The sequence below is a fragment of the Phenylobacterium sp. genome, from assembly GCF_036821595.1.
Taxonomy (GTDB): domain Bacteria; phylum Pseudomonadota; class Alphaproteobacteria; order Caulobacterales; family Caulobacteraceae; genus Phenylobacterium.
Map to the genome: position 1 here is coordinate 55501 of NZ_DAISJG010000011.1, position 43509 is coordinate 99009.

General features: G+C 68.8%; 31 protein-coding genes (1 of these 31 only partly in view). 23 read left to right on the plus strand and 8 right to left on the minus strand.

Going from position 1 to position 43509, the window contains the following annotated elements:
• The 3 genes in view from dndD to dndB are tightly spaced (each overlapping or abutting the next) and all read right to left on the minus strand, a layout consistent with a single transcriptional unit that may run on beyond the window.
• Positions 1-6, minus strand: partial view of a DNA sulfur modification protein DndD gene (gene dndD, locus V7Z97_RS08165; RefSeq protein WP_334162670.1) — the start only. The gene continues 1998 nt to the left of window position 1, outside the view; 6 of the gene's 2004 nt are visible here — the first part of the coding sequence; the start codon lies at positions 4-6; its stop codon lies beyond the left edge, outside the window.
• Positions 3-1547: a DNA phosphorothioation system sulfurtransferase DndC gene (gene dndC / locus V7Z97_RS08170; protein ID WP_334162672.1), complete on the minus strand. Its 1545-nt coding sequence runs from the start codon at positions 1545-1547 to the stop codon at positions 3-5. The genes dndD and dndC overlap by 4 nt, the downstream gene beginning before the upstream one ends.
• The gene (gene dndB / locus V7Z97_RS08175) at positions 1531-2622 is read right to left on the minus strand and encodes a DNA sulfur modification protein DndB (RefSeq protein WP_334162673.1); all 1092 of its coding nucleotides are present in this window, start codon (positions 2620-2622) and stop codon (positions 1531-1533) included. The genes dndC and dndB overlap by 17 nt, the downstream gene beginning before the upstream one ends.
• A 79-nt stretch (positions 2623-2701) precedes the next feature.
• Here dndB and dndA point away from each other — a divergent pair, with 79 nt between their 5' ends.
• The 10 genes from dndA to V7Z97_RS08225 all read left to right on the plus strand — a co-directional run bounded on the left by dndA (position 2702) and on the right by V7Z97_RS08225 (position 16330).
• Positions 2702-3841, plus strand: coding sequence for a cysteine desulfurase DndA (gene dndA, locus V7Z97_RS08180; RefSeq protein WP_334162674.1), 1140 nt, complete (start codon positions 2702-2704; stop codon positions 3839-3841).
• Between the two features lie 324 nt (positions 3842-4165).
• Positions 4166-7786 carry a sigma factor-like helix-turn-helix DNA-binding protein gene (locus V7Z97_RS08185; RefSeq protein ID WP_334162675.1) on the plus strand — a complete coding sequence of 1207 codons (3621 nt, stop codon included), beginning with the start codon at positions 4166-4168 and terminating at the stop codon, positions 7784-7786.
• A gap of 1 nt (position 7787) precedes the next feature.
• Positions 7788-9737, plus strand: a complete 1950-nt coding sequence (locus V7Z97_RS08190) for a DEAD/DEAH box helicase family protein (protein ID WP_334162677.1) — start codon at positions 7788-7790, stop codon at positions 9735-9737.
• Positions 9730-9921 carry a CxC ATPase DNA modification system associated small protein gene (locus tag V7Z97_RS08195; protein WP_334162679.1) on the plus strand — a complete coding sequence of 64 codons (192 nt, stop codon included), beginning with the start codon at positions 9730-9732 and terminating at the stop codon, positions 9919-9921. Before V7Z97_RS08190 ends, V7Z97_RS08195 begins: the two co-directional genes overlap by 8 nt.
• On the plus strand, positions 9911-11917 hold the full coding sequence (locus V7Z97_RS08200) for a hypothetical protein (RefSeq protein WP_334162680.1): 2007 nt from the start codon (positions 9911-9913) through the stop codon (positions 11915-11917). The genes V7Z97_RS08195 and V7Z97_RS08200 overlap by 11 nt, the downstream gene beginning before the upstream one ends.
• Positions 11898-12368, plus strand: coding sequence for a hypothetical protein (locus V7Z97_RS08205; protein ID WP_334162682.1), 471 nt, complete (start codon positions 11898-11900; stop codon positions 12366-12368). Before V7Z97_RS08200 ends, V7Z97_RS08205 begins: the two co-directional genes overlap by 20 nt.
• A 303-nt stretch (positions 12369-12671) precedes the next feature.
• A complete protein-coding gene (locus V7Z97_RS08210; RefSeq protein WP_334162684.1) occupies positions 12672-13016 on the plus strand; it encodes a DUF2958 domain-containing protein in 345 nt (114 codons plus the stop codon).
• 523 nt (positions 13017-13539) lie between these two features.
• A complete protein-coding gene (locus V7Z97_RS08215) occupies positions 13540-14874 on the plus strand; it encodes a hypothetical protein (protein ID WP_334162685.1) in 1335 nt (444 codons plus the stop codon).
• 36 nt (positions 14875-14910) lie between these two features.
• The gene (locus V7Z97_RS08220) at positions 14911-15882 is read left to right on the plus strand and encodes a hypothetical protein (protein ID WP_334162687.1); all 972 of its coding nucleotides are present in this window, start codon (positions 14911-14913) and stop codon (positions 15880-15882) included.
• A complete protein-coding gene (locus V7Z97_RS08225; protein ID WP_334162689.1) occupies positions 15866-16330 on the plus strand; it encodes a hypothetical protein in 465 nt (154 codons plus the stop codon). The genes V7Z97_RS08220 and V7Z97_RS08225 overlap by 17 nt, the downstream gene beginning before the upstream one ends.
• Positions 16331-16922: 592 nt before the next feature.
• Here the strand turns inward: V7Z97_RS08225 and V7Z97_RS08230 are convergent.
• Positions 16923-18203 carry an OmpP1/FadL family transporter gene (locus V7Z97_RS08230; protein WP_334162690.1) on the minus strand — a complete coding sequence of 427 codons (1281 nt, stop codon included), beginning with the start codon at positions 18201-18203 and terminating at the stop codon, positions 16923-16925.
• 476 nt (positions 18204-18679) lie between these two features.
• Here V7Z97_RS08230 and V7Z97_RS08235 point away from each other — a divergent pair, with 476 nt between their 5' ends.
• The 7 genes from V7Z97_RS08235 (at position 18680) to V7Z97_RS08265 (ending at position 30695) form a co-directional block, all read left to right on the plus strand.
• Positions 18680-19720 carry a LacI family DNA-binding transcriptional regulator gene (locus V7Z97_RS08235; RefSeq protein WP_334162691.1) on the plus strand — a complete coding sequence of 347 codons (1041 nt, stop codon included), beginning with the start codon at positions 18680-18682 and terminating at the stop codon, positions 19718-19720.
• A gap of 260 nt (positions 19721-19980) precedes the next feature.
• Positions 19981-22476, plus strand: coding sequence for a glycoside hydrolase family 3 protein (locus V7Z97_RS08240; protein WP_334162692.1), 2496 nt, complete (start codon positions 19981-19983; stop codon positions 22474-22476).
• Positions 22477-22772: 296 nt separating this feature from the next.
• A complete protein-coding gene (locus V7Z97_RS08245) occupies positions 22773-25886 on the plus strand; it encodes a TonB-dependent receptor (RefSeq protein ID WP_334162694.1) in 3114 nt (1037 codons plus the stop codon).
• A 104-nt stretch (positions 25887-25990) separates the two neighbouring features.
• Entirely contained in the window at positions 25991-26707 is a 717-nt protein-coding gene (locus V7Z97_RS08250; RefSeq protein ID WP_334162696.1) for a SapC family protein, read from the plus strand.
• Entirely contained in the window at positions 26707-27750 is a 1044-nt protein-coding gene (locus tag V7Z97_RS08255) for a cupin-like domain-containing protein (RefSeq protein WP_334162698.1), read from the plus strand. The genes V7Z97_RS08250 and V7Z97_RS08255 overlap by 1 nt, the downstream gene beginning before the upstream one ends.
• A 23-nt stretch (positions 27751-27773) precedes the next feature.
• Positions 27774-29276: a tryptophan halogenase family protein gene (locus V7Z97_RS08260; RefSeq protein WP_334162699.1), complete on the plus strand. Its 1503-nt coding sequence runs from the start codon at positions 27774-27776 to the stop codon at positions 29274-29276.
• Positions 29277-29405: 129 nt separating this feature from the next.
• Entirely contained in the window at positions 29406-30695 is a 1290-nt protein-coding gene (locus V7Z97_RS08265; protein WP_334162700.1) for a PAS domain-containing protein, read from the plus strand.
• Here V7Z97_RS08265 and V7Z97_RS08270 read toward each other — a convergent pair.
• Positions 30680-31819, minus strand: coding sequence for an aldose epimerase family protein (locus V7Z97_RS08270; protein ID WP_334162701.1), 1140 nt, complete (start codon positions 31817-31819; stop codon positions 30680-30682). The two genes, V7Z97_RS08265 and V7Z97_RS08270, sit on opposite strands and share 16 nt — an antisense overlap.
• Positions 31820-31991: 172 nt before the next feature.
• On the opposite strand from V7Z97_RS08270, the gene V7Z97_RS08275 reads away from it, so the two are divergent.
• Together V7Z97_RS08275 and V7Z97_RS08280 are read left to right on the plus strand one after the other, a co-directional pair.
• A complete protein-coding gene (locus tag V7Z97_RS08275; RefSeq protein ID WP_334162702.1) occupies positions 31992-33197 on the plus strand; it encodes a YncE family protein in 1206 nt (401 codons plus the stop codon).
• Positions 33198-33208: 11 nt separating this feature from the next.
• Positions 33209-34450 (plus strand): hypothetical protein, encoded by a 1242-nt coding sequence (locus V7Z97_RS08280; RefSeq protein WP_334162704.1) that lies wholly within the window; start codon positions 33209-33211, stop codon positions 34448-34450.
• 10 nt (positions 34451-34460) lie between these two features.
• On the opposite strand, the gene V7Z97_RS08285 is transcribed toward V7Z97_RS08280, so the two are convergent.
• The 3 genes from V7Z97_RS08285 to V7Z97_RS08295 form a co-directional block, all read right to left on the minus strand.
• Positions 34461-35999, minus strand: a complete 1539-nt coding sequence (locus tag V7Z97_RS08285) for a PQQ-dependent sugar dehydrogenase (RefSeq protein WP_334162706.1) — start codon at positions 35997-35999, stop codon at positions 34461-34463.
• 136 nt (positions 36000-36135) lie between these two features.
• The gene (locus V7Z97_RS08290) at positions 36136-36915 is read right to left on the minus strand and encodes an enoyl-CoA hydratase/isomerase family protein (protein ID WP_334162707.1); all 780 of its coding nucleotides are present in this window, start codon (positions 36913-36915) and stop codon (positions 36136-36138) included.
• Complete coding sequence (locus tag V7Z97_RS08295; protein ID WP_334162708.1) at positions 36912-38102, minus strand: CaiB/BaiF CoA transferase family protein; 1191 nt, start codon at positions 38100-38102, stop codon at positions 36912-36914. Before V7Z97_RS08295 ends, V7Z97_RS08290 begins: the two co-directional genes overlap by 4 nt.
• Before the next feature lie 186 nt (positions 38103-38288).
• Between V7Z97_RS08295 and V7Z97_RS08300 the strand changes: the two genes are divergently transcribed.
• The 4 genes from V7Z97_RS08300 to V7Z97_RS08315 all read left to right on the plus strand — a co-directional run bounded on the left by V7Z97_RS08300 (position 38289) and on the right by V7Z97_RS08315 (position 43508).
• A complete protein-coding gene (locus tag V7Z97_RS08300; protein ID WP_334162709.1) occupies positions 38289-39659 on the plus strand; it encodes an amidohydrolase family protein in 1371 nt (456 codons plus the stop codon).
• Between the two features lie 125 nt (positions 39660-39784).
• Positions 39785-41080 carry an MFS transporter gene (locus V7Z97_RS08305; RefSeq protein ID WP_334162711.1) on the plus strand — a complete coding sequence of 432 codons (1296 nt, stop codon included), beginning with the start codon at positions 39785-39787 and terminating at the stop codon, positions 41078-41080.
• Positions 41081-41118: 38 nt separating this feature from the next.
• On the plus strand, positions 41119-42315 hold the full coding sequence (locus V7Z97_RS08310; protein WP_334162713.1) for an L-lactate dehydrogenase: 1197 nt from the start codon (positions 41119-41121) through the stop codon (positions 42313-42315).
• A 32-nt stretch (positions 42316-42347) separates the two neighbouring features.
• Positions 42348-43508, plus strand: coding sequence for a fumarylacetoacetate hydrolase family protein (locus V7Z97_RS08315; RefSeq protein WP_334162715.1), 1161 nt, complete (start codon positions 42348-42350; stop codon positions 43506-43508).
• The last annotated feature ends 1 nt before the right edge of the window (position 43509 follow it).

Genomic DNA, 43509 nt, shown 5'->3' on the forward strand with positions numbered 1-43509 from the left:
GATCACGACTCGTCTCCTGCGCTCAGTTGGATCAAGACTGCGGTCGCTGCGCTGGTGACGTTACCGCCCTCCGCGCCGACCTCATCAAGCAGGTTGTCCAGGGTGCGGCGCCGAACCGCCCGTTCGGTAGCGTCCTCGACACTCTCGTAGAAGCTCCGCCGGAGGGCGTCCTCTAGCCGGTCGTACAGCTTCGCCCGACGAGCCGCCGTGCGGTAGCTCCGCTCGACCTCGAGCATTTCCCGCACCAACTCGAAGTGCATCTGGTCGCCGCCGGCCACCTGCTTCAGCAGGTTCATCTCGGCGGGCCCGAATGGCTGGCCGTCGTCGAGCTTGCGCGCGGGGAACGGCTTGCCCGTCACCTCTTCGAAGACGTGTGGGAGCCGATCCTCAAGTTCGTACTTCTCCACGACCCAGATCCGTCGGATCTCGTGCAGCTCCTCGAGGGTGACGAGGTCCAGGTCGCGCACCTCGGGTGGCGCCTTCGGATGGTTGCGGACGACCTCTTGCGCCTGCAGCAGGCGGCGCAGCCAGTCTTCTCGAGAGGCCTGGGTGTAGGGTCCGGGAATGGGCTTGTCGGCTTGAGTGAAGAGCTGGACGTGACCGCCCATCCGGCGGAAATCCCGCTTCTCGTGATCTGGCTCGTCGAGCAGGTTCCGCAGCTCCAGCAGCGGCGCCATCCACTCCTTTTCCTCGTCGTTCTGGATCATCGCCGACATCGACTTGTCCTGGGTGACGAGGGTGCAGACCCAGCAGCCAAAGCGGCTGTCGCCGCAGCTCGGGGTGGAGGTGTCGAGCACGATGGGACATTCCGCATCGGCGGACGCCCCTTGGTACATGTTCAAGAGCGCCTTGTTGTCGTAGCCCCAGGGGTTCTTCACCTGCATGAGGAACAGCCAGACGTCGTCATTAGACCAATCGGCGATGGGGCTATAGACGAAGGCGTTCGGCAGCGAACTGTGTGCGCTCAGGTTTTCACGCACCTTGCCCGTCTCATTGGCGTTCATCCGCGCCGCCCGGACCGTGCTCTCCGCCTTGCGAGTCCCAAGTACAACGATGGCTTCGCCGTTCTGTCGCACCACGTCGCCGATGAAGGTGTCCGCAGGCCGGATCTTCATTCGCTCCGTGCACCAACGGAACTTTGGCCGCGGCGCCGGATAGCCGCGTCCAATCAGGTTAACCCAGAAGGTGTTCTGGATGTCAGGCGTCAGCTTGTGCGGGTAGATCGGCAGGCCCAACTCGGCGGCGGCCCGACCCATGATCGCATGGGACCGGTCGACCCATGCGGCCACCACCGGGTTCTCGACGAGGGTGTCCGTCGAGATCACATGAACGTCTTTGCGCGCAGCCCCCTTGGGCAGCTGGGCCAGGGCAAGCCAGACGAGCTGAAGGACGGCCGTCGAATCCTTGCCCCCGCTGTAGCCCACCACCCACGGGATCTCGTCGGCGAGGTAGGTCTCCTGGATCCTTTGCAGCAGCTCGGCGAGGGTGGGGCGGAAGCCGTTCTCGGTGAAGGCCGAGCGGCGCGCTGGCTTATCCGTCTCGCTCATAATCCCCCCGGAGGAATGCGTCCTCGGTCCGTTGCTCTTCCGGCGAGAGCTCCAGACCGAGACGCTGCTTGATGTAGCTCGCCGTCAAAATCACGTTCTGGGTCGCCTTGGACAGGCGACCTCTCACCACAGCCCGGCCTGACCAGTCCGGGTTGCTACGGGACCAATCGATGTCCGCCAGCTGCGACAGATGCGGACGCCACTCCGCGTGCGTTCGAATGAGCGTCGCGCCCACCCGACCAAGGGCGTGCAGCACCACGCCGTGAGAGTGGATGAGGTCTTGCCGGACCTCGCTGGCGGCTAGACGGCCTCGCCGGACCTGCTCCCATTCCGGAAGGCGCCTTGCGACCTCAGTCCAAAAGGCCGTCGCGAGCTCTAAGGCGTGGTCGAAGTCCTCTTCCAGACTGCCCCCAAGCAGGGCCGTGGTTGCCTGATAGAGCGCGCTAAAGGTGAAGAGCCTCCGAGACCGAAGAGAAAGGGTGCTGCGCTCCATCTCCACGAGGTCGCGGAAGTGCGGGGCATCGTTGACCAGCCGACGGACGAGCTCGGCGGCGCGATCGCGATGATCATAAAGGATCGAAATTGAGGGGGCGGGGCGGATCGCGTACCGGTTTAGGTCCGCGAACATCTGCTGCGAGCGGGCGAGGCCGATGTCGCTGAAGAAGACAACAGCGATGCTCTCGTCGCCTAAGCGGGGGCTCTCCCTTAAGGCGGCCTCGATCGCTGCGCGGCGGTGCTGCCCGTCGTTGATGATGAACTGCCCGGACATCGGGATCCTAAGGATTCCCAGGGATGCGTTGTGCTCTGAGGTGGGTTCGAACTCGAGGTCCGCGTCGACCGACGCCGTCAGGGCGGAGAAGACGTAACCAGTCGGGTTCTCGGTGATGTAGCGGGCGATCTCCGGCACCCGAGCCTTGTTGAGGGTGCGCTGTGCTCGCAATTCCGGGGTCAGCTCCTCCTCATCAAAGAGGAAGATCTTGGGAATGAGCCGAAGGGGGCACATCGAGACGTAGTATTCTCGGCCGGCCTGGACCCCCCGGATCGCCGGGAACACGTAATGGAAGGCGTCGTCCACCGCGTGGCTCGCTCGCAAACTGTTTGTCAAACGGGATCACAAACAGATAGCGTTTTAACGTGCAAACCTGAGTCGTCAAATGCCTGCCTACCTCGACCACAACGCCACCACGCCCCTGGCGCCGGAGGTGCGGGCGATCATGCTGCGCTACTTCGACGACGAGTACGGCAACGCCGCCAGCCGCACCCATGAGTATGGCCTTCGGGCGAAGCAGGCCGTCCAAGTCGCGCGCGAGCAGGTCGCTGCGGTGGTGATGGCCGACGCCACGGAAGTGGTGTTCACCTCCGGCGCCACTGAAGCCAATAATTTGGCTTTGCTGGGCCTCGCGCCCCACGGGGAAAAGACCGGGCGTCGCCATCTCGTCACCACTACGATCGAGCACAAGGCGGTCCTCGAGCCGCTGGACGCGCTCGAAGCGCGCGGCTTCGAAGTGACGCGCGTCGCAGTGGGCTCGTCCGGCCGAGTGGAGCCCGAGGCGGTCGTCGCCGCCGTGCGCGAGGACACCCTCGTCGTCTCGGTCATGCAGGCCAACAATGAGACCGGCGTTCTGCAGTCCATCGCTGAGATCGCGGCGGGCCTGGCGGTGCGGGAGGCCTACTTCCACGTGGATGCGGCCCAGGCCTTCGGGAAGGTGCTCGACGATCTGCGCCACCCACGTGTGGATCTGATCTCGGCCAGTGCTCACAAGCTCTATGGGCCCAAGGGCGTCGGAGCTCTCATTGCCCGCCGGCGAGGCCAGGCGCGGCCGCCGCTGACGCCGTTGATGTACGGGGGAGGGCACGAACGCGGGCTGCGCCCGGGCACCCTGCCGGTGCCCTTGATCGCGGGCTTCGGTGCCGCTGCTGAACTTGCTCTGCGCGAGCATGCGTCACGGGCTGCGGCTTGCCGGGCCCGCCGAGCACGCGCCCTCGAAGCCCTGGGGGCATTGGGACTGCAGCCCATCGGCGACCAATCCCACGTCCTGCCTCACGTCCTGATGTGCGCGTTCCCTGGCGTGGACTCTGAAGCGCTGATCCTCAGCCTCAAAGACGTTGCCGCCCTGTCCAATGGCTCCGCCTGCACGTCGGCGAGCTACCAACCCAGCCATGTGCTCACGGCCATGCAGCTCCCCGACGCGGTGGTCGAAGGGGCGGTGCGGCTCTCTTGGAGCCACTTGGGTGACGAGCCTCCTTGGGCCCTCATCGCCGAGCGAGTTGGCGATCTGAGCGCGGTCGTCTAGGGCTGAACCTCCGCGCTCAAGCTATTGTTGTTGCTTATTTAGAGCTTGCTCCACGTCCGCCCGCCGTCGCAATTTGCGGCATAGGGCGGAGGCGGCATGCACCCAAGGCGGGAATACTGCGCGTCTCAGGCGTATCGGGGCGTTGGCTGCGCTTAGATGTCTTTGTGGCGTAAGTTTCTACAGCGTTGGAGCAAGCCGCAGGACCGTTCGCCTGGCGCCTTGGATTCAGCAGGGACTGTAACCTCACCTGAGCCGGTCCAGTCGCCAGCGCCAGTTGTAGGCAGCGATAGTCGGACATCCTTGGGGCGCGAAGGGGCGCTCTCTGTGCCCGCCGTTGGGCAGCTGCGCGAGCCGCTGCAAGCCTATGAACTTGACCGAACCGCAAAGTCGAAGGTCGAGCTTAGCGGCGTGAGGCCTGAACCCGGTGAAGCCTCAGACCTCGCCGATGGGGTGGAAGCAGAGAGAACATCGCCTCCAAGCCATGACCTCCTGCGCGATGCAGAGGGCCCCACCGGCGCCGCGGCGGCGCCGACCGAGGCCGCTGATGAAGGGACGCGCGCCGAGGATCCGCAGCCGGCTCGACTCAGCCCTGAAGAACTTGCACCGGCGCCAGACGAAGGCGCGCCCAGCCGGCCCGAGGCGTATGCGGCTGAGACTTCGCCTTCGGCGGTTCCTGAAGCCGAGCCAACGGACCCGCGGCCGGACGATCTCGTCGACGAGGGGGAGCCCGTCGCGGCCGCCGCTGAGCTCCCAGTCGCAGCCGCATCCGTTGCCGCGGAGACCGCTCGCGCCGAGCCCGTTTCCAGGTCGGCCGATACTCTTCCGCCCTACGCCTCAGCCCATGGCCTTCCCACAGAGGCGGCTGCCGAGGACCACGCAGCCCAGATTGCTGCGCTTCGAGACCCGCTGGACCTGGGATCTGATCCTGATGATCCGCTCATTGCGGAGCTTGTAGCTCGAAACGAGACGACGGTCCGGCTGAACAACGCGATTGTCATAGCGGCGGGTCGAGGGGAGCTGCCGATTACCCGCCTTTCGGAATACTTCGCGCTTGGTGAAGAAGGTCCGGAGTTGCTGAAGCGTCGAGTGCTCAACCTGGGGCGCAAGTCCGTGGAAGAGCTGGATCTTCTTCTTCGACGGGCGCGCGCTGAGGCGTCGCAGGCGCGACCACATCCGCCGGAGGCGCCGGCGCCGGCGCCGCCGGATGACGTTGACGACGACGACCTTCGAGCCCGCCTTGCGTCCGCGATAAGCCCTGAGGCCGTTGAAGACGCTCTAGCCGAGCATGAGATACCAGCTCGTCTCTGGAATGCGTTGAGTAACGAGGGCCTTCTGCAGCGTCCTCTTCGAGAGTTTGTGCTGGCCTACCCAGACCTAGAACCCCAACTCGTTCGACTCCCGAACCTCGGGCGGACCTCCCTGGCGGCCGCGCGTTCGATCCTCGGCGACATTGTGCGGGGCGCCTTTGAGGCGCTGGGCTTCAGCCGCGTCGCGGCTGAGGATGCCGAGGCCGTGATCTTGGATGCCTGGCAACCTGACCCACCCTCTCGCGCTCGTTTGCTCGAAGCGTTGCCGGTCGTTCCAGGGCAGGCGTCGTCGCGGCCCTCGACGCGGCTCTTGTCTCGCGACCAGCTCCGGCGGGGCCTCGCGGCCTTCTTTCAGGGGCGCACCGCTTTGGAGGCCATCGCCGGCTACGACCCGCCGGCGCGCCTTCCCAATGGACTGGAGCGCGTCGGCTATGCACGGAAACCGCTCTCCGAGCTGATGCTGAACTTCAGGCGGCTGGAGGCGGAACTCCTGAAGCTGCCGAACCTTGGCCGCAAGTCCTACCGGGCCGCCGAGGCGATCCTGCATCGCATCGTGGGCGACGAGCTTGGCCGCCTCGGCTTCAGTCAGGAGGAGGCCCGCGACGCGAGCCTTCTGCTGGTGGAGAACGCCACGCTGTCCCCGGCCGCGTCCGCCGCGCTCGTCAGCCGCTTGTTCGAGCTGACGGGGCTTGAGGTTCGGTCGGACACAGCGAGCGAGGTGGAGCCGCAGGAGCCGCCGCCGGCCCCAGCGCCGCCGGCGCAGCCGGCGGAGGTTTTGCTGCCCCGGCTGCTCGCCAGCCTCGAAGCACGGGAACGCGATGTCCTGGAGCGCCGGTATGGTGTAGCCGGGCCCCGCCAGACGCTCGAAGAGGTGGGCCAGGCCTATGCAGTGACGCGCGAGCGGATTCGACAGATCGAGAAGAAGGCGCTCCGACGGGTTCGCGATCGAGCCCAGCGCCGGCTGAAGGCCGCCGTTCTTGAGAAGGGCCGGAGCGCCTGGGACGCGCTCGCTGGCGAGGAGCCGGGGCTCTTGGCGTGGGAGGTGTCGCCTTCTGATCGGCGGATCTCACCGTACTTCCACATAGCCGTCGACGCCTTGGGATGGTCGCTGCACGACTGGCTCGACCATTTTGCGGTGGCGCATGACGGCGTCTGGATGATCGATCCAGATGATAGTCAAAGACACCAGGCCATCTGCGCCAGGCTTCAGAGCGCGCTGAGCACGCGCGAGCTCCCGTGTCACATCGGCGACTTGCTGCCGGATGTTCCAACCCCTGAGGCGAGATTTGCGGCGCGGGCCCTCGGCAGGAAAGTGTACGGCGATTACGTCGTCGGCGAACGCGCATCGTCGCGCGTACGGCGCGCGGTTGGCCTGCATAGCGTACTTGCGGGTCGGGGCCTGCTTCCGTTGTCCGAGCTGATGCCGCTCTATCGCGCGCGCGTGACTCGAGATCCGTGCTCCTTCCGCGACGCTGAAAACTCCATGCAGACTTATCGGCATCTCTTCGTGGAGACGGTGGAAAGCTGGTTCGTGGCGGTCGGTCGTGCAGGAGCGACGTCAAACCAAGCCGTCGAACAACCAGAGCTCGAGGAAGAACCTTCGCTCGAGGAGGCCGATGTGGTGGCCTCCGAAGGCACTATCAGCGGCGCACTCGAGGCGGAGCTCCGCGCCACGGGACCTGTGCGGATCTCCGAGTTGATCGAACGTGCCCCGGAGTTCCTGCCGCCAGGGCGCAGCGTCAACAGCATCGGTCCCGTGCTCCTGAGCTACAAGGATGTGTTCGCGCGGCCACTCCCCGGGTTTTACGCCCTACCGAGCCAGCTGCCCCGAGGCGAACAACTGCTGCTCGCGCCGCCGGACTTCATCTTCCAGGAAGACCAGGTCCGCATCTATGCCCAGGCTCGTTATGCAGGCGAGCTCTGGGGGAGCTTTCCCTACTGGATCCCGGAGGTGGAATACCTCTGGGCCGGCTGGACAAAGCGGCACGCCGAGCCGGCGCTCCTGGAGTCCTTTCTCGCCATTGCCGACATCGACGCCTGGCCAGAGGACGACGACAAATCCGATTGGGCCGAGCTGAAGGCGGCCAGGGGGCGCTTTCGCCTCGAGTACCCGCCGAACCTCGAGCCGGTTGGCAGACCCGATCTCGATCGTCTTTTTGCAGCCTGCCTGCAGATCCGCCACCAAGGCCAGCTTGGATGGGTGAGCGCAAATCGCATCCTCTGGCGTCGCGTCACGGATCACTCTGCGGCCGGCCTGCTGGCGGTGCTCGTCGCCATTGGAGCCCTAGAGGGTGCCGCGCAATGGCAGCGCCCTCACCGTCAGGGAGCGGCGCTCGAAACGTGGCTTGCCCGGCTAGAGGCGGTGTGGGCAGCCCGAGGGCGGCTCCAATGGGAAGATGAGCTGGGTCGTGACATTCTGGACGCGGCCCGCGCAGCGAAGCCCTCAGACCTCGGCTGGGTGGAGCCCAGCTTCCTGCAGCGGCTCGTCGGGGAGGAGCCGCCGCAAGCGGCCGCGCTTGTTGAAGTGGCGGACCTGGATCCCCTGGAGCAACTTCTCGCCGAGCGCCAGCAAGCCCGTCGCGAGGCGGACCTGCACGCCGCCTTCCGTGGTCTACATGGAGATGGGGAGGACGATTGAGATGACGGCCGTCTCTCATCTGAAGTCGCACTACCGCAGCGGCGTCGACACGCTGGCGTCTGACTTCTTCTCACCGTGCCTGAAGGCCGCGCGCCTCTATCGGCGTGCGGCCGGCTACTTCTCGAGCATGGCCCTTGTGACCTGGGCCGAGGCCCTCCCGAGGCTTGTCGGCGAGAATAGTCTGCAGATCCGCTTGATCGCCTGCCCGGAGCTCAGCGGGCAAGACATCGCCGTCCTGCGAGATATGGCCGACGAGGTTAAGCGGGACGCCTATCGACGGATGCTCGTCGATCGCATGCTCGAGGAGGTGATCGCCTTCACCGAAACGCCAGGCGACACCGGCTTGCGCGCTCGGATCCTCGCCTGGCTGATCGCCAACGACCGCCTCGAAATCCGCTTCGCCTTCGCAGGACATGTGGAGGAGCCCGGCATCTTCCACGAAAAGATCGGCGTCTTCGACTTCCCTGACGGCTCAGTGGTCGCCTTCACCGGCTCCGCCAACGAGACGCTCGGGGGACACAAGCGCAACTATGAGTCGATCGACGTCTACCGGAGCTGGGCTCCAGGAGATGAGGACCGGGTAAAGACGAAGGTCGAGCAGTTCGAGGAAGCCTGGCGCGGCGAGGCGGTGGGGCTGGACGTGGCCATCCCAACAGCCTCAATCGTTGCTCGCCTAAAGGCCAAGGCTCCCGATCGCCTGCCGCGCCGCCTCGAAGAGGGCCCCGCTGAGCCTCCGCGCGAGGACCGCAAATGGCGCCATCAGACAGAGGCCGTCGAGGCGTTTCTGGAGAAGCGCGCCGGTGTCCTTGAGATGGCGACAGGCACGGGAAAAACCCGGACCACGCTCAAGATCCTGGATAAGCTGATCGACCAATCGTCCATCGAGGGCGCCGTCATCGCCATGGATGGCACCGACCTCCTCGACCAGTGGGCCTCCGAAGTGGACGCTTGGCTGCTGAAGAGCGGCCGAAAGTGGCGCACCTATCGCCATTTCGAGAAGCACAAGCAGCTCGGCGCCTTCGCCTTAGACCCCGAGCAGGCGATCCTCATCATCTCGCGCGAGCAGCTGAAGAAGGTGCTGGGGCAGCTCCCATCAGCGCAGAAGAAGAAGATGATCATCGTCCACGACGAGGTCCATGGTCTCGGGGTGCCCAGCCTCATCGAGAGCCTCAAGGGTGAGCACGCAAAGTTCGGATGGCGCCTGGGTCTCAGCGCCACCCCTGACCGGGCCTACGATCAGGCCGGCAATGACTTCCTCCGGGAGGAGATCGGCGAGACGATCTTCCGCTTCTCCCTCGAAGACGCCATCGGCCGCGGGGTGCTGAGCGGGTTCGACTATGTGCCTCTCGAGTACGAGCTCACCGAAGGCGATCGCGAACGGCTCAAGGCGGTGTACTCGAAGCAGGCCGCTCGGGCGCGCGAAGGCAATCCCATGAGCAAGGAGGAAGTCTGGACCGAGCTCTCCAAGGTCTACAAGACCGCAGAGCAGAAGCCGGACGTCTTTCGGGCGCACCTTCTCGCCCATCCGTACGTCCTGAAGAATTGTATCCTGTTCGTTGAGACCAAGGAGTACGGAAACGCGCTCCTGGAGACCATCCACGGCTACACCACCCGATACCGCACCTATTACGCCGAGGACGACCGCGACCACCTCGTGCAGTTCGCCAGAGGCGAGATCGACTGCCTGATCACCTGCCACCGGATTTCCCAGGGCATCGACATCCAGGCGCTGGAGAACGTCGTGCTATTTGCGTCGGCCCGGGCGAAGCTTGAGACCATCCAGCGGATCGGACGCTGCCTTCGGTCAGACCCGAGCAATCCTGACAAGCGAGCGCGAGTCATCGACTTTGTGCGCCCTGCCAATCCCGGCGACCAGTTTCCGAACGCAGATCAGGAGCGCTGCCAATGGCTGACGGCGCTCTCCCACGTCTCGAGGACAGACGATGCTTGATCCAGCTCTTGTAGAGGCTATCAGCGACGTGGTGGCTGAAGAACAGCAGCCGAAGAGCGTCGCGCTTCGGCTCACGGCGTGGCTTACGCAAATGAGTGAGGGTGACCTCACTCGGGACGAGAACACGCAGTTCTTGGAGAATGTGCGCGAGGTTATCGCGGTGGAGGTTGGCGATGCGGATTGATCTCGCCGGCTGGACGAGTTCGGGTCTTCGCTGTCCCGACGTCGTCGTCGACCTCCGGAAGCCGGACGGCTCGGTCCCGAAGGTTGCCTTGCTGCAGATGCCGAACGGCACCGGCAAGACGACGACCCTTCAGCTCCTGAACGCCGCGCTGAGCGGCTCGGCCGACCGCTGGACCCAGGAAAAGGTGCGGAGCTACCGGCGCAAGGATGATCCGGCCGCGAAGGGCGTCTTCAAGGTGACGCTGCTGCTCGATGGCAAGCCGCTGTCGATCGAGCTCATCCTCGACTACGAGACCGGCCAGGTCAGCTACAAGACCACCAATCCGGGAAGCGGCGGCGTTGTGCCCAAGTGGCATGTGCCGCCTGGGGTCCACCGCTTCCTAGCCGAGGAGTTCCTGAGTCTCTTCATCTTCGATGGGGAGCTGGCGAACCGACTGCTCAATTCGGGTCACGCCGAAGCGGATCGCGCCGTCGACGCCCTCTGCCAGATCTATCTCCTGGATCAGGTGGGCGAATTCACCCGAGACTATTGGGATCGGGCCACGAAGCAGCAGACGGCGAAGACCTCGTCTGGTCTCAACAAGTGGCAAGACCAGCTCGCCCAGCTGCGCACCCGCGAGCAGAAGGTGAAGGAAGCCCGCTCGGCCGCCAAGTCGAAGCTTAAGGCCCTCGAGGCCGAGATGCTGGACCTGGATGAGAAGATCAAAGCGCGGGTGAGCAGCGTCGCGACGGTGCGCGAACGCTTCGAGGCCGCACGGCTGGAACACGTCGAAGCCCAGGCGGAGGTCCGGACCGCCAACGCCGCGCTCATGGGCGCCATGCGGTTGCCGCACGCGCTGCATCCGCAGCTGGCGGACAACCTCAACCAGCTCCGCCTCAACCTCGACCGGTTGAAGCTTCCCGAGAATACGTCAGCGCAGTTCTTCGAGGAGCTCACCCGAGAGCCCGAGTGCATCTGCGGCCGCGACATGGACGCCGTCTCGATCCAAACGATCAAGGAGCGGTCCAAGCGCTACCTCGACTCGGCGGAAGCCGGCGTCATCAACAACCTCAAGCAAGACATCGAGAAGTTCACGGGCACGTCTCCGGACGACGATGACAGCGGGTTTGCGCGTGTCGAACGGCTCGCCTTGGAGCTGAAGCAGGCGGCCCGAAAAGAAGCCGACGCGGCAGGCCAGGAGCGGGCGCTAAAGCAGCAGCTCATCGAAGGCGGGGATGAGCAGCTCGGGACCTGGGAAGCGCGCCTGGACGAATGCGGCCGTCAACACGGCACCTACGAGGAGGTTGTGGCGGAGATCGAAGGGGCGGGCGATCCAGACACTCCCAACGACAAGCTGATGTCCTTGAGCCAGATTGAGAAGCGGCTTGAGGAGGCCAAGGCTCGCATCGCTGAAATCACGGAGACGGTGCGGCTTAAGGAGCAGACGGAGCTTATCCAGTCGATCGTGGCCAAGGCCGCGCGCCGGGCGCGCAAGCGGATCAAGGACGAGCTTCTGGCGGAGTGCAACGCCAGGCTGGAGAAGATCCTGGTGAACGACCCTCTGCGGATCGATCGCATCGACGGCGCCATCCGTCTTGAGAACCAAGACGGCGCCAGTGTCGGCCAGACCTTGTCCGTGGGCTACACCTTCCTGATGAGCGTCCTTAACCGCGGCAACAACGACTTCCCGCTGATCGTCGACAGCCCGGCGGGGCCGATGGACCACACGGTGCGGCGACAGGTTGGACGCCTCATCCCGGAGCTCTGCAGCCAGTTCGTTGGCTTTACGATCAACACGGAACGTGCGGGCTTCGTCGATACGCTGGAGACACAGTCCGGCGACGTGGCTTTTCTGACTCTCTTCCGGAAGACGCCAGGCACGCAGCGCCTGATGAAGGCGCTGCCGGCGGGGCGCTACGTCGAGACCGACAACGCCATCCTCGTCAACGACAAGGACTACTTCAACCGCTTCGACGTGGCCGAAGAGGAGGACGAGAATGTTCCGGCTGCGCAGTGACGCCGAGAAGTGGTTCGCGGACGTCGAGGGGAAGGACCCCATCAAGACAAAGTTCGACCTCTACTACTTCTGCGCCATGGCGGGACTTGCCAGCGGACGCAGCAGCGATCCGAGCAAGGCCGGCGTGCCGGTGAAGGACATCGTCGCCAGCTGGATTGAGGACTACAAGGCCGCCCAGCACCTGATCATCGGCCTCCTCGTGGTGGCCGAGCTTCGGAAGAGCGGCATCGATTTCCAGGAAAAGGCTTCCGTGCGCGAGGCCTTCAAACGCCTCGTCGCCCCGAATTCGGCGACCGGGCTGACCGATGAAGGCTTCAAGGCGCTCAATGCCTATGCGAGCGGAGGCTACGAGTTTCTCTCGGAATCTCGTGACACGCGACCGGCGACGGTGGACGTCTTCTTGCGCGACTACCTTCGCCTCGTCGATGAGGCCGTCGCCGCGGCGGCCTGAGCGACTGCCGGCGCGCGTTGGCGCGCCGGCCTCTTCTTGCCGCCGGAAGGTGCGGCCGGCGTTGGTTCGCTTACCCAGGAAGTCTGCTGATGGCGCAGCTCGGACCTGTGGTGCGTGCGAGCAGATGGCGGTGCGACGCAGCTCGGAGACGGCCTGATTATCGCTGCCGCTCGGGGACCCAGCGTGCCCGCCTCGCGGCGAGGTCAAGCCCCGGCGCTGCGCGCCTTTGCGGCCTGACATCGCCGCCTGCCGGCGGGCTGACCGCCTCCCGCCCTCGCGGACGAGGGCCTCAAGGAGGCGAACATGCAACTCATCACCGATCTTCAACGCGCCGAGATGCTCGAGAACGGCCGGCGTCAGGCCGCCGGCGAGCTCACAGATCCTCGGCCCGTGGTAAAGCTCTTCACCCCGGACGGCGCGGCGACCTGGCTCCTGTCCGAGCTCGATCCGGACGATCCGGACGTCGCCTTCGGTCTGTGCGACCTTGGCCTCGGCTGTCCCGAGCTCGGCTCGGTCCGGCTGTCCGAGCTCATGGCCGTACGGGGCGCGCTGGGCTTGCCGGTGGAGCGCGACCTCTATTTCCGGGCCGACCGCAGTCTGCGCGCCTACGCCGAGGCGGCCTGCGCGTCGGGGGGGATAGGCGCTTGAGCCTTGCCGGCGCGCCTCGCCGCGCCGGCTCTTCTTCAGTCGGGTGCAGCGGGGGCCGAAGGACTGCACCCGCGCGGTGGGCGGTCAGCGCGCTGTTGGCGCCACTGTTGGTCCCCCGCGCGCGTGGTCCCCAATTCCCACTGGAGTGGCTCAGCTTTCGTGAAGCGTTCGCGTCCGGGGCCAGCACCCACTCGCGAGAGCCGAGCTCCTGCTGGTCGCCGGGAGCGCGAAGTCAGGCTGACGCCGAAAGCAGACGTTCAGGCGGGAGGGCTTCACGGGGAAGGCGCTATCCCGGCAATTTGCCCTCAAGCGCGGGCGACCTCGCGATGGCTGGATCGAACCCGCCTTCTCTGCCCACCAGCAAGCCTAGCTTGCATGGGCCGCGTCTCCGAAAGTGCCGCCTCGTTACCGCCGTGGAAGCCCCGAGCGACGGGCGGACGATCCTTCGTGTGGGGTAGGTTCGCCCCTGAACGCGCATTGTCTGCCCGCGCAATTCGGGCTTGACTGGAGGTAGGGGGGCTGAGTGGCGAAAGACGAGCAGGGTAGCTGGATCGCGCGTGCGGTCGCGCTGGCAGGCCAACACGGCGCAGGGCCTGCCCAATCGTGGCGGGAGATCGCCGACCGCCTGGTGGAGGTTGATCGCCTGATCCGCGACGCGCCGAAGCGGATCCGCAATAGCTACGCGCGGCTCAAAGAAGAGGATATTCGAGACGCCGCGGAGGCGCGCTACGCCGAACTCGAGGAGGAAGACGCGGGCTGGCGCCCAGTGACCGATGGCGCGCCTAGCGACCTCATCTGGCCAGCCGCCATCGAAGCCCGGGCGCTCGACCTTCTACTACGCCGCCATCGACCTCGAGAGGTGCCGCGCGACGCTAACACCGACTGGAGACACGGGGACTATTTCGTTGCGCCCTGCCGGGAGCGGCGGCTTGGGCGTCACGGGCGCGACCGACAGCCCTACGAGCGTCGGGGGCTGTTGCACCATCGCATCTTGCCTGTGAGGATCGGCGCCTATGATGTTCAGCTCTCTGGTGGCGGCTCCGTCAGTGATGACGAGCCTGGGCTAGCCCGCCGACTGCAGGCCGGCGCAGCCTTGTTCGAAGGGCTGGAATACGACCTCAACATTGGCGATGGCGTGTTTACAGCCCGTCGCATCGCTGCACCGGACCATCCGGAGCAGATCGAGGCGGCACTTCGCGCTGCCCACGCGGCCGGCTGCGAAACAATCGCTTGGCCGGAGCTGACAATCTGGCGGGAGGACCGCGAACAGATCGCAGCCTGGCTTCAGGATCGGATCCTTCATGAGGACTTCGACGGGGGGCGGCTCGAACTAGTCCTGGCGGGCTCCTGCCACGAGCCAAGCGACGACGGTCGAGGGACGGTCAACCGCGGCTGCGTGTTCAACGCATATGGCGAAGAACTTCTGATCTTCGACAAGCTTGTGGCCTTTCACGACTACCCACACGGAACGGAAGACATCATCGAAAGCATGACGATTCCGGTGCTGGTTCTGGAGGACATGCTGATCGCGTTCGGCATTTGCCGCGACTTTTCCGACACGGGTCCTGACAATCCCTTGGCAGTTCTCGATGTCGACATGCTGATGGTGCCGTCGATGGGCAATGAGCGGACCGCCGAAGGTCATCTAACGACGGCCCGACTGGTCGCCGACCGCTTCGCCGCCGTGTCTTTTGTAGTTCAACAGGCCGACCCTGGCGAGCCCCTGCAGCCCGGATACGTGGTGCCCCCGCAGGACGACCTGACCGGCCTGTCTGCGGCTTCAATACATCAGGCCACCCGTTTCCAGGTCCACCCATCCGCAGGTGGGGGTGACACGACCCCTAAAATCATGGTGTGAAGCGTTGTGAAACGTTTTTCTGGGCAGGATGCTTATATGAATGCCATGACCGCCCCAGTCCCCGAACTTTCCTACCTCCATGCGAACCCGGCCGAAGCCGCGAAAGCCATCCGCGCTGCCCTGAAGGCCAACGTCGATCCCGACACGCTCTATCGGGCCCTCCGAGGCGTGACCTGGCGGCTGCTGACAGAGCGTCGTTATGATGGTGACGCCCGCGCGTGGCTCGATCTCATGCGACGCACTGGCGCTCACCTGCGCGGGGCGAATCCCGAGGCTGCGCTGAAGCTGGGGGCCCTCAGCGACCTGCTGTTCGAGTCCGTCCAGTTCGGACAACACGAGCCCGTCGAGGACATCCTATCGCGGGCGCACGTGCGCCAGCTGCTCGGCATCCTCAAGGCTGGCGAGCAGCGCAAGGCCGTGCTGGCTGCGCGACTGCGCCTTAAGGGGCCGAACCTATCTCGGGTCCTTTCCTTGGTGCAGTCCGCCAACCTCGTCGAGCGGACCACGTTGGGCAAAGAGGCGATCTTCCGCCTGAGCCGGCTAGGCGAAGAGCTTGCCGCGACCCTGCCCGCGCCTGCGGACCGGCCGCCCCGCCGCGTTGATACGCCAACTGAGAAATTCGGCTATGCGCGCCTCGACCCGTTCACCGCCTATCTAGAGCGGGAACACGCTGAGCGGGCGATGCAAAGCAAGAAATCCCGCGGGACAGGAGCTCTGAAAGACCTTTCAAAGGCGGCGACGAGCCACACAGCGGCCAGCAAACGCGCTCGCAAAGCGGAGTTCCGCGCGCGCCTCGACAAGATCTTCGGCAACCAACCGAAGCAGGGAGTGATCGTCGAACCACTCGAAGCCGCGCCTGTCACCGTGAAGCTTCACTTCGAACCCACACCAATCGCCAAGAGCGGATACGGCCAGCAGAGCTATAGCCGTGTCGGCCTCCAGAGCCGCGACGCTTCCTGGGGCGAGGATTTCCTAGATCAAAGGCCAGAGCATGTCAGACAAGGCTAAGCGCGCTGCGCAACGCGCCACTCCCCAGGAGACCACACCTCTCCAGCTCTCGGGACCTTTCCTCCAGCGGGTGACGACGATCCCGAACGGGTCGGCTTCGTTGATCGCCACACTCGGCGAAGGCAATGGCAAGCCGTACCTCGTGCCTTTTGTAGACCTTTCGTTGATCGAGGAGCTCTCTTCCGAAGAAGCCTCGATGGCCGACCTGGACCCGGGCCCCAACGAGGCGTTCGCGCGAATCGTCACCCTCGACAACGCGGCGCATATCGTGCGGCTGCTCGCTGCCGAACTGGCTGAGGTTTGTCGTGAGTATGACACTATCGCCAACGAGAAGGCCGCCCCGGAGCCGTCCCGCTTCCGAGCTGTGTTGGCCTATTTCAAGGAGGCGCGCGAAAGCCTTGAGGCCGCCTCCACAACGGTGGAGGGTATCCTCAAGCTCGCCCGCTGATCCTTCAGCGAAGTGTCGGTAAACCTCGTTCCCGGCAGCGTTGGAGTTTCCGGCCAGTACTGTTGTCCGGCTGAACAATCCCTAGGTCAGTTCAAGGTCCGGCGTGCCGCGCCCCTCAGCCTGTGGGCGGATGCTTCACCACAGGCGCGTCGCCGTCGCTGGGCCCAGTTGGCAACACCACGTCAGTGCAGTGCCACGCAAGGCACCAGTAGGACCGGATACCCAGGGTAGATGCCCTCAGGAGAGCGCAACGACAGCCGATCGTGAACTCAATGGTGCTGTCCCGAGGCAGCAGCGGTCGCGGTGGGCAGCCACAGCTTAGCCTGCTGCGGTTGGTGGTGCCGCTGCCATGAAGAGGCGAGTGTCGTTGCGGCTCCCTTCTAGTCGCGTCGCGCTCGCGAGAGCTGCGTCTTGTGTTGGCGAAAAGCGGCTCCCGTGGTACCAGTGATATGCTGGCTGTTGGTACTTTTGTTGGTATCGACTTTCGCCAAAATGCCAAGTGTTTCAGATGCTTGGCGCAAACCCGAACATTCGAGTCCTGCCGGGCCCACCAGCAGCGCCGGGCGCCGCCGCGGCGCCGGGAGCGGGATATCTAGAACCGTGTGCGGAGCGCCAGCCCCAGGGTGAGCTCTTCGCGGTCGATGTCGCCGCGGATGGTCGCCGTGCTGGCCGCGGGCGTGCCCTCGTAGAACGCAAGGTCGCGGTTGAGGCGCGCATTGTCGAAGGCGGCGTAGGCGCCCGAGAGGTCGAGGTCCACCGCCGGCGCGAGGGCGAAGGTCGCGCCCAGGGCGTAGGTGGTGCGGTCGGCGTCGGGGACGCCGGGCTCGCGCATCAGGTCGGGCGTGGGCGTGGGATCGAAGCCGACGCCGGCGCGGACGGTGAGGGCGTCCCGCACGCGCCACTCGGCGCCCAGCGCGACGCTGGTGGTGTCGTCGTAGGCCTGGACGATGGCGGCGGTCTGGCCGGCGAAGGCCAGCTCGATCCTGTCATACCGGCTCCAGCCGCTGCGCTGCGCCTGGGCATGGAGCGCGAGGTCCGGCGTCACCTGCCAGCGACCGGCGACGGTCAGCGCCCACGGCGTCGAGAAGCCGACCTCGGCGGGCGCATCGAAGTTGGCGGCGGCGAGCGGGCCGGCGAGGCCGGTCAGGGAGAGCCGTCCGTCCAGGTCCCGCGCGATCGCGCTGCGCCAACTGAGCGCCAGCGTCAGGTCTTCGAAGCGCGCCTGGGCGCCGGCCCCCCAGCCGAAATCCCAGCCCTTGGCGGTGAGCTGCTGGAGAGCGTCGGGCGAATTGGGCGCGAGGTTCGGCGAGGCCGCGTCGAGGGCGGCGCGGGTCTCCTGGGCGTCGAGGGAGACGCCGAGGTCCAGCCAGTCGGCGGCCTGGACGGCGAGCGCGCCGCGCACCTCGGTCATCTCGATGCGGTTCCGGTGCAGGTCGTAGCGGACGAAGGCGGGGACGGGGTACTCGAGCCGCAGGTGGAACGGCTTGGTGACCGCCAGCCCCACGGCGACGCGGTCGGTGACCGGGAGCGCGAGCGCGAGGCTGGGCGCGGGGAAATCCCGTGGCGCGTCCTCCAGGCGCGTCGCGCCGCCGGCCGGGGCGGGCGCCTGGCCGGGTCGGGTCAGGGTGGATCCCGTGTCGGTGAGGACGAGCGAGGTGCGGCGGTACGAGAGCCCTGCCGCGCCCTCGCGGTCCGAGCCGGCGATGGCGGCGGGATTCCAGGCCAAGGCGTCCGCGCCCGTCAGGGCGGCGGCGCCGGCGTTGGACATGCCCAGGGCGCGGACCGAAAGCTCGGGAGCCTGGAACCCGCCCGCCTGGGCGGTCGTGGCGGCGGCGAGCGCCGCAGCGGCGCCGGCAAAGCCAAAACTACGCAAGTCGGAAGCCTTTCATCAGGGCGACCAGTCGCACGGAAAATCGCAACGAAGGGTTACGGGCCCTGAAGGCGAATCATCCGTAGGCAACGCATTTGTAACCCACCGGCATCTATCACGGGCGCCTACCCGGGGGGCCATTCGTGATTTTCGTAGCTGTAGCGGTCGGCATCCTTGTGATGACGGCGGTCGTCTACCTGTTGATGCGGCAGCCCAAGCCGCCGGCGAGCGTTCAGCCGGACGAGATCGACCCCTCGGCGGACAAAGGCGACGCCTAGACCGTCGCAGTCCCGCGCGCACGGCTCGCCCGGGCCGGGAATCCAGCGCCTCAGCAGTAGGCCGGTGCGGCCGTCATCCGCCTGCGCCCGCCGGGCCTTCTCCGCCCGCTGCCGCTCGCCGGGGCCGGCCACGGGGCTTGCGTGACGCTACGGAGCCCTTAGCCTCGCGCACGCGGAACGCCGCCGGTCCATAGGGAAGCCGTGGCCACTGTCACCATCCACCACGTCGCCGAGCAGGCGGGCGTGTCCATCAAGACGGTCTCGCGGGTGCTCAACAAGGAGCCGAACGTGAAGCCGGCGACGCGCGAACGGGTGCTCGCCGCGGCCGAAACCCTGCGCTACCGGCCGAGCGTCTCGGCGCGCAGCCTGGCCGGGTCGCGCTCCTACCTGGTGGCCCTGTTCTCCGACAACCCGAGCCCCAACTACGTGAGCGACGTGCAGCGCGGGGCAGTGAGCCGCTGCCGCAAGGACGGCTACCACCTGGTGGTCGAGCCGCTGGACTCCGCGGCCCCCGGCGCGCCGGAGCTGACCCGCAGCACCCTGATGACGCTGCGGCCCGACGGGGCGATCCTGACGCCGCCGGTCTCGGATCGGCCGCAGGTGCTGCAGGCCCTGGACGAGGCCGGCACGCCCTATGTGCGGATCGCGCCGGCCGGAGACCCCGAGCGGGCAGCCTGCGTCTGCATCGACGACCGGCAGGCGGCCTACGAGATGACCGAGCACCTGCTGGGCCTCGGCCACACGGACATTGGCTTCATCGTCGGCCACCCGGACCACGGGGCCAGCCGCCAGCGCCTGGAGGGCTTCCGCGCCGCCATGGCCGACAGCGGCCGGCCGGTGCGGGAGGACCGGGTGGTTCAGGGCTATTTCTCGTTCCGCTCCGGCTACGAGGCGGCCGAGGTGCTGCTCGCGCGCGACGACCGGCCGACGGCGATCTTCGCCAGCAACGACGACATGGCGCTGGGCGTACTGGCCGTGGCCCACCGCTGTCGGCTGGCGGTGCCCACCGACCTCTCGGTGGCGGGTTTCGACGACACGCCGGCGGCGATGACCTCCACCCCGCCGCTGACCACGGTGCGCCAGCCGATCTTCGAGATGGCGGCGGCGGCGGCGGAGATGCTGATCGAGGGGGCGTGGGATCCCGCCGAGCCCGGACGTCCGCCGTTCCGCCTGCTGCCCTTCGACCTGGTGGTGCGGGAATCCACCGCCGCGCCGCGCCGGGGGCCACCCCCCAACACCTAGTCGCGCAACGCTCCGCCGCCCGTCGTTTCAAACGAGTGTTAGCGCTACCGGTTTTTGTTGACAGCGTTGTCAAGGTTCCGCAGAGTTCGCTGAACAAGGATCGGCCGCGATGAACGACGGCCGCCCGGAGGAGACAAATGAACCCGCCCTGCGCGCCGCGCGGCGCATCCGCGTCCGTCGCTTCCCGGACTTCCCCTGACTGGCGCGGCGCCCCTTCGCCGCGCCGTCCTTTTCCCTTCGCCTGAAGGGACCGGGAGACGATGACCGCCCGCCCGACCCCGCGGACGAGAGCCCTGGCCGGCGCCGCCGTGCTCGCGCTGCTCGCCGGGCTGGGCGGGGCCGGTCTGGCGGCCGAGCCGGGCGTCGCTGATCCCCGGGTCTGGCCGGCGGCCCGCAGCCCGGCGGCGTTGAGCGACGCCACGACGGAGGCCTTCGTCACCGAGCTGATGAGCCGGATGACGCTGGAGGAGAAGGTCGGCCAGCTGATCCAGGGCGACGTCGGCAATGTGAAGCCCGACGACCTGAAGGACTATCCGCTGGGGTCGATCCTGGCCGGCGGCGACAGCCCGCCGCTGGGCGCGCCGGACCGTTCGCCGGCCAACGCCTGGCTGGACACCGCGCGGGCCTTCCGCGCCGCGCAGCCGTCGCGCGACGGGCGGCCGCCGATCCCCCTGATGTTCGGCCTCGACGCGGTGCACGGGAACAGCAACATCGTCGGCGCCACGGTCTTCCCGCACAACATCGGCCTGGGCGCGGCGCGCAACCCGGCCCTGATCCGGCGGATCGGCGAAGTGACCGCCCGCGAGACGGCGGCCGTGGGCTGGGACTGGGCGTTTGGGCCGACCGTGGCCGTGGTCCGCGACGACCGCTGGGGCCGCACCTACGAGGGCTACGCCGAGGACCCGGAGGTCGCGGAGGCCTATGCCCGCGAGCTGGTCACCGGGCTGCAGGGCGCGCCCGACGCCTGGCCGTCGCTGGCCCAGGGCCGGGTGGCGGGCTCCGCCAAGCACTTCATCGGCGACGGCGGGACCGAGAACGGCAAGGACCAGGGCGACAACAGGGACGCCGAGGCCGACCTCGCCCGCATCCACGCCCCCGGCTACGTCTCGGCGATCGACGCCGGGGTGATGACGGTGATGGCCTCCTTCTCCAGCTGGCAGGGGGTCAAGAACCACGGCAACCGGAGTCTGCTGACCGACGTGCTGAAGGGGCGGATGGGCTTCCACGGCTTCGTGGTCAGCGACTGGAACGCCCACGGCCAGGTGGCGGGCTGCAGCAACGAGAGCTGCCCTCAGGCGATCAACGCCGGGATCGACATGGTCATGGCTCCCGACAGCTGGAAGGGGCTCTACCGGAACACGCTCGCCCAGGTGAAGTCGGGCGAGATCCCGATGGCCCGGCTGGACGACGCCGTGCGCCGGATCCTGCGGGTGAAGGTCAAGACCGGCCTGTTCGGCCCCAAGCCGCTCGAGGGGCGGCTGGAGGAGATCGGCAAGGCCGAGCACCGGGCGGTCGCCCGCCAGGCTGTGCGCGAGTCGCTCGTGCTCCTGAAGAACAACGGCGGCGTCCTGCCGGTCCGCGGCTCGGCCCGGGTGCTGGTGGCGGGCGCCGGCGCCGACGACTTCGGCAAGCAGACCGGCGGCTGGACGCTGAGCTGGCAAGGGACGGGGAACACGGCCGAACACTTCCCGAACGGCCAGACGATCTGGGCCGGGCTGCGCGAGGCGGTGACCTCGGCCGGCGGTCAGGCGGAGTTCAGCCCCGACGGCAGCTTCACGACCAGGCCCGACGTGGCCGTGGTGGTGTTCGGCGAGGACCCCTACGCCGAGTTCCTCGGGGACCGGCCGAACCTGGACTACCAGCCGGACGGCGACCTCGCCCTTATGCGCAGGCTGAAGGCGCAGGGCGTGCCGGTGGTGGCGGTCTTCCTGTCGGGCCGGCCGCTGTGGGTGAACCCGGAGCTGAACGCCGCCGACGCCTTCGTGGCGGCCTGGCTGCCCGGGACCGAAGGGGCCGGCGTGGCCGACGTGCTGGTGGGCGACGCCCGCGGCCGGCCGCGCCACGACTTCCGGGGCAAGCTCTCCTATTCCTGGCCGAAGCTCGCCAGCCAGTATCGACTGAACCGGGGCGAGCCGGGCTACGACCCGCTGTTCGCCTACGGCTACGGCCTGACCTACGCCGACCGGAAGAGCGTGGGGCGGCTGTCGGAGGTCTCCGGCGTCGTCAGCGCCACGGCCAATCCGGACCGCTACCTCGTGGACGGCAAGATGCAGGCGCCGTGGAAGCTGGTGCTGCGCGACGCCGGCGGCGAGGCGCAGGCGGGCGGGGCGACGATCGCCAGCCCGCGCGCGGCGCTCACGCTCAGCCTGGTGGACGCCGCCGGCGTCCAGGGCGCGGCGCGCGGGCTCGCCTGGACCGGTCCGGCCGAGGCCGCGGTCACCGGACCGGCCGCGGACCTGACGCGCCAGGCCAACGGCGACATGGCGCTGCTCATGACCTACCGCGTCGACCAGGCGCCGGCCGGGCCCGTGCGGCTCGGGCTGGGCAAGACCTGGGTGGCGCTGGACGGGGTGCTGAAGGCCGCGCCCGCCGGCGAGTGGCGGACCCTCAAGGTGAAGCTCGCCTGCTTCCGCCGCGACGGCGAGGACCTGGCGGCGGTGACGTCGCCGGTCTCGATCGGATCGGCGGGGGAACTGAGGCTTTCGGTGGCCGAGCTGCGGCTCGCGCCGAACCAGAATGATGCGGTGTGCCCGTGACCGCAGGCGCGCGCCGGAGGAGGTGGATCCGCTGAGGGGCCGAAGCCCGTCCCGCGGGGCGACAAGGTCCCGGCCGAGTGTGGCCCGCGTTTTCGACAGTAGCGTCAAAAGGTTGTGTCAGCCTTGTCAAAAAACTCAGGAGGCCGTCTTGACTGGTTAGATATGCAGATGATACCGCTACCGTAATAACAGCGTCTTAAGTAGCGCAGGGGCCGGAAAGTAATCGGACTGCGAGACTGAACCAGTGCGCCAATAAGCCAAGTCCATCTTGTGCCCGAACTTAGGGGGGAACAGCCATGAAGCGGCGTAACCGCTTGCACACGTCTGCGTCGTTTGTCGTCCTTTCGGCCGCGCTCTTCGCGGCTGGCCAGGCAAGCGCCCAGCCCACGGACTCCGCGGTGGACGAGGTCGTCGTCACCGGCATCCGCGCATCCATCGAACAGGCCATCGACATCAAGCGCAACAACAGCGGCGTGGTCGAGGCGATCGCCGCCGAGGACATCGGCAAGTTCCCCGACACCAACCTGGCGGAGTCGCTGCAGCGGATTCCGGGCGTGGCCATCGACCGTTCCAACGGCGAGGGCTCGCAGGTGACGGTCCGCGGCTTCGGCGGCGGCTTCAACCTGGTGACCCTGAACGGGCGCTCCATGCCGACCGCCAACGTCCAGACGGTGGGCGGCGACCAGTCGGCCGACTTCGCCGGCGGCACCAGCCGCTCCTTCGACTTCTCGAACCTTGCCTCGGAAGGGGTCAGCACGCTGGAGGTCTACAAGACCGGCCGCGCGGCGATCCCGTCCGGCGGCATCGGCGCCACGATCAACGTCCGCACCCGCCGTCCGCTGGACGCCGAGCCGGGCCTGAGCGGCAGCGTCGGCATCAAGGGGCTCTACGACACCGGGGTCGAGGAGAGCCTCGACGACGCGGACAAGATCACCCCGGAGCTCTCGGGCCTGATCAACTGGGCCGATCCGAACGACATGTTCGGGGTCTCGGTGTTCGGCAGCTACCAGAAGCGGAACTTCACCAGCCGCAGCGCCACGTCGAACGACTGGAACATCCGCCGGCTGTCGAACTTCCTGGATCCGGCGAACGGCTTCGTCCGCAACAACAACTCGACGCAGATCACCAACGCGCCGTCGGATCCGAACACCCTGGTCGCGATCCCGAACGACAGCCGCTACCACTTCGCGGAAGGCGAGCGGGAGCGGGTGAACGCCCAGGCCACCCTGCAGTTCAAGCCCACCGACGCGATCACCCTGACGGCCGACGTGCTCTACGCGCGCAACAAGGCCCACGAGCAGCGGACCGACCAGACCAACTGGTTCAACCGTCCGTTCGACCGGGTGGTCTTCGACGACAACCCGACGGTCGCGACGGCGATCTTCCTCGAGGAGACGCTGAGCGGCACCAAGGACACCGGCTACGAGCAGCAGTACCGGGCCAACACCGACAGCCTGGAATCCTTCGGCCTGAACGGCGAGTGGCAGGTGACCGAGCGGCTCCGTGTGTCGCTGGACGGCCACCTCTCCAAGGCCAACTCCAAGCCCGGCGCGCCCAACGGCGCGAGCGCCACCCTGGTCGCCATCGGCGCCCCGGTCACCCGGACTCACTCGGTGGACTACTCGGGCGACGTTCCCGTGCAGACCATGGCCATCAACGACGCCCTGCCGCGCGGCAACGGCAACGGGGTGCTCGACATCGGCGACCTGGGCTCGCAGGTGGCGCGGACCTCGTCCCAGCGCCAGTCGCAGGAGGTCAAGGAGATCCGGGCCGACGCGACCTGGGAGCTCGACGACTGGGGCAGCCGCTTCGACTTCGGCGTGAACTACCGCGACTCGCAGATGCGCCAGTCGAACATCAACACCCAGCAGGACCTCGGCTCCTGGGGCATCTCCAACCCGCGCGACGTCAGCCAGTACGCCGGCAACCTGGTGCGCGAGTTCTGCCTGGCCTGCTCGTTCAACAGCTTCGACGTGAACCAGTCCGGGCCGGGCCTGATCGCCTTCCGCGCCAACGCGATCGACCTCTACAACGCGCTCTCGCCGGTCTACGTCCAGCGCGGCAACGCGGTGGGGATCACCGGCCAGAACAACAACCGGGTCGACGAGAACATCCTGGCGGCCTACGGCCAGGTGACGTGGAAGGGCGAGCTGGCGGGCATGGCGACCAGCGTGGTGGCCGGCGTCCGCTACGAGCGCACCGAGGTGGACTCCACCTCCGAGCTTGCGGTGCCGCGGGCGATCATCTGGACGGCGGACAACGACTTCACGGTCGCCACCAGCAGCGAGCGCCAGCCGGTGTCGGGCAAGGGCAAGTACAACAACCTGCTCCCCGCCCTCGACTTCCAGATGGAGGTCCGCGAGGACCTGATCGCCAGGGCCTCGTTCAGCCGCACCATTGCGCGGCCGGACTATGGCCAGCTGTTCGCCTCGGTCACCGCCCAGGCCCCCAACCGGCCGATCGCCAACGGCGCGACGCCGCTCGGCACTTCGGGCAACCCGGACCTCGAGCCGCTGATCTCCGACAACTTCGACGTGTCGCTGGAGTGGTACTACAAGCCCGGCAGCTTCATCTCGGCGGGCTTCTTCGAGAAACGGGTGAACAACTTCGTGGGCACGGGCACCGTGACGCGGAACCTGTTCGACCTGCGTGACCCGAGCTCCGGTCAGCCCGGCACCCGCTCTGGCCAGGCGCGCGAGCTCCTGACCGGCGTCGGCGCCGACCAGACCGACGTGAACCTGTTCACGGCCACGGCCCTGATCATCACGACGGGCTCGGTGGACGCGGCGCGGGCGCAGTTCCAGGCCAACCGGACGGTGCTTCCGGGCGGCGGCCTGGGCGACCTGAACCAGGCCTTCGTCGACCAGATCCTGGCGGCGGTGAACATCGAGGCCAACGCCACCGACCCCTTGATGAACTTCCAGGTGGCGCAGCCGATCAACAACCGCTCGGCGCGGATCTACGGCTTCGAGATCGCCGGCACCCACTTCTTCGGCGAAACCGGCTTCGGGGTCGCCGGGGCCTACACCCGGGTGGAAGGCGACATCGGCTTCAACATCGGCGCCGACCCGGGGCAGGACCAGTTCGCCCTGCTGGGGCTCAGCGACACCGCCAACGCCACCCTGATCTACGACAAGTACGGGGTGTCGGCGCGGCTGGCCTACAACTGGCGGGACAAGTTCCTCGCCCAGACCAACCGCGGCGGCTCGCGCAACCCTGTGTTCGTGGCGCCCTTCGCCCAGGTCGACCTGAACGTCAGCTACGACGTGAACGAGAAGCTGGCGATCTCCTTCGAGGCCATCAACATCTTCGAGGAGAGCCTGCGCACCTACGCGCGTGACGAGAACCAGCTCTGGTTCGCGCAGGAGCTGGACACGCGCTACCTTGTGGGCGCCCGCTACCGGTTCTGACCGGGGCGGCTGTCCGGGACGGGAAAGGCCGCTGCCCGCAGCGGCCTTTTTCGCCTCAGGCGCGGGGTGTGGGGGAGCCGGACAAGTCGGTCCGGAAGGCTTCGATGACCAACAGGGTCCTTCTGAACAATGTCGACCACGCCGACCTGCGGGTGATCACCCGCCATGGTCCGGAGTTCGGCGACGCCATCAACCAGGCGCTGGTCCTGCCCACCGAACTTGAGGCGGCGCAGCGGGAATACCCGATCTTCCTGCGCAGGGACGCCAATGGCGAATACCAGGCCGTCGTCCTGCTGGGCCTGGACCGCAACGAGAACCTGTTCCTCGACGGAGACGGCTGGCAGGCGCGCTATGTGCCCGCCGTGCAGCAGCGCGGGCCCTTCTCCATCGCTCTGCAGGAGGGGCGGGACGGGACGGAGCCGATGCTCCACATCGATCTCGACCATCCGCGTGTCAGCCGCACCGAGGGCGAGCCCCTGTTTCTGTCGGCGGGGGGCAACGCGCCCTACCTGCAGCACGTCGCCCGGATGATGGGGACCGTCTACGACGGGCTGGAGATCAGCCGGGCGTTCTTCGAGGCGCTGGAGAGCGCCGGCCTGATCGAGCCGATCTCGGTGGAGGTGAAGCTGAACGACCGGGAGGAGTACGTCCTGCCGGACCTCTACACCATCTCCCAGGACCGGCTGAAGGAGCTGCCGCCCGAGGACCTCGCGCGGCTGAACCAGGCCGGCGTCCTGCGGGCGGCCTACATGGTGGTCTCGTCGCTGGGCAACATGAGCCGGCTGATCGACGCCAAGAACCGCAAGCTGGCGGCGCTCTGATGGCGGGACCTCCGAGCGGCATCGGGCGCAGGACCGAGGCGGTCGGCGGCGTCTGTCCGGCAGACATACCGTTCGACGAGATCCTGGGCGCCCAGCGGCCGATGATCTTCCGCGGCATGGCCCGCGACTGGCCGCTGGTGCGGCTGGGGTTGGAGGCGCCCGAGCGCGCCATGGCCTATCTGAAGGGCTTCGACAGCGGCGAGCGGGTGGTGGGCTATACCGGCCCGCCGCAGATCCGTGGCCGCTTCTTCTATAACCCCGACCTGACCAGCTTGAACTTCCGCTCCGAGCGGGTGAGGCTGGGCGAGTTCCTGGACCGCATCGCCGAGGGGCTGGCGGCGGCCGAAGGGCCCTCGCTCTACATCGGCTCCACCGACCTCGACGCCTACCTGCCGGGTTTCCGGGCCGAGAACGACCTGGGCCTGCCCCCGGAGACCTTCGGCGAGACGCCGCCGCTGGCCAGCATCTGGATCGGCAACCGGACGACGGCGGCGACCCACTACGACATGTCCAACAACATCGCCTGCTGCCTGGTCGGCCGCAGGCGCTTCACCCTGTTCCCGCCGGAGCAGGTGGAGAACCTCTATCCGGGCCCCCTGGACCCCACGCCCGGCGGCCAGGTGGTGAGCCTCGTGGACCTCAACGCCCCGGACCACGACCGCTTCCCGCGGTTCCGGGAGGCGCAGGCGGCGGGGCAGGTGGCCGAGCTCGAGGCCGGCGACGTGCTCGTCTACCCGGCGCTCTGGTGGCACCAGGTGGAGGCGCTGGAGCCGTTCAACGTGCTGGTGAACTACTGGTGGAACGCCACGCCGGGCTTCATGGACACGCCCATGAACACCCTGCTGCACGGGCTGCTCAGCCTGCGCGACCGGCCAGAGTTCGAGAAGCGCGGCTGGAAGGCCCTGTTCGACTACTACGTCTTCGGCCCCGCCGGTCGGGCCGGGGCCCACATGCCGGAGGCCGCGCGCGGGGCGCTCGGGCCGATGGACGAGATGAAGGCGCGGCGATTGCGCGCCCAGCTGCTCAACCGCCTCAACAGATAGGCTTCCGGCCAAGGGGAAACGCCATGCAGCAACAACAGGTCGTCAGGAAGGTGGTCATCGCCGGCGGCGGCTCGGCGGGCTGGATGACCGCCCAGGCGCTGGCGACGCAGCTGGGCCCGCTGGTGGACCTAACCCTGGTGGAATCCGACGCCATCGGCACGGTGGGCGTGGGGGAATCCACCATCCCCACGGCGCGCACCTTCGTCCACCTGCTCGGCCTCGACGAACGCGAGTTCATGCGCGAGACCCAGGCGACCTTCAAGATCGGCATCCTGTTCGACAACTGGGCGCGCATCGGCGACCGCTACATCCACTCCTTCGGCGAGGTCGGCAAGTCGACCCTGCTGGCCCACTTCCACCACCTGTGGCTGGAGGCGCGCGCGCAGGGCTTCGGCGGCGACCTCGGCGACTACTGCCTGGAGTACAAGGCCTCGGCGGAGGGCAAGTTCTTCACCAGCGAGACCGCCCCGCTGAACTACGCCTACCACCTCGATGCGACGAAGTTCGGCCAGTACCTGCGCGGGCGCTGCATGAAGCAGGGCGTGCGGCGGATCGAGGGCAAGATCCAGGAGGTGAAGCAGCACCCCGAGACCGGCTTCGTCGAGGCCCTGGTCATGGAGTCCGGCGAGCGGGTCGAGGGCGACCTGTTCATCGACTGCACCGGCTTCCGCGGCCTGCTGATCGAGCAGACCCTGAAGGCCGGCTTCGAGGACTGGGGCCACTGGCTGCCCAACGACCGGGCCGTGGCCATGCAGACCGCCGCCGTCGGTCCCGCCGCGCCGCTGACCCGGGCGATCGCCCACAAGGCCGGCTGGCAGTGGGGCATCCCGCTGCAGCACCGCGAGGGCAATGGCTGGGTCTATTCCTCCGGGCACATGTCCGACGATGAGGCCCGCGACCTGTTCCTGGGCCAGCTCAGGGGCGAGCACCTGACCGAGCCGTGGCTGATCCGCTTCCGCCCCGGGCGGCGGCGCAAGAGCTGGGACAAGAACGTCATCGCCCTCGGCCTCGCCAGCGGCTTCATCGAGCCCCTGGAATCCACGTCCCTGCACATGATCATGATCGGGGTCACGCGGCTGCTGCAGCTGTTCCCGTTCGGGGGCGTCAACGACAGCCTGATCAACCGCTTCAACCACCTGGCCGACCAGGAGATCGTCCGCATTCGCGACTTCGTGGTGATGCACTACAAGCTGACCGAGCGGAACGACACGCCCTACTGGGACCGCTGCCGGACCATGGAGATCCCCGACAGCCTGGCCGAGCGCATCGAGCTGTTCCGGGAGAGCGCGCAGATCTACACGATCCCCGGCGAGCTGTTCCAGATCGCCTCGTGGCTGCAGGTGATGACGGGCCAGCGGGTGGAGCCGAAGAGCTACCACTATATGGCCCGAATGATGCCGCCGGCGCAGCTCAGGAAGGCGCTGGAGGACCTGAAGGGCCACATCGCCCGGGCGGTCGACCGCATGCCGAGCCACCAGGCCTTCGTGGAGCAGTACGTGGCCCAGCGGGCGGCGGAGCCGGCCTGATGTCGGCAAGGCGACGCCCATTTTGGGTAGCGGACCGAGCCGCCGCTTGATGAACGTCAACTGAGATCCGCGAGGCGGGACGTTCTGTGCCCGGACGGCTTTACGGCCGCGGGAGCACAGGGCGCGATCATGTACGAGGATTTCCAGACTGGCGGACTGGCCCCGGCGCTGTCCGGCCCGGCGGGCCGCCGGGCCTGCCGCGACGAGGAATCGCCATTCGCGGATGGGGAGCTGTTCTTCTCGCGCACCGACCCGCACGGGGTGATCCGCCACGGCAACGCGGTGTTCCAGCGGGTCAGCAGGTACGACTGGGACGAACTGGTCGGCAAGCCGCACAAGATCATCCGCCACCCGGACACGCCGCGGGCGGTGTTCTGGCTTCTCTGGGATTCCATCCGGCGCGGCGAGCCGGTCGGGGCCTATGTGAAGAACCGGGCGAAGGACGGCTGCTACTACTGGGTGTTCGCCATCGTCACCCCGATCGAGGACGGCTTCCTGTCGGTGCGGCTGCGCCCCGGCGGCCCGCTGTTCGAGACGGTGCAGGCGGTCTACCGGGCGTGCGCCGAGGCCGAACGGGCGGAGGACCTCGCCCCCGAGGCCAGCGCCGGTCGGCTGCTCGCCTGCCTCGGCGAGCTGGGCTTCCGCGACTACCCGGCCTTCCAGGCGGCGGCGCTGAGCGCCGAGCTGCGCGCGCGCGGCCAGCGGCTCGGGCGACCCGCCGACACGGCCCTGGAAGGCTTCGACCGGATCCTGGAGGCGGCCGGCGCCCTGCTGGAGCCGACGCGGACCGTCACCGACGCCTGCGGGCTCTACACCCACCTGCCGCTCAACCTGCGCATCCAGGCCGCCCAGCTCGGCCAGGCGGGGGCCGCGATCAGCGCGATCTCGGTGAACTACAGCGCCATCAGCACGGAGTTCGCGCAGGCGGTGGAGCGGTTCGCCGCCTCCGCGTCCGAGGTGAACCGGGCGGTGGCCGACGGCCTCTTCCTGCTGGGCGCCGCCCACGTGCAGCAGGAGATGGCGGAGGCCTTCGGGCGGGAGGCCGGCGCCGCGGGCGCGGACGCCGAGGCCGAGATCGCCCGCCTGGACGGGCAGCGGCGGACCTATTCGCAGAAGGCGGAGGCGGGGCTCGTGGCCATCGATCGCCGGGTGGCCGCCTTCCGCGACGACTGCGCCCAGATGAGCCGGCTGGCGGCCAGCCTGGAGGTCACCCGGATCATGGGCGAGGTGGAATGCGCGGCCGCGGCCGGGGCGGCGGACGGGCTGGCCAAGCTGCTCGAGGAACTGGGCCAATTCCAGCGGACGCTCACCGAGGCGCTGCGCGAGCTCTCCCGCCGCAACGCCGAGATCGCGGCGTTCAGCGGCCGGCTGATCGGGGGCGACCGGGGCGACGGGCCCGTCCCTCAGCGGGCGACGTAGAAGGCGAAGACCGTCGTCGAGCGGAAGGTCTCGCCCGGGCGCAGGACCGTGGAGGGGAACTGCGGCTTGTTCGGGCTGTCCGGGGTGTGCTGAGTCTCCAGCGCCACGCCGTGGTGCTTGCGCAGCAGCACCCCCGAGGCGGCCCGCAGCGTGCCGTTCCAGTGGTTGGCCGTGTAGACCTGGACGCCGGGCTCCGTGGTCAGCACGTCCAGCCGGCGGCCGCTCCGCGGGTCCTCCAGCCGGGCGGCGAAGACCGGCATGCGGGGGTGATGGCCGCGCCGCAGCATGAAGTTGTGGTCGAAGCCGTCGCGGCTGAACCTCATCTCGCGATGGCCCTTCCCGACCCGGTCGCCGATGCGTGTGGGCTTTCGAAGGTCCAGCGGACCGCCGGCCACGGAGGCGATCTCGCCGGTCGGGACCAGGGCCTCGTCGCCGGGCGTGTAGCTGTCCGCCGCCACGGTCAGCCGGTGGTCGAGGACGTCGCGCACCGCGTCGCCCGAGAGGTTGAAGTAGGCGTGGTTGGTGAGGTTCACGACCGTGGGCCGGTCGGTCGCAGCCTCGTAGTCGATCCGCAGGGCGCCCCGGTTGTCGAGGGTGTAGGTGACAGTCACGTCCAGGGCGCCGGGGTAGCCGTTCTCCCCGTCGGCGGCGCGATAGGTCAGGACTACGCCGGCCTTGCCGGGTGAGCGGAAGGTGCGGCCGGACCAGTTGCGGGTGCAGAAGCCGGTGGGGCCGCCGTGGGAGCTGATGCCCCGAGCGTTGGACGGCAGCGGGTATCTGACGCCGTCGAGGGTGAAGCCGCCGCCGGCGATGCGGTTGGCGTAGCGGCCGATGACGCAGTTGAAGGAGCCGTTGGCCTCGTAGGCGGCGAGGTCGGGCAGGCCCAGCACGACATTGGCGCGGCGGCCGCGGCGGTCGGGGGTGCGGACCTGGTCGATGCGCGCGCCGTGGCTGAGGATCCGCACCGTCATGCCGCGGTCGTTGACGAGGGTGTAGGCCTCGACGCGCGCACCGTCGGCGGCCACGCCGTAGGGCTCGCTGCGGGCCTCGGCGGCGAGCGCTGGGGCGGCGGCCAGCAGGGCCACGGCGGCGAGGCCGATACTGATCCAGACGCGGCTGGCCATGTCTCCCCCTTGCGGCGCTCGCATCCTGGCCGCCTCCGGACGGCCTCGCAACGGTCATAACTGAATACAGTAGACAAAACTTGCCGCTGCCACACTGCTGAAATACCGTCGTGGCCGAGATCGCAGGCGGGCCGGTCTGACGGCCGCACAACAGGGCGACGGGGGAGGCTTCATGAGCATGATGAGCAAGGCGGGCGCGGGCCTGGCCGCCGTGGCGGCGGGGCTGGCGATAGCCGGCGCGGCGGCGGCCGAGATCGCGGTCTCGGTGAACGACGGCAAGCAGCTTCGGCCCGGCGACGACCCGCCCGGCCGCACGCCCGACACCCTTGCGGTCCTGGACCTGACGGCGGCGGGGCCGAAGGTGCTGGGGACCGTGCCTGCGCCCGCGAGCATGATCGGGCCGCCGAGCAGCGTGGCGGTGACGCCTGACGCGCGGCTGGCGCTGGTCACCGCCGCCCAGAAACTGGACGCCAACGGCCCGGTGACCCTGGTGCTGGACGACACCCTCACGGTCGTCGACCTCTCGAACCCCGCCGCGCCGAAGGTCGCCCAGACCCTGCAGGCCGGCGCCGGTGCGACCGGCGTGGCGGTCAACAGGGCGGGTACGCTCGCGCTCGTGGTCAGCACCGGCGACGATACGGTGTCGGTGTTCGGCATCTCCCGCGGCCGGCTGACGCCGGCGGGGAAGGTCCGGCTGCCCTACCAGGCGCGGCCCACCGACGTGGCCTTCACGCCCGACGGCAAGTCCGCGCTCGTCGTGGCCCAGACCGCCGGCAGCATCCTGCGGCTGGCGGTGGACGGGACCAAGGTGACGCGCACCGAGGTGGCCGTGCAGCCGGGCCTGCAGCCCTATGGCGTCGTGGTGAGCCCGAAGGGGGACTTCGCCTACAACACCAACCTGGGCGGCCGGCGGCCGACGCCGGGCCAGCTGGCGCCTCCGGGGCCGCGGCCGGGGACGATCTCGGCCATCGACCTTTCCACCAACCAGGTGGCGAACTCCGTCGACGTGGGCCAGACGCCGGAGCACCTGACGCTGAGCGCCGATGGCGGCTTCATGGCGGTGACCGTGGCCAACGGTTCGGGCGGCTCGCCGGGCTCGCCGGGCTCGCCGGGCTCGCCGGGCTACAACGACTTCGGCCTGCTCAAGGTCTACCGCGTCGCGGGCGCCGAGCTCACGCCGGTGGCCGAGGCGAAGACCGGCCGCTGGTGCCAGGGGGCGGCCTGGACCAAGGACCGCAGCCGCGTGCTGCTGCAGTGCGCGGCCGGCCGCGAGGTCGAGTCCTACCGCTTCGACGGCGCGAGCCTGACGCGGGAGCCCGGCGAGACGCTGAAGTTCGCCGCCCGGCCCGCCAGCATCGCCACCGCCACCGGTCGCTAGGAGACACCCCGATGACGATGCGCATGATCGGCGCGGGCCTTGCGTCCGCCGCGGTCCTGGCCCTGGCGAGCGCGGCCGGCGCCCAGACCTTCGCAGAGACCTCCGGCCCGGCGCGGGATGGCTCGCCCGCCTGGACGCTGCAGGGTTCGTTCCCCGACCCGACTGGCAACACGAGCGTCGCGCCCGGCGGCGTGGTGGCGGTGCTGCCGCGTACGCCGCCCCCGCCGCGTCCGCCCGGCGCGCAACGCCCGCCGGGCGCCTGCGTGCGCTCCCCGATCTGCGGCAACCGGCTCAGCCCGCCGCGCGGCCAGATGCAGCGGGTCCGCTGGGACGAGACGCTCGGCTACGGCTTCGCCTATCCCATCGACCTGCCGCCGGGCATCGGCGGCGTGCCCGCCGTGGCGCTGGACTCGAAGGAGAACCTCTGGGTCTTCCAGCGGAAGCCCGCCGGGATGCCCCAGCTCCTCAAGTACGACCGCACGAACCGCCTCGTGCAGCAGGTGGGCGACGAGGTGATCGGCCACCACGACAAGGCCCACGGCATGGCCGTGGACGCCCAGGACAACGTCTGGATCGTCGACACCGCCAAGGCGACGGTGAAGAAGGTCAGTCCCGACGGGAAGCTGCTGATGACCATCGGCCAGGAGGGCCGGCCGGGCGACTGGGACGAGGCCAAGGGCCAGCGCCTGCTGTGGCAGCCGGTGATGGTCGCCTTCGGCCGCAACGGCGACCTCTACATCGCCGAGGGCCACGCCAACGAGAGCCCCAACGACACCGACAGCGACGACCCGGCCAACAACCTGGGCGCGGCGCGGATCATCCAGCTCGACAAGGACGGCAAGTTCATCCGCCAGTGGTTCGGCAACAACGTGGGGCAGGGGAAGTTCGTCGACGCCCACGGCCTGGCCATCGACCCGACCAACGGCGACGTCTGGATCGGCGACCGCGAGCAGTACCGGATCGTGATCTACACCGCGGACGGCAAGTTCAAGCGGACCCTGCAGACCCGCAACCTGGTCTGCGCCCTGCAGTTCGACCGCGACGGCAATCCCTGGATGGCCAGCGGCCAGGACGGCCAGTTCCTGAAGCTGGACCGCAACGGCAAGGTGGTGGGGGCCGTCGGCCGCGGCATGGGCATCGGTCCCGGCGAGTTCATCGAGGCCAGCTACTGGGTGTTCGACAAGGACAACAACCTGTGGGCCGGCGACACCAGCGTGGGCCGGGTGACGAAGATGGTCCGGGCGCGGCGCTAGCCGCGCCGGCCTATTTCACCGGGGTCAGGCGGAACACCCGGCCGGGCGTGGAGGCGATCACATTGATCGTAGTGCCCGCCCCGGTCGGGCTCTGCAGCAGGATGTAGAGGTAGCCGTCCGGCCCCTGGCTGACGGCGCGCACGCGGCCGAACTGCTGGAAGAGCACCTCCTGCCCGGTGACCTCGCGCCCGCGCACCTCGAGGCGGCGGAGCTGCTGGCCGACCAGGCCGGTGACGAACAGGCTGTTCTTCCAGCCCGGGTAGCGGTCGCCGGCGTAGAAGGCGATTCCGGCCGGCGCGATGGTCGGGGTGTAGTGGACGACCGGCGGCTCCATCCCCTCGCGGAAGCGGGCGGTGATGCCGGGCTGGATGCCCATGGAGACCACGCCCCAGCCGTAGTTCTTCCCCTTCTCGACTATGTTGATCTCGTCGCCGCCCACCGGGCCGTGCTCGGATTCCCAGAGCGCGCCCGTGCCCGGCTGCCAGGCGAGGCCCTCGGGATTGCGGTGGCCCAGGCTCCAGATGGTGGGCCAGGCGCCGGGGGTGTTCACGAAGGGGTTGTCGGCGGCCGGCGTCCCGTCGTCGTTGACCCGGTGGATCTTGCCCAGGGGGTTGTCGAGCTTCTGGGCGTTGGCCATGTCGCCGCGGTCGCCCACGGAGAACAGCAGCTTGCCCTGCCTGTCCCAGGCGAAGCGCGAGCCGTAGTGGGAGCCGTTGGCGGTGTAGAGCGAATAGGGCGCGCGGAAGACCGGCTCGCTGTCGACCCATTCATTGCGGGCGTTGATCTTCCCCCGGATCACCACGGTCATGTTGGGCGGGTTCGGCGGCCGCTGGCTGTAGGGCAGGCTGGCAGTGGCGCGCGGCGGGGCCGTGTGGCCCTGCGCCATCTCCACATAGGAGAGGTAGATCCAGCCGTTGCGGCGGTAGTCGGGATGCACCGTGACGTCGAGCAGGCCAGCGTCCTGGCGCTCGAACACCTCGGGCAGGCCCGTGACGGGCGGCAGGAGCTTGCCCTTGTGGATGATCCTCAGACGGCCGGGCCGTTCGGTGACCAGCATCCGGCCGTCCGGCAGGAAGGCCATGCCCCAGGGGGTCTCCAGGCCCTCGGCGACCACGTCGAGGCGGAAGGCCTGCTTCTCGCTGCGGATCACCTTGCCGGCCGGGTTCTCGACGAACACCGGCTCGAACGCCTGGTAGCCGGCCTCGAGCCGCAGGTGGGCGGCCAGCTGCCAGATCTGGGCGTCGGTCAGCATGTCCCTGAAGGCCGGCATGCCCGCGTCGGGCGCCCCGTCGCGGATGGTGCGGTGGAGCTGTTCGTCGGTGCGCTGGGCGAGCAGCTTCTGGTCGAGGATGTTCGGCGCGCGGGCCGCCGTGCGGCCGTCGCCGTGGCAGCCGGAGCAGGTGTCGGCGTAGAGCTTGGCGGTGGGCAGCGGCAGGAAGCCCTGGGTGCGGGAGCCGTCTGGCGGCTGTTGCTGGGCCGCCACCTGGCCCGCCCCCATCACGGAGGCCCCCAAGAGGGCGGCCAGGATCACGTCACGGCGTCCGGTCATGCTTCCTCCCCTGTCGCCCTTGCGCGGGCGATCTCGCACCTGATTACAGGCTCAGGCGTCGGCTGAATAGCATATTGTATACGGAAATGGGGGCGCCCGGACCGGGGCTCCGGCGTGGTCCGGGCGCGCCGGGGCCTCAGGCCCCGGTCCAGTCGGGCTTGCCCTTCTTCTCCAGGAAGTTGCGCACGCCGGTCCGGAAATCGTGGCTGCCGTAGACCTCCTCGACGAGGTCATCGATGTCGGGCAGGGCGCGGTAGGTCAGTCGGCGCATGGCCTCCTTGCTGGCCTTCATGGTCAGCGGCGCCATGGACGCCAGCCGGTCGCAGATCGCCTGGGCCGCCTCGTCCAGCTGCTCGGGCTCGACGATGGAATGCAGCAGGCCGAGGCTCAGCATCTCCTGGGCCGGGATCATCTCGCCCAGCAGCAGCATTCGCTTGGCCTGGGCGATGCCCACATGGGCCACGGCGCGCGCGTAGCCCTTGGCCGAGAGACAGTTGCCGATGGTGCGGCCGAGCGGCGAGCCGAACTTGGCGCTGGGGGTGGCGATCCGGAAGTCGGCGGCGCAGGAGAGCGCTAGGCCACCGCCCACCGCCCATCCCTCGACGATGGCCAGGACCGGCTGGGGCAGGGCCTCCACGGCGCCGACGTACTCGTCCATCCGAGCCTCGTAGGCGATGCCGTCCTTGCCGGACGTGAAGTCGAGGAAACCGGTGATGTCGGTGCCGGAGAGGAAGGCCTTGCCGCCGGCGCCGCGCAGGGTGACGACGCGCACGCTGCGGTCCTCTGCGATCTCCCGGCAGACCCGGCCGAGGTCGGCCCACATCTGGACGGTCAGGGCGTTGAGTGCGGTAGGGTTGTCGAAGGTGATCCTGCCGACGGCGCCGACCTTCTCGTATCTCAGCTTCGGTTCGCTCATCGCGCGGCGTCCCCCTTGGTCCCGTCCAGCAGGCCGCGCTCGGCGAGTTCGCGGCGGATCTCCTCGTTGTGCTCGCCCAGCAGCGGCGGCGCGTGGCGCACCTGCTGCGGCGTGGCCGACATCTTCACCGGGAAGCCCAGGGCCTTGAAGGTCCCCTCCACCGGGTGCGGCACGTCCAGGACCATCTGGCGGGCGGCGGTGTGGTCGCTGGCGAGCGCCTGCTCGTAGTCGTAGATCTGCCCCGCCGGGACGCCGGCGGCGAGCAGCACCTCCACCCATTCGTCGGCGGTCTTCGCCAGGAAGATGGGCTTCAGGAGGTCGATCAGCTCGCGGGCGTTCACCAGCCGCTCGGTGTTGGTCAGGAAGCGCGGATCGTCGGCCAGCTCCGGCCGGCCGATCACGTCCAGGAAGGCCAGCCAGAGCTTCTGGTTGGCCGCGCCGAAGACGAAGTAGGCGTCCGACGCCTTCACCGCCTGGTAGGGCGCCGACATGCGGTTGGCGGTGCCGAGCGGCGAGGGCGACTTGCCGGTGCCCCAGAGCTCGGTGGTGGCCCAGACCGACAGGCCGAGCGCCGCCTCGAACAGGGAGGCGTCGATGAACTGGCCCTCGCCCGTGCGGTCGCGGCCGATGACGGCGCTGAGGATGGCGTAGACGGCGAACAGGCCCGCGCCCAGGTCGCCCACCGGGATGTCGCTCTTCACCGGCTCGCCGCCCGGGTGGCCGGTGGCGCTGATCACGCCGGACATGGCCTGGGCGATCAGGTCGTAGCCGGGGCGCAGCGCCCACGGTCCCGTCTGGCCGAAGCCGGAGATCGAGGCGTAGATGATCTTCGGGTTCACCGCCCGCAGGGCCTCGTAGCTCATGCCCAGGCGCTCGGCGACGCCGGGCCGGCCGTTCTCCACGACCACGTCGGCGGTCTTCACCAGGGCGTAGAAGACCTCGCGGTCGGCGTCGTCCTTGAGGTTCAGGGTGACGCTGCGCTTGTTCCGGTTCAGGGCCAGGAAGCCCGGGCTGTCCTCCCCCTTCAGACGGAACCCCATGGACTTGCGGGTCGAGTCGCCGACGCCTGGCGGCTCCACCTTGATCACGTCCGCGCCCATGTCCCCCAGCAGCATGCAGCAGAATGGCCCGGCCATGACCTGGGAGATGTCGAGGACCCGGATTCCGGCAAGGGGGAGGGTGGTCACTGTAGGCTTCTCCTGAGCGCCTCAGGTCCCGCCCGAACGCGCCTTGTTCTGTATACAGTGTTCATATACGGTCAAGGCCAATCAGGAGGAAGGACGGGGCGTCGGGGGCGTTCTGCGACCCAGGCTGGAGGGTCGCGCCGGGACGTCCGGCCCCGTTCGAAACAACGCCGCCGGAGCCCGGACATCATGAGTTTTCGCACCCTTCGCGGCCTCGCCGCCGCCGCCGCCGTCCTGACCGTCTCGGGATGCGGACAGAAACCCGCCGAACCGGCGCCGTCGGCCGAGGCCGGCCAGCTCCTGACCAACTTCACCCTGATCGACGGGACCGGACGCGCCGCCCAGCCCGGATCGGCCATGGTGATCGGCCCGGACGGCCGCATCGCCTGGGTCGGCCCGGCCGCCGAGGCCCGGCCGCCGCAGGGCGCCCGCACGGTGGATCTCGGCGGCAAGTACGTCATGCCCGGCCTCATCGACCTGCACGTCCATCTCGGCAATGTGGTGGACCTCAAGCAGGACTATCGCAACTACACGCGCGAGAGCGTCGAGAAGGACCTGAAGCAGTACGCCGCCTACGGCGTGACGACCGTACTCAGCATGGGCACCGACAACGACCTGATCCTGCCGCTGCGCGCCGAGCAGCGGCAGAGCGGCCGGCCGGCGATGGCGCGGGTCTACACGGCCGGGCAGGGGATGGTCTTCAAGGGCGGCTACGGCGGCGTGCCGGGGCTGAACCAGCCGGTCTCGACGCCGCAGGAGGCGCGCGCCGCCGTGGACGCCCAGGCCGCCAAGGGCGTGGACGTGATCAAGTTCTGGCTCGACGACGAGCTCGGGACCATGCCGAAGATGCCGCCGGAGGTCTCCGCCGCGATTATCGACCAGGCGCACAAGCACAAGCTGCGGGTGCTGGCGCACATCTTCTACCTCGAGGACGCCAAGCGGGTCGTGGGGCAGGGAGTCGACGGCCTGGTGCACAGCGTGCGCGACCGTCCGGTGGACCAGGCGCTGATCGACGCCATGAAGCAGCGCGGGACCTGGCAGGTGGCCGAGACCCTGTCGCGCGAGGCCTCGATGTTCGCCTACGGCGTCCCGCCCTCGGAGATCCTCAACGACCCCTTCTTCCAGGCCGCCGTCACCCCGGCCGCGCTCGCGCAGCTGAAGAGCCCCGAGCGGCAGAAGACCGTGGCCTCGGGTCCGCACTTCCATGACTACCCGGCCTTCCTCGATACGGCGAAGGCCAACCTGAAGCGGCTGAAGGACGGCGGCGTGCCCTACGGCTTCGGCACCGACTCCGGCCCCCCCGGCCGCTTCGCCGGCTACTTCTCGCACTGGGAGCTGGCGCTGATGGTGGAGTCGGGCTTCACCCCGGCCGAGGCGATCCGCACGGCCACGGGCGTGGCCGCGCAGTTCCTGGGGGCGAAGGACCTGGGCACCCTGGAGGCCGGCAAGCAGGCCGACCTGATGGTGCTCGACGCCGACCCCACTGCCGACATCCTGAACACCCGCAAGATCAACGCCGTCTACCTGGGGGGCCGGCCGGTCTCGGTCGTGAAACCGTAGGCGCGAAGAGCACCGCGGCGCGTCCGCCGGGCGCGCCGGACAGGAACAACAACAACAACAAGCCCGGGGCCGGCGGCATGCGCCGTCAGGACGCCGGCGTCTAGACACCCGAGGAAACCCTGAGCATGGCCGCTGCCGCTTCCCCCTCCGCACGTCCGACCCGCACCCGGCACGTGGTGCTGTGGCTGACGGTGGCGGTCTACATGATCACCTACATGGACCGGGTGGCGATCTCCGCCGCGGTCCCGTCGATCCAGAAGGAGTTCGGCTTCTCGACGGTGACGATCGGCTGGATCCTCGCCGCCTTCCAGCTGAGCTACGCCCTCTTCCAGATCCCCGGCGGCTGGCTGGGCGACCGGTTCGGACCGAGGCGGGCGCTCTCGGGCGTGGTGATCTGGTGGTCGATCTTCACCGCGGCGACCGCAGCGACCTGGTCGGCCACCTCGATGATCGTCTGCCGCTTCCTGTTCGGCATGGGCGAGGCCGGCGCCTTCCCGATCGCCACGCGCTCGCTGTCGCGCTGGATGCTGCCGTCCGAGCGCGGCTGGGCCCAGGGCGTGACCCACGCCGGCGCCCGGCTGGGCGGGGCGCTGACGCCGATCCTGGCGGCGGCCCTGATCGTGGCCTTCGGCTGGCGCGCGCCGTTCATCGTCTTCGCCCTGGTGGGCGTGGTCTGGGCGGTGGTCTGGTTCTGGTACTACCGCGACAGCCCGGCCGAGCACCGCTTCGTCAACGAGGCGGAGAAGGAGCTGATCACCTCGAAGCTCGGCGTGCGCCACGGCGCGGGCCGGCAGGCGGTTCCCTGGAAGCAGATCCTGACCAGCCCGCAGATGTGGATCCTGGCGGCGATGTACGCCTGCTACGCCTATTCGATCGGCATCTACCTCTCCTGGTTCCCCAAGTATCTGGTGGACACCCACGGCTTCGGCCTCGCCAAGATGGGCCTTTTCGCCAGCCTGCCGCTGATGGCGGGGGTGCTGGGCGACCTCGCCGGCGGCTACGTCTCCGACAAGCTCTACGAGCGCACGGGCAACCTGAAGATGGCGCGCCGCCTAGTGGCCATCGTGGGCTTCCTGGTGGCCGGCTCGATGATCCTGGTGGCGATCAGCCAGACGGACCCGGTGATCGGGGTGGCCTTCTTCTGCCTCGCCGTCTTCGGCCTGGAACTGACGGTGGGCGTGTCCTGGGCCGTGGCGCTCGACATCGGCGACGAATTCGCGGGCTCGGTCTCGGCGGTGATGAACACCGCCGGTAACCTGGGCGGGACCGTCGCGGCCGCCGCTACCGGGTACCTGGTGACCTACTACGGCTGGAACACCGCCTTCGGCGTGCTGGCGGCCCTCGCCGGGATCGCGGCCTTCCTGTTCCTCTGGATCGACGCGTCGAAGCGGGTCTACGCGACCCCGGCGGCGGCGGCCTGAACCCCGGGGGCGCGCGTGACGAGTGAGGGGTTCCAACCGTGAGAGCGGCCGACGTTAGCGACCTGAGGATCCTGGCGCGCCGGCGGCTGCCGCGGTTCCTGTTCGAGTACATCGACGGCGGGGCGTTCGCCGAGACGACGCTGAAGCGCAATGTGGAGGACCTGCAGACCCTGTCGGTGCGCCAGCGGGTGCTGCGCGACGTGGCCGAGATCGACCTCTCCACGGAGCTGCTCGGGCGGCGCGCGGCCCTGCCGGTGGCGCTGGCCCCGATCGGGCTCGCGGGCCTCTACGCCCGCCGCGGCGAGGTGCAGGCGGCCCGCGCCGCGGAGGCGGCCGGGATCCCCTTCTGCATGTCCACCGTCGCCGGCTGTTCGGTGGAGGAGGTCCGCGCGGCGGTGAGGGAGCCCTTCTGGTTCCAGCTCTACATGATCCGCGACCGGAGTTTCATGCGCGACCTGCTGGCGCGCGCCGAGGCGGCGGGGATAGACACCCTGCTGTTGACGGTCGACCTGCCGGTGAGCTCGACCCGCTACCGCGACATCCGCACCGGGCTGGCCAACGCCAGCGGCGTGGGCGGGCTGGTCTCGCGGATGTGGCAGGTGGCGCAGCGCCCCGGCTGGGCCTGGGACGTGGGCCTGTTCGGCCGGCCGCACCAGCTCGGCAACGTGGCCCGCGTCATGCCGCCGGGCACCGGGCTCGGCGGTTTCTTCGACTGGGTGGCGGCCAACTACGACCCGAGCGTCACCTGGAAGGAGATCGACTGGCTGCGCGAGCTCTGGAAGGGCCGGCTGGTCCTGAAGGGCGTGCTGGACCCCGACGACGCCAGGGCCTGCGTCTCGGTCGGCGTGGACGGGATCGTGGTCTCCAACCACGGCGGCCGACAGCTCGACGGGGCGCCGTCCAGCATCTCGGCCCTGCCGGCGGTGGCCGAGGCCGTGGACCGGCGGATCACGGTGCTGATGGACTCCGGCGTACGCTCGGGCCTCGACGTGATCCGGGCCATGGCGTCCGGGGCCGACGGGGTGATGATCGGCCGCGCCTGGGCCTACGCCCTCGCCGCCCAGGGCCAGCGCGGCGTCGCCGCGATGCTGGAGACTATCCGCGCCGAGATGCTCGTGGCCATGGCGCTGATCGGCGAGACCCGGGTCGCCGGGCTCGACCGCTCGGTGCTCACCTCGGGCCCCGCCGACCTGTCGGGCCCGCCCGGCCCGGCACGGCCGGCAGTCGCCGGTTGACGGCGAGTTTTCAGCTCAAGAAAGGGACTCCGGTGCCTAGCCTCCTTCCCCACGACGCCGAGGACAGCCTCCTCATCGGCCGCATCCGGACGCGGGAGGGGCCGTCGCCGGTGGCCGTGCGCCAGGGGCGGCTGGAGGACCTTTCCGCCGTCGCACCCACGGTCGCCGACCTGCTCGCCCGGCTCGCGCCCAACGAGGCCGTGCCGGCCGGACGCGACCTCGGCCCGCTCGCCGACCACGACCTCGCGCCGGAGTGGACGGACGGCGACGAGCGGCCGCTCCGCCTGTTGGCGCCCATCGACCTGCAGGCGGTCAAGGCCTGCGGGGTGACCTTCGCGGTCTCGGCCATCGAGCGGGTCATCGAGGAGCGGGCGCGCGGCGACGCCGGCCGCGCCGACGCCATCCGCGGCGAGCTGCAGGCGCGCATCGGGGCCGACATCGGCTCGGTGCGCCCGGGCTCGGAGGCCGCCGCCAGGCTCAAGGACGTGCTGATCGGCGAGGGGCTGTGGTCCCAATACCTGGAGGTGGCGATCGGGCCGCACGCCGAGGTGTTCACCAAGGCCCAGCCGCTGTCGGCGGTGGGAACCGGCGCCTATGTGGGCGTCCGCTCCGACAGCGAGTGGAACAACCCCGAGCCGGAGGTGGTGCTGGTCTGCGATCCGCAGGGCCGCGCCCGCGGGGCCATGCTGGGCAACGACGTCAATCTGCGCGACTTCGAGGGGCGCTCGGCCCTGCTGCTCGGCGAGGCGAAGGACAACAACGCCTCCTGCGCCGTGGGACCGTTCATCCGGCTGTTCGACGGCGACTTCACCATGGACGACGTGCGCCAGGCGGTGGTCTCGCTGGAGATCCAGGGGGAGGACAACTTCCGACTGGAAGGGACCTCGACCATGAGCCTGATAAGCCGCGATCCCCTGGATCTCGCCGCCCAGGCGACCCACCACCACCAGTACCCGGACGGCTTCGTCCTGTTCCTCGGCACGCTGTTCGCGCCGACCCAGGACCGGGACGCGCCCGGCCGCGGCTTCACCCACAAGACCGGCGACGTGGTCCGCGTCGCGAGCCCCAAGCTCGGGCTGCTGGAGAACAAGGTCACGTCCTGCGAGCTGGCGCCCCCCTGGACGTTCGGGGTGGGGGCCCTGATGCGTAACCTGGCCGGACGCGGCCTGCTTTCGGCGGAGGCCGCACGATGAC

What these genes read in the sequence shown, in the direction of transcription:
- V7Z97_RS08305 (WP_334162711.1), top strand. Translation starts at nt 39,785, where the DNA reads ATGGCCGCTGCCGCTTCCCCCTCCGCACGTCCGACCCGCACCCGGCAC.
- V7Z97_RS08285 (WP_334162706.1), bottom strand. Translation starts at nt 35,999, where the DNA reads ATGACCGGACGCCGTGACGTGATCCTGGCCGCCCTCTTGGGGGCCTCC.
- V7Z97_RS08260 (WP_334162699.1), top strand. Translation starts at nt 27,774, where the DNA reads ATGCAGCAACAACAGGTCGTCAGGAAGGTGGTCATCGCCGGCGGCGGC.
- dndA (WP_334162674.1), top strand. Translation starts at nt 2,702, where the DNA reads ATGCCTGCCTACCTCGACCACAACGCCACCACGCCCCTGGCGCCGGAG.
- V7Z97_RS08220 (WP_334162687.1), top strand. Translation starts at nt 14,911, where the DNA reads ATGAATGCCATGACCGCCCCAGTCCCCGAACTTTCCTACCTCCATGCG.
- V7Z97_RS08280 (WP_334162704.1), top strand. Translation starts at nt 33,209, where the DNA reads ATGACGATGCGCATGATCGGCGCGGGCCTTGCGTCCGCCGCGGTCCTG.
- V7Z97_RS08275 (WP_334162702.1), top strand. Translation starts at nt 31,992, where the DNA reads ATGAGCATGATGAGCAAGGCGGGCGCGGGCCTGGCCGCCGTGGCGGCG.
- V7Z97_RS08195 (WP_334162679.1), top strand. Translation starts at nt 9,730, where the DNA reads ATGCTTGATCCAGCTCTTGTAGAGGCTATCAGCGACGTGGTGGCTGAA.
- V7Z97_RS08200 (WP_334162680.1), top strand. Translation starts at nt 9,911, where the DNA reads ATGCGGATTGATCTCGCCGGCTGGACGAGTTCGGGTCTTCGCTGTCCC.
- V7Z97_RS08245 (WP_334162694.1), top strand. Translation starts at nt 22,773, where the DNA reads ATGAAGCGGCGTAACCGCTTGCACACGTCTGCGTCGTTTGTCGTCCTT.
- V7Z97_RS08265 (WP_334162700.1), top strand. Translation starts at nt 29,406, where the DNA reads ATGTACGAGGATTTCCAGACTGGCGGACTGGCCCCGGCGCTGTCCGGC.
- V7Z97_RS08255 (WP_334162698.1), top strand. Translation starts at nt 26,707, where the DNA reads ATGGCGGGACCTCCGAGCGGCATCGGGCGCAGGACCGAGGCGGTCGGC.
- V7Z97_RS08225 (WP_334162689.1), top strand. Translation starts at nt 15,866, where the DNA reads ATGTCAGACAAGGCTAAGCGCGCTGCGCAACGCGCCACTCCCCAGGAG.
- V7Z97_RS08190 (WP_334162677.1), top strand. Translation starts at nt 7,788, where the DNA reads ATGACGGCCGTCTCTCATCTGAAGTCGCACTACCGCAGCGGCGTCGAC.
- V7Z97_RS08290 (WP_334162707.1), bottom strand. Translation starts at nt 36,915, where the DNA reads ATGAGCGAACCGAAGCTGAGATACGAGAAGGTCGGCGCCGTCGGCAGG.
- dndC (WP_334162672.1), bottom strand. Translation starts at nt 1,547, where the DNA reads ATGAGCGAGACGGATAAGCCAGCGCGCCGCTCGGCCTTCACCGAGAAC.
- V7Z97_RS08250 (WP_334162696.1), top strand. Translation starts at nt 25,991, where the DNA reads ATGACCAACAGGGTCCTTCTGAACAATGTCGACCACGCCGACCTGCGG.
- V7Z97_RS08210 (WP_334162684.1), top strand. Translation starts at nt 12,672, where the DNA reads ATGCAACTCATCACCGATCTTCAACGCGCCGAGATGCTCGAGAACGGC.
- V7Z97_RS08205 (WP_334162682.1), top strand. Translation starts at nt 11,898, where the DNA reads ATGTTCCGGCTGCGCAGTGACGCCGAGAAGTGGTTCGCGGACGTCGAG.
- V7Z97_RS08270 (WP_334162701.1), bottom strand. Translation starts at nt 31,819, where the DNA reads ATGGCCAGCCGCGTCTGGATCAGTATCGGCCTCGCCGCCGTGGCCCTG.
- V7Z97_RS08300 (WP_334162709.1), top strand. Translation starts at nt 38,289, where the DNA reads ATGAGTTTTCGCACCCTTCGCGGCCTCGCCGCCGCCGCCGCCGTCCTG.
- V7Z97_RS08240 (WP_334162692.1), top strand. Translation starts at nt 19,981, where the DNA reads ATGACCGCCCGCCCGACCCCGCGGACGAGAGCCCTGGCCGGCGCCGCC.